Origin of the sequence: Burkholderia diffusa (assembly GCF_902499115.1) — a bacterium.
Taxonomy (GTDB): Bacteria; Pseudomonadota; Gammaproteobacteria; order Burkholderiales; family Burkholderiaceae; genus Burkholderia; species Burkholderia diffusa.
Genome location: NZ_CABVPN010000011.1, coordinates 169,274 through 212,754, shown reverse-complemented (window position 1 = coordinate 212,754; position 43,481 = coordinate 169,274). Strand labels below are relative to the sequence as shown.

The window sequence follows — 43,481 nt, the reverse complement described above, 5'->3', positions numbered from 1 at the left end:
GTTTTCAGCAGCAGAGAAGCGAGATTATGAACCGTCTTTTTCAGTCAGTCAACAACTTTTTGAACTGCTTCGTTGCGGCGACTGGGTTCAACTTCATGTGCGCCGGGGCTCGACAACCCACCCTCCATCGCACCGCTTCCCTTCTTCCTCCGCGCCGCGTTTCCGTTAGCGCGAAAGAGGCGTGATTCTATGCACCCGCCCCGGTCTGCGCAACCCCTTTTGTGAAAATATTTTGAAAAAACCCCCGTGCGCTAACGCGCACGGGGGCTTCGGGCTCACTGCCCCGGGCGATCTTACCGACACCCGCCGCTCGCCAGGCGCCACCCAGCCACCGCCAAATCAGCGGTTCTTGAATACCGGCTTCCGCTTCTCGACGAATGCCGCCATCCCTTCCTTCTGATCTTCGGTCGCGAACAGCGAATGAAACAGTCGACGCTCGAAATGGACACCCTCGGCCAGTGTCGTCTCGTACGCGCGATTCACCGACTCCTTGACCATCATGACCGCCGGCAGTGAGAACTCGGCAATCGTCGTCGCAGCGGCAAGCGCTTCATCGAGCAGTTTGTCGGCCGGCAGCACGCGCGACACGAGCCCCGCCCGTTCCGCCTCGGCCGCGTCCATGAAGCGCGCCGTCAGGCACATGTCCATTGCCTTCGCCTTGGACACGGCGCGCGGCAGACGCTGCGTGCCGCCTGCGCCCGGCATCACGCCCAGCTTGATTTCGGGCTGGCCGAACTTGGCCGTATCCGCTGCGAAGATGATGTCGCACATCATCGCGAGCTCGCAACCACCGCCAAGCGCAAAGCCCGCCACGGCAGCAATGATCGGCTTGCGGATCTCGCGGACGGTCTCCCAGTTACGGGTGATGTAGTCGCCGCGATAAACATCCATATAGGAATAGGTCGCCATCATGCCGATGTCGGCCCCGGCCGCGAACGCCTTCTCGCTCCCCGTCACGACGATCGCACCGATCGCGTCGTCTGCGTCGAATGCCTTTAGCGCAGCGCCCAACTCATCCATCAACGCATCGTTCAGCGCATTCAGCGCCTTCGGACGGTTCAGTGTGATCAGCCCGACTCGCCCCCGGGTCTCCACCAGGATGTTCTCGTAAGACATCTATTTCTCCTCGATCAATGAAATGAGAAACGCCTCGCACATGCGAATAGTTTGATGCTACCATTCTCCGACCAACCGGTCGGTTAATTAATCGATCCAACCCTTCCCTATGTCCATCAGGCTGCCGCCATGACCCATGCACTGTTCACGAAGCACGAAGACACGCTGAAACACGCCCTCGCCGCCATCGAGAGCCGCGGGTACTGGAGCCCGTTCGCGGAAATGCCTAGTCCCAAAGTGTACGGGGAAAGCGCCAACGCCGACGGCGAAGCGGCGTTCAAGGCACACCTCGGCAACACGTTCGTGCTCGACCAGCCGGCGTCCGGCGGAACCGTCGGCGCGGAGCAGTCGCCGTACGGGATCGCGCTGGGCATCCGCTATCCGAAATCGACACCCGACGAACTGATTGCCGCCGCCGCCGCGGCCCAGCGCGCATGGCGCGAAGCCGGCCCGAGCGCCTGGATCGGCGTCAGTCTGGAAATCCTCGCACGGCTGAATCGCGCGAGCTTCGAAATTGCCTACAGCGTGATGCACACGACGGGCCAAGCGTTCATGATGGCATTCCAGGCCGGGGGCCCGCACGCGCAGGATCGTGCGCTCGAAGCGGTCGCCTACGCCTGGGACGAGTTGCGCCGCATCCCGGCCGATGCACACTGGGAGAAGCCGCAAGGCAAGAACCCGCCGCTCGCGATGCACAAGCGCTATACGATTGTCCCGCGCGGCACCGGCCTCGTGCTCGGCTGCTGCACATTCCCGACCTGGAACGGCTACCCCGGCCTGTTCGCCGACCTGGCGACCGGCAACACGGTAATCGTCAAACCTCATCCGGGCGCGACCCTGCCGCTCGCGATCACGGTCCGCATCGCCCGCGACGTGCTGCGCGAAGCCGGCTTCGATCCGAACGTCGTCACGCTCCTCGCGACCGAGCCGAACGACGGCGCCCTCGTGCAGGACCTCGCGCTGCGTCCTGAAATCAAGCTGATCGACTTCACGGGCAGCACGCAAAACGGCACGTGGCTCGAACACCATGCCCATCAAGCACAGGTGTATACCGAGAAGGCCGGTGTCAACCAGATCGTGATCGACTCGACCGACGACCTGAAGGCCGCGGCCAAGAACATCGCGTTCTCGTTAGCGCTGTACTCCGGCCAGATGTGCACGGCACCGCAGAACATTTACGTGCCGCGCGACGGCATCCGGACGGCAGACGGCCATGCAAGCTTCGACGAAGTCGCCCAGGCGATCGCCGTCTCCGTGCAGAAACTGACCGGAGACCCGGCTCGCTCGGTCGAACTGATCGGCGCGATCCAGAACGACGGCGTGGTCGCGCGTATCGACGACGCCCGCAAGCTCGGTCGTGTGCTCGCTGACAGCCAGACGCTCCAGCATCCGACATTCGCCGACGCTCGCGTGCGCACGCCGCTCGTGCTGCAACTCGACGTGGCCGACCAAGCGAAATTCACGCAGGAGTGGTTCGGCCCGATCTCGTTCGTGATCGCGACCGACTCGACCGCGCAATCTCTCGATCTCGCCGGCAAAATCGCCGCGGAACATGGTGCGCTGACGCTCTCCGTCTACAGCACCGACGACAAGGTCCTCGACGCTGCGCACGATGCAGCGGTGCGTGGCGGCGTCGCGCTGTCGATCAACCTGACGGGCGGCGTATTCGTCAACCAGTCGGCTGCATTCTCCGACTTCCACGGCACCGGCGCGAACCCGGCCGCCAACGCGGCGCTCGCCGATCCGGCGTTCGTCGCCAACCGGTTCCGCGTGGTGCAAAGCCGCGTCCATGTTGCGCCGAAGGCTGTACCTGCGGAAGCCGGCCAAACGGCATAACTCGAATGGCCGACGTGCAAACGCCGTCACGTTCTCTACCATGAACGAATCTGCCAACCGGCAGGTTCGTTGCACATCGACACCCCCATGACCGACGCCTACATCTGCGACGCGATTCGCACCCCCATCGGCCGCTACGGCGGCTCCCTGAAAGACGTTCGTGCCGACGATCTCGGTGCGGTGCCGCTCACGGCGCTGATCGAACGCAACCGCAATGTCGACTGGTCGGCCATCGACGACGTGATCTACGGCTGCGCAAACCAGGCCGGCGAAGACAACCGCAACGTCGCGCGCATGTCCGCACTGCTCGCGGGCCTGCCGACCGCCGTGCCGGGTACGACGCTGAACCGGCTGTGCGGTTCGGGCATGGACGCCGTCGGCACCGCCGCGCGCGCGATCAAGGCGGGCGAGGCACGCTTGATGATCGCGGGCGGCGTCGAAAGCATGACGCGCGCGCCGTTCGTGATGGGCAAGGCCACCAGCGCATTCGCACGCCAGACCGCCATTTTCGACACGACGATCGGCTGGCGCTTCATCAATCCGCTGATGAAACAGCAATACGGCGTCGATTCGATGCCGGAGACCGCCGAGAACGTCGCGGTCGACTACGGCATCAGCCGTGCCGATCAGGACCTGTTCGCGCTGCGCAGCCAGCAGAAGGCCGCGCGTGCGCAGCAGGACGGCACGCTCGCCGAGGAAATCGTCCCGGTGACGATTCCGCAGAAGAAAGGCGACGCGCTCGTCGTATCGCGTGACGAGCATCCGCGAGAAACGTCGCTCGAGGCGCTCGCGAAGCTGAAGGGCGTCGTGCGCCCGGACGGCTCGGTGACGGCCGGCAACGCGTCGGGCGTCAACGACGGCGCATGCGCACTGCTGCTCGCCAACGCGGAAGCCGCCGATCAGTATGGGCTGCGCCGCCGCGCACGCGTCGTCGGTATGGCGACCGCCGGCGTCGAACCGCGCGTGATGGGGATCGGCCCGGCGCCGGCCACGCAGAAACTGTTGCGCCAGCTCGGGATGACGATCGACCAGTTCGACGTGATCGAGCTGAACGAAGCGTTCGCCTCGCAAGGTCTCGCGGTGTTGCGCATGCTCGGTGTCGCCGACGACGATCCGCGCGTGAACCCGAACGGCGGTGCGATCGCGCTCGGTCACCCGCTCGGCGCATCGGGCGCTCGGCTCGTGACCACGGCGCTTCACCAACTCGAGCGTACGGGCGGCCGCTTTGCACTCTGTACGATGTGCATCGGCGTCGGCCAGGGCATCGCGATCGCCATCGAGCGCATGTAACCGACGCGCCGCGCGCCTATAACGAAGTCATGAAGGAGACACTGCATGTCATATCAGGCGATCCAGCTGGATATCGATCAGACTGCCCGCGTGGCCACGATCACCCTCAACCGCCCGGACAAGCTGAACAGCTTCACGCGAGCGATGCACCGCGAACTGCAGTCTGCGCTCGATGAAGTCGAGACGGCCGGCGCACGTGCGCTGATACTGACGGGTGCGGGGCGCGGCTTTTGCGCAGGCCAGGACCTGGCCGATCTCGACTTCACGCCGGGCGCGTCCACCGACCTCGGCACGCTGATCGACGAGCATTTCAATCCGCTGATCCGCCGCCTGCAACGCATGCCGATTCCGGTGATCGCCGCCGTCAACGGGACTGCGGCGGGCGCCGGCGCGAATCTCGCACTCGCCTGCGACATCGTGTTCGCGGCACGCTCGAGCAGCTTTATCCAGGCCTTCGTCAAGATCGGGCTCGTGCCCGATTCGGGCGGTACGTGGTTCCTGCCGCAACGCGTCGGCATGGCACGCGCGCTGGGGCTGGCCCTGACCGGCGACAAGCTCGGCGCCGAACAGGCCGAACAATGGGGCTTGATCTGGCGCGCGGTCGACGACGATGCGCTCGCCGCGTTGGCGCGTCAGCTCGCCAATCAGCTCGCGCAGCAACCGACGCTCGCAATCGCGTCGATCAAGCAGTCGATGCGCGACAGCGTCACGAATACGCTCGATCAGCAGCTCGACCTCGAACGCGACCTGCAGCGTAAGCTCGGCCAGTCATACGACTACGCGGAAGGCGTAAAGGCGTTCATCGAGAAGCGTGCGCCGCGCTTCGAGGGGCGTTGACATGACCACCTCCAACGACACGCTCACCCCCGATGCGCTCGCCCGTGCGACGGCACGGGCCATGTACGACGCAGACGCCTGCAGCCGCGCGTTCGGCATGGAAATCGCCGAAGTACGGGCCGGCTACGCACGCCTGCAGATGCGCGTACGGCCGGAATTCCTGAACGGACATCAGACCTGTCACGGCGGCATCATCTTCACGCTCGCCGATTCGACGTTCGCGTTCGCATGCAACTCGTACAACCTGAATACCGTTGCGGCCGGCTGCTCGATCGAATACCTGCGTCCCGTATACGGTAACGACCTGCTGACGGCCGAAGCGATCGAGCAGACGCGCAGCGGCCGGCACGGCATCTATGACATCCGCGTCACGAACCAGACAGGCGAAACGGTCGCGATGTTTCGGGGCAAATCGGCCCAGATCAAGGGCACGGTGCTGCCGGAAGAACGTTGACGTCCACCGCGCGCTCATAACAATCACTGGAGACAGGCATGACTACCCCGCTACCGCTCGAGCCGATCGAGACCGCCTCGCGCGACGAGCTTACCGCACTGCAGCTTGAACGCCTGAAGTGGTCGCTCCGGCATGCGTATGACCACTCTCCCGTCTATCGCCGCAAATTCGACGAAGCGGGCGTGCATCCCGACGACCTGAAGACGCTCACGGATCTGTCGCGCTTCCCGTTCACGACCAAGAGCGACCTGCGCGACAGCTACCCGTTCGGGATGTTCGCGGTGCCGCAGGACCAGATCTCGCGCATTCACGCGTCGTCGGGCACGACCGGCAAGCCGACCGTCGTCGGCTATACGGCGCGCGACATCGACACTTGGGCCAATCTCGTCGCGCGCTCGATCCGCGCGGCCGGTGCGCGGCGTGGCGACAAGGTTCATGTCAGTTATGGATACGGGCTGTTCACCGGCGGGCTCGGCGCACACTACGGCGCCGAACGCGCGGGACTGACCGTGATTCCGTTCGGCGGTGGCCAGACCGAAAAGCAGGTGCAGTTGATCCAGGATTTCCGGCCCGACATCATCATGGTGACGCCGAGCTATATGCTGTCGATCGCCGACGAGATCGAGCGCCAGGGCCTCGACCCCGCACAAAGCTCGCTGCGCATCGGCATCTTCGGCGCGGAGCCCTGGACCAACGACATGCGCGTGGCCATCGAGCATCGGATGGGCATCGACGCGGTCGACATCTATGGGCTGTCCGAAGTGATGGGTCCCGGCGTCGCATCGGAATGCGTCGAGACCAAGGACGGCCCGACCATCTGGGAAGATCACTTCTATCCGGAAATCATCGACCCCGACACCGGCGAGGTATTGCCGGACGGCGAACTTGGCGAACTGGTCTTCACGTCGCTGACGAAGGAAGCGCTGCCGATCATCCGCTACCGGACGCGCGACCTCACGCGTCTGCTGCCCGGCACCGCCCGCACGATGCGCCGGATGGAAAAGATCACCGGGCGCTCGGACGACATGATGATCGTGCGGGGCGTCAACGTCTTCCCGACGCAGATCGAGGAGCAGTTGCTGAAACAGCGTGCGCTTGCACCACACTATCAGATCGTGCTGACGAAGGAAGGTCCGCTCGACGTGCTGACGCTCAATGTCGAGCCGTGCCCCGAAACTGCCCCCGACACGGCGGCAATCCATGCGGCGAGACAAGCGCTCGCGCACGACATCAAGTCGCTGATCGGCGTGACGGCCGTGATCAATGTGCTGCCCGTGAACGGGATCGAGCGTTCGGTCGGCAAGGCACGCCGCGTGATCGACAAGCGCAAGGGCTGATACCCCCAGACCCCCGCTACCCGACCGCCGCGCGCAACAGCAATCGCGAGGCAAAAAAACAGCCCGACCGGCCAACACCGATCGGGCTGTTTCGCTTTGATGCCGGGCTACACGTATACGCCGGCACCACCGCGCATCACGAATTCGGGAACAGCAGCCACATCCGGCCGATCTGCTTCATCCGTCCGGCCTGGTCGCCGGCGTCGTCGCCCAGCCCCCAGAAATAGTCCGCCCGCACGCCGCCCTTGATCGCGGAACCCGTGTCCTGTGCGAACACGAGCCGGTTCATCGGCGTATTCGTCAACGGACGCGTGGTCTGCAGGAACACCGGCGTGCCGAGGGGGATCGACGACGGATCGACCGCGATCGAACGCTCCGCCGTGAGCGGCACGCCGAGTGCGCCGATCGGGCCGTCCGCGCCGCCGTGCGGCGCATCTTCCTTCGTCGGCATGTCGCGGAAGAACACGAATCGGGGATTCGTATCGAGCAACGCATCCACGCGAGTCGGGTTTGCCTTCGCCCAAGCCTTGATGCCCTGCATCGTCGCCTGTGCGGGCGTCAGCTCGCCGCGATCGAGCAGCCACTTGCCGATCGAGCGATACGGCTGGTTATTGGTGCCGCCGAAGCCGACCCGCATCACCGAACCGTCGTCGAGCAGCACGCGCCCCGAACCCTGCACCTGCAGGAAGAACGCCTCGATCGGATCATCGACCCACACGAGTTCGTTGCCGTTCAGGATGCCGGCCCGCTCGAGCTGGGCGCGAGCGGGCAGCGCGGCACCGGCGCGATAGCCAGCCGGCCAGCGGTACAGCGCGTACTGGTAAGGGCCGCGACGCACGCGGGAGCCGTGCAGCAGCGGCTCGTAATAGCCGGTCACGAGCCCGTCGAGCGTGCCGTCGGTATTCGCCAGCTGAAACGGCGTGAAATACGTTTCGAAGAATGCACGTGCGCTGCCGACGTCGAGCTCGTCGAGGCGGTCGGCGGCCGCGCAGGCGCGCTGCCATGCGGGCTGGCGCGCGAGCCGCACGCAGTTTTGCCGCAGCGCCGCCGTCGCGCCGATCAGCGAATCGTCCTGCCACCCCGGCACCTGCTGCCACGCGACCGGCGTGAGCCGCTTCGCGGCAACCTGCCCTGGCACGATCGCCGCGCCGGTCGGCGGCTTGAGCGCCGACGTGCGCGTCGGCGCGCCGCCGCATGCGGCAAGCAGCGCTGCCGTCGCGGCCGCCACAACCCAGCCGGCCGCCCGGGGCCCAAACCACATACAATGTTCGTTCTTGATGGAAACCGCCATGTCAGATTTTCTCGACCAATATCCGATGCTCATCTTCGCGCTCGAGGCTTTCGTAGCGCTTGCCCTGCTGATCTTCATCGTCGTGTGGACGTCGTCGGGCAGGAAGAAGCACGCCCGCGGCAACGACCGCCAGCCGCGCTGACCGGCCCCGCACGCTCAATGCAGCGTGCGCGGCATGTGCAGCGCGAACTCGTCGACCGGCGCGTCGAACCGCTCGCCGTCCTCCGCCACGCAGAAGTACGCGCCGCGCATCGTGCCGACCGGCGTCGCGATCACGGCCCAGCTCGTGTATTCGAACTGTTCGCCCGGCTGCAGCAGCGGCTGGTGCCCGACGACGCCGAGCCCCTTCACTTCCTGCACGTGGTTTTCGCTGTCCGTGATGATCCAGTGACGCGCGATCAGCTGCGCCGCGACCTGCCCGGTATTGCGGATGGTCAGCGTGTACGCGAATGCGTATTGACGTCGATCGGGGTCGGATTGTTCCGGCAAGTAGCTGGTTTTCACCGAAACGGTGAACTGATACTGACTCATGGTGTTTCCGCTGTAGGTAACCGCCCGCGCCAACTCGAGCGGCAAGGCCGCGGGCGCGCCGCACTGGTTCGGCATTCTATTCGGAATCGGGCCGCAACCGCACGGCCCGTCGCCGCGCACCGGGTCGCCGGACGGTAGAATGGCGGTTTTGCGCCGCAGCGTCCCCGCTCCCCTGTCATGACTCAATTCCGCATCGCTCCCAGCATCCTGTCCGCCGACTTCGCACGGCTCGGCGAAGAAGTCCGCAACGTGGTCGCCGCCGGCGCCGACTGGATTCACTTCGACGTGATGGACAACCATTATGTGCCGAACCTCACTATCGGCCCGCTCGTCTGCGAGGCGATCCGCCCGCACGTGCAGGTGCCGATCGACGTGCATCTGATGGTGCGCCCGGTCGACCGGATCGTGCCCGATTTCGCGAAAGCCGGCGCGAACCTGATCAGCTTCCACCCGGAAGGTTCGGACCACATCGACCGTACGCTGTCGCTGATCCGCGATCACGGCTGCAAGGCCGGCCTCGTGTTCAACCCGGCGACGCCGCTGAACTATCTCGACCACGTGATGGACCGCCTCGACTTCGTGCTGCTGATGTCGGTGAACCCGGGTTTCGGCGGCCAGTCGTTCATTCCGGAAACGCTGAACAAGCTGCGCGAAGCACGCGCGCGCATCGACGCATACACCGAGCGCACCGGCCGCGAGATCCTGCTCGAGGTGGACGGCGGCGTGAAGGCCGACAACATCGCGGAAATCGCGGCAGCCGGCGCGGATACCTTCGTCGCGGGTTCGGCGATCTTCGGCAAGCCCGACTACCGCAAGGTAATCGACGAGATGCGCGCCGCGCTCGCCACCGTCGAGCGGAGCTGACGCCGTGGCCGATTCCTCGCAGGCCCGTCAGGCACCGGCCGCAGCCGACGGCACGATCCGTTTCGCGACGCCGCGCATCGACGCGGCGCTGATCGACCTCGACGGCACGATGGTCGACACGGCCGACGATTTCACGGCCGGGCTGAACGGGATGCTCGCGCAGCTCGGCGCGCCGGCCACGTCGCGCGACGAGGTGATCGGCTACGTCGGCAAGGGCTCCGAGCACCTGATCCACAGCGTGCTGAAGCCGCGCTTCGCGCCCGACGAGGCGCACGCGCGCTTCGACGACGCGCTCGCGATCTACCAGACCGAATACGCGAAGATCAACGGCCGCCACACGCGCCTCTATCCGGACGTCGCAACCGGCCTCGACGCGCTGCGCGCCGCCGGCATCCGGCTCGCGTGCGTGACGAACAAGCCGCACCGCTTCGCGGTCGAGCTGCTCGAGCAATACGGGCTGATCGATCGTTTCGGCATCGTGCTCGGCGGCGACAGCGTCGCGCGCAAGAAGCCCGATCCGCTGCCGATGCTGACGGCCTGCGACGCGCTCGGCGTCGCGCCGGACGCGGCGGTCGCGATCGGCGACTCGGAAAACGACGCGCTGGCGGGCCGCGCGGCGGGAATGGCGACGCTGACGGTGCCGTACGGCTACAACCACGGCAAAGCTATACAAACGATAAATTCGGATGGTATAGTCGTTTCGTTGCTGGTCGCGGCCCGCGCGATTACCGCGCACAACGCCGGCCGGCCAACCATCTGATTATTTCTTCCATCCGCATGTTTCTGAATAAAAAACGGAGTCTGAGCAGCATCGACCGGGGAGCCTGGCCCTGGCGTCGCTGGTCGCGCTAACCTCTTCGATGAGGTACGCTGAGGCACGTCTTCAGCGCCGTTTTTTATCTCGCTGCGCATCCGCGCGCCGATCGTCGCACCACCTCGAGTTCTACCGTGTCCGAACGCTTGCGTTCAGGATCGGCCGCAGGCTCGCGACGTTCACGCCCGGAGTGCCGGCCGGCAACAGGCACTTCTCGATCGACCGCCCTTTCGCCGACGGCAGCCCGCGCAGCGTCAAGTGATCCCTGGCGCACTCCGCCGCTCGTCCCGAACAGGACCGGAACATGACCGAACTCGAATTCCAATCGCTGGCGAACGAAGGCTACAACCGCATCCCGCTGATCGCGGAAGCGCTCGCCGACCTCGAAACGCCGCTGTCCCTCTACCTGAAGCTGGCCCAGCCTGAACGCGCGGGCGCCAACTCCTTCCTGCTCGAGTCGGTGGTCGGCGGCGAACGCTTCGGCCGCTATTCGTTCATCGGCCTGCCCGCACGCACGCTGGTGCGCACCCGCAACGGCGTGTCCGAAGTGGTGCGCGACGGCCAGGTCGTCGAGACGCACAACGGTGACCCGTTCGAATTCATCGAGTCGTTCCAGGCGCGCTTCAAGGTCGCGCAGCGCCCGGGCCTGCCGCGCTTCTGCGGCGGCCTCGCCGGCTATTTCGGCTACGACGCGGTGCGCTACATCGAGAAGAAGCTCGCGAACACCGCGCCGCGCGACGATCTCGGCCTGCCCGACATCCAGCTGCTGCTCACCGAGGAAGTCGCGGTGATCGACAATCTCGCCGGCAAGCTCTACCTGATCATCTATGCGGACCCGGCCCAGCCAGAGGCCTATACGAAGGCAAAGCAACGCCTGCGCGAACTGAAGCAGCGCCTGCGCACGACCGTGCAGCCGCCCGTGACGTCGGCGAGCGTGCGCACCGAGACGTTCCGCGAGTTCAAGAAGGAAGACTATCTGGCCGCCGTGCGCCAGGCGAAGGAATACATCGCGGCCGGCGAACTGATGCAGATCCAGGTCGGCCAGCGGCTGACGAAGCCGTACCGCGACAATCCGCTGTCGCTGTATCGCGCGCTGCGTTCCCTGAATCCGTCGCCGTACATGTATTACTACAACTTCGGCGATTTCCACGTGGTCGGCGCATCGCCGGAAATCCTCGTGCGCCAGGAAAAGCGCGGCGATGACCAGATCGTCACGATCCGTCCGCTGGCCGGCACGCGTCCGCGCGGCAACACGCCCGAGCGCGACGCGGAACTCGCGACCGAACTGCTGAACGATCCGAAGGAAATCGCCGAGCACGTGATGCTGATCGACCTCGCGCGCAACGACGTCGGCCGCATCGCGGAGATCGGCTCGGTGCAGGTGACCGACAAGATGGTGATCGAGAAGTACTCGCACGTGCAGCACATCGTCAGCTCGGTCGAAGGCAAGCTGAAGCCCGGCATGACGAACTACGACGTGCTGCGCGCGACGTTCCCGGCCGGCACGCTGTCCGGCGCGCCGAAGGTGCGCGCGATGGAACTGATCGACGAGCTCGAGCCGATCAAGCGCGGGTTGTACGGTGGCGCCGTCGGTTACCTGTCGTTCTCGGGCGAGATGGATCTCGCGATCGCGATCCGCACGGGCCTGATCCACAACGGCAACCTGTACGTGCAAGCGGCGGCCGGCGTCGTCGCGGACTCGGTGCCCGAATCCGAATGGCAAGAGACCGAGAACAAGGCGCGCGCGGTGCTGCGTGCGGCCGAACAGGTCCAGGACGGCCTCGATAGCGACTTCTGACCGGAGACTGACCATGCTGCTCATGATCGACAACTACGACTCGTTCACCTACAACCTGGTCCAGTACTTCGGCGAACTGGGCGAGGACGTGCGCACGTACCGCAACGACGAAATCACGCTCGACGAGATCGCGCGCCTGAACCCCGACGCGATCTGCCTGTCGCCCGGCCCGAGCAACCCGCAGCACGCGGGCATCACGCTGGACGTGCTGCGCGAATTCGCGGGCAAGAAACCGATCCTCGGCGTCTGCCTCGGCCATCAGGCGATCGGCGAAGCATTCGGCGGCCGCGTCGTGCGCGCGAAGACCATCATGCACGGCAAGGTGAGCCGGATCGAAACCGACTGCCGCGGCGTGTTCGCCGACCTGCCGAAGCATTTCGACGTCACCCGCTACCACTCGCTCGCGATCGAACGCGAATCGCTGCCCGACTGCCTCGAGGTGTCCGCGTGGACCGACGACGGCGAGATCATGGGCGTGCGTCACAAGACGCTGCCGATCGAAGGCGTGCAGTTCCACCCGGAATCAATCCTCTCCGAGCACGGCCACGCGCTGCTCGAGAATTTCCTGAAGCAGAATCGCGCGACGGCCCGGGCAGCCGCGCCGGCGGCCTGACGGGAGACGCACGATGACGATTACCCCGCAGGAAGCGCTGCAACGCACGATCGAACACCGCGAGATCTTCCACGACGAGATGCTGCACCTGATGCGGCTCATCATGCGCGGCGACATGTCGCCCGTGATGGCGGCCGCGATCATCACCGGGCTGCGCGTGAAGAAGGAGACGATCGGCGAGATCGCCGCCGCCGCGACCGTGATGCGCGAATTCGCGAACCACGTCGAGGTGCAGGACAACTCGAACTTCGTCGACATCGTCGGCACGGGCGGTGACGGCTCGCACACGTTCAACATCTCGACCGCGTCGATGTTCATCACGGCCGCGGCCGGCGCGAAGGTCGCGAAGCACGGCAACCGCGGCGTGTCGAGCAAGTCCGGCAGCGCCGACGTGCTCGAGGCGCTCGGCGTGAACATCGATCTGCAGCCCGACCAGGTTGCCGCGTCGATCGCCGAAACCGGCATGGGCTTCATGTTCGCGCCGAACCATCATCCGGCGATGAAGAACATCGCGGCCGTGCGCCGCGAGCTCGGCGTGCGGACGATCTTCAACATCCTCGGCCCGCTGACCAATCCGGCCGGCGCGCCGAACCAGCTGATGGGCGTGTTCCATCCCGACCTCGTCGGCATCCAGGTGCGCGTGATGCAGCGCCTCGGCGCGCAGCACGTGCTGGTCGTGTATGGCAAGGACGGGATGGACGAAGTGTCGCTCGGCGCCGCGACGCTCGTCGGCGAATTGCGCGACGGCGAGGTGCACGAATACGAGATCCATCCGGAGGACTTCGGCCTGCAGATGGTGTCGAACCGCACGCTGAAGGTGGAAAATGCCGAAGAATCGCGCACGATGCTGCTCGGCGCGCTGGACAACAAGCCGGGCGTCGCACGCGAGATCGTCACGCTGAACGCGGGCACCGCGCTCTATGCGGCCAATATCGCCGAATCGATCGCGGACGGCATCCAGCTCGCCCGGGAAGCGGTCGCGAGCGGCAAGGCGCGCGCGAAGGTCGACGAACTCGTGCGTTTCACGCAGCAGTTCAAGCGCTGACTCCCTTTACGAATCAAGCAGGAACCCACATGAGCGACATTCTCGACCGAATCATCGCCGTCAAGCGCGACGAAGTCGCGGCGGCCATGCGCAGCACGCCGCTCGAGGCACTGAAGCTGGACGCATCCGCGCGCGACCTGCGCGACTTCGTCGGCGCGCTGCGTGCGAAGCAGGCGGCCGGCAACGCGGCGGTGATCGCCGAAATCAAGAAGGCGAGCCCGTCGAAGGGCGTGCTGCGCGAGCATTTCGTGCCGGCCGACATCGCACGCTCGTATGCGGAGCACGGCGCCGCGTGCCTGTCGGTGCTGACCGACGAGCAATTCTTCCAGGGCAGTGTCCGCTATCTCGAGGAAGCGCGCGCGGCCTGCACGCTGCCGGTGCTGCGCAAGGACTTCATCGTCGATGCGTACCAGATTCTCGAAGCGCGCGCGATGGGCGCCGACGCGATCCTGCTGATCGCGGCCGCGCTCGACACGCCGCTGATGCAGGACCTCGAGGCGTATGCGCACTCGCTCGGCCTTGCGGTGCTGGTCGAAGTTCACGACCGCGACGAGATGGAACAGGCGCTGACGCTGAAGACACCGCTGCTCGGCATCAACAACCGCAACCTGCGCACGTTCGAGACGTCGATCCAGACCACGCTCGACATGCTCGACATGATTCCGCCGGACCGCATGGTCGTGACCGAGTCGGGCATCCTGTCGCGCACCGACGTCGACACGATGCGCGCGGCGAACGTGAACGCGTTCCTCGTCGGCGAGGCGTTCATGCGCGCCGAGCAGCCGGGCGAGGAACTCGCGCGGATGTTCTTCTGATGGCGATCGAAAAGGAAATCAAGCTTGCGCTGCCGGCCGGCGAGGCCGATGCCGCGCGGCGCTTTTTCGAGACGCTGACCGGCGAAGCCGGCGATGTCATCGCGCTCGCGAACGTCTACTACGACACGCCCGATCTCGCGCTGGCCCGTTCGAAAAGCGCGGTGCGCGTGCGCCGCACGCCGCACGGCTGGCTGCAGACGTTCAAGACGGTCGGCAGCGCGGAAGCCGGCCTGCATCGCCGCCATGAATGGGAGTTGCCCGTCGCCGGCGATGCGCTCGAAATCGATGCGCTCGTCTCCGCGTGCGACGTGCCGAACGCGGCCACCGCGCTGCGCGACGCTGCGCCGGCGCTGCACGCGCTGTTCCGGACGGATTTTTCGCGTACGCTGTGGCGTATCGCAATCGGCGGCGCAACCGTCGAGGCCGCAGTGGACATCGGCGAGATCGTCGTCCAGGCGGAAAACGATACGCGCCGCGAACCGATCAGCGAAATCGAACTCGAACTGATCGACGGCCCGGAAGCTGCGCTCGCGACACTCGCCGCCGAACTGCAGCAAGCGCTGCCGGGCCTCGCCCCCGAAAACATCAGCAAGGCGCAGCGCGGCTACCGGCTGCGCGCGCAATAAACCCGCATCACGCATGGCAACCCGCAAGACTCTCCGCACGCCGCAACAGGCGTCGCTGTTCGACGATCCCGTGCCGGAAACGGCGCAGGACGATGTTTCCGCCTCGGCGCCCGCGCCGGCCGCGGCTGGGCGCAGGCCCGCAAAGAAGGCCGCGGCAGCCGCCCCGGCCTCCGCCGCGCCGCAGCCCGCTGCCGCCGCGCACGTCCCACACCTCGCCGCGCAGTTCGACGCGCTGCCGGCCGTCTGGCGCGACGTGCTGAAACCCTTCATCGACAGCGATGCGTATGCACCGCTGTGCCGCTTCGTCGACGACGAACGCGCGGCCGGCAAGACGGTCTACCCGACCGACGTGTTTCGGGCGTTGCGCCTGACAAGCCCGGACGACGTGAAGATCGTGATCCTCGGCCAGGACCCGTACCACGGCGACGACCGCGGTACGCCGCAGGCGCATGGCCTGGCGTTCTCGGTGCCGCCGGCCGTGCGCACGCCGCCGTCGCTGCGCAACATCTTCAAGGAAATCGCCGCGAATTTCGGCCACGACACGCCGCGTCACGGCTGCCTCGATACCTGGGCGCGCCAGGGCGTGCTGCTGCTCAACACCGTGCTGACGGTCGAGCGCGGCGCGGCCGCGAGCCACGCGAGGCGCGGCTGGGAACAATGCACGGACACGCTGATCCGCGAACTCGCCAGCCGCCATCGCGGCCTCGTGTTCATGCTGTGGGGCGCGCATGCGCAGGCGAAGCGCGCGCTATTCGATGCGAGCGCGCACTGCGTGCTCGAGGCGCCGCATCCGTCGCCGCTGTCCGCACACCGCGGCTTCCTCGGTTGCCGCCACTTCGCGCTCGCGAACGACTATCTGGTCGAAGCGGGTCGCGAGCCGATCGACTGGCGCCTGCCGGAGGTGGCCGAAACGCTCGCGTAACCGTTCCGCGTTCAACTTCCCGCTTTCGTCCGCATCACGTGAAAACGCCGCGCCCCTTTCGGGACGCGGCGTTTTTTTCATCTGGCGACGCAGCGGGTGCAACGCACCCGCGTCGGCCTTACGCGGCAGCGATCGCTTCGCGGGCGCCGGCGAGCGCGGCGCTCTGTGCATCCGGCCCGAGGTTCAGGCCTTCCGCGTGGATGAAGCTCACGTCGGTCAAGCCGATGAAGCCGAGGAACGTGCGCAGGAACGGCGTCTGGCTGTCGTTCGGCGTGCCGAGGTACTTGCCGCCGCGCGCCGTCACCACGTGAACCTTCTTGCCCTTGATCAGGCCTTCCGGACCGTTCTCGGTGTAGCGGAACGTGACGCCTGCACGGGCGATCCAGTCGAAATACGTCTTCAGTTGCGACGAGACACCGAAGTTGTACATCGGTGCCCCGATCACGATGATGTCGGCGGCCTGCAGTTCAGCGATCAGTGCATCGCTCTTCGCGACGATCGCATTCTGTTCCGCGTTGCGCTGGTCGGCCGGCGTGAAGAATGCGCCGAGCACCGATTCATCGAGGTGCGGCAGCGCGTCGGCCAGCAGGTCGCGAACCACGACCTTCGCGCCGGGGTTCGATTGTTGCAGCTTTGCCGTCAGTTCGTTGGCCAGCAGCGTGGATTGCGCACCTTGCGAGCGCGCCGCGGAATTGATTTGCAGAATGGTCGTCATGTCAGGCTCCGGTTTGGTTGCGCTTCGGTAGCGCGAGTGACGCCATTGTGCGTGGCCGCATGGTCGCGAAAAAGCGGGTTCAAGGCGACGGATTGTTGCAACAGCAGAACAATCGTTGATCGCACCCCGAAACCCGCTCGTGCATGCTCAGCCCTTCAGCCAGGCTTCCCGGGCCTTGTGCGCGGCAGCCGGCTTTGCGGCGGCCGTGAGCCGGTAGCGCGCGACGTCCGGCCCGTCGAGCTTCAGTTTCGCGGTCCGCAGCTCGTCACGGCGGAATGCGTGCACCTCGACCTTGTCACCCGGGCGGTAGCGCGCGAGCAGCGTGTCGAGGTTCGTGCCGGTGACGCGCAGCCCGTCGAGCGCGATCAGCGTGTCGCCGGCCGACAGCCCCGCGCGATGCGCGCCGCCGCCTTCGTATACCGCCGCCAGCATGCAGTCCGCGCCGCCGCGCAGGCGCGCGCCGATCGTCGGCTTCGCGGCCGCGCCAGGCGCGACTTCGGGCGCGAGCGTCACGCCGAACGGCGCGAGCAATTCGGCGAGCGGCAGGTCGCGCGTGCCGTGCACGGCGTCGGAGAACAGCCTGCCGAGCGCGACGCCCGTCGCTTCCTCGATCAGCGTCTCGACCTCGGTTTCCTCGACGCCAGCCTGCTTGCCACGATAGAACTCGCGTCCGTAGCGTTGCCACAGCAAGCGCATCACGTCGTCGAGCGACTTGCGATTGCGCGTCTGCGCGCGGATCGCGAGATCGAACGCGAGCGCGACAAGCGAACCCTTCGTGTAGTAGCTGACGATCGCATTGGTCGCGTTCTCGTCCTGGCGGTAGTACTTGATCCACGCGTCGAACGAGCTTTCCGCGACGCTCTGCTTCAGCCGCCCCGTGCCGCGCAGCACGCCGCCGATGGTACGCCCGAGCGCCGCGAAATATTCGTCCTGCGACATTAGCCCGCTGCGCACGAGCATCAGATCGTCGTAATACGAGGTGAAGCCCTCGAACAGCCACAACAGCGACGTGTAATTTTCGCGCGCGAGGTCATACGGCACGAACGCGGCCGGCTTGATGCGCTTCACGTTCCACGTATGGAAATACTCGTGGCTGCAGAGGCCGAGGTACGTGCGATAGCCTTCCGTCGTGTCGGGCCGGCCCTTCACCGGCAGATCGGTGCGGTTGCAGATCAGCGCGGTCGACGCACGGTGCTCGAGGCCGCCGTAGCCGTCGCTGACCGCGAGCGTCATGAACACGTAGCGGTCCATCGGCGCCTTCTTCGACTTCGGCTCGAACAGCGCGATCTGCGCCTCGCACACGCGCTTCAGGTCGGCGCGCAGCCGCTCTATGTCGAGCTGCGTCACGCGCCCGGCGATCACGATGTCGTGCGGCACGCCGTGCGCGTCGAACGTCGCCAGCGCGAATTCGCCGATCGTCACCGGATGGTCGGTGAGTTCGTCGTAGTTCGATGCGCGGTACCCGCCGAACCCATAGCGCCGGGTGCCGCGTGCCTCGGGCAGCGACGTACCGACGCGCCACGTGCGGAATGCCGGGCCCGCCGGTTTCGCGATGTCGACCTCGCACGGCGCAGCCTCGTGGCCGGCGACGCTCAGGAACACGGCCGTGGCATTGAAGAAGCCGCCCGATTCGTCGAGATACGCGGAGCGGACCGACAGGTCCCACGCGTACACGTCGTAGCGCAGCGTCAGCGCGCCGTTCACCGGCGCGGCCTGCCACGTGTTCTTGTCGGTTTTCGCGATCCGCACCTTGCGGCCCGCGTCGTTGAACGCGGCGAGCGTCACGATGTTGCGCGCGAACTCGCGCACGAGGTAGCTGCCGGGAATCCACACCGGCAGCGAGAAGCGCTGGCCTTCGGGATCGGGATCGGCGACCGTCACCGACACTTCGAACAGGTGCGCGGCAAGATCTTTCGGGGCAATCGAATAACGGATCGGCTGGGTCATCGTGGGAATCGGACGAAAATCGGACGGAATACGGCAGCGGAAACGAAGAGAGGCGCCGGCTGATATCGCGGGCGCCCCTCGCTGGCCGGGCCATGCAGCCCGGGGTGCCGGTCAGTTTACTTGCTCGACGCGAGCGCCTGGTTCAGCTGGTCGGCCGACACCGCGCCCGGCAGGCGGCGGCCGTCGGGCAGGAAGATCGTCGGCGTGCCGGTGACGTTCATCCCCCGGCCGAGCGCGAGGTTCTTGTCGAGCGCGGTCGTATCGCAGGTGCCGGCGCCGGTCGGCACGCGATGGTCGAGCATCCAGCTCTGCCAGGTTTTCGCGCGGTCGGTCGCGCACCAGATCGCCTTCGACTTCGCGGTCGAATCGGGCGACAGTACCGGATACAGGAACGTGTAGACGGTCACGTTGTCGATCGACTGCAGCGTCGTCTCGAGGCGCTTGCAGTACGGGCAGTTCGGATCGGAGAACACAGCGATCTTGCGTGCGCCGTTGCCCTTGACGACCTTGATCGCGTTCGCGAGCGGCAGGCTCGCGAAATCGATCTTGTTGAGGTCGGAAAGGCGCGCGTCGGTCAGGTTCTTGTGCGTCTTGGTGTCGACGAGATCGCCGAGCAGCACGTAGTCGCCGGCTGCATCGCTATAGATGATCTGCGTACCGAGGTTCACTTCGTACAGGCCTGCGACCGGAGATTTCGACACGCTCTTGATCGGCGCGTCGTTGCCGAGACGCGCTTGCAGCGTGGCTTTCAGCTTGTCGGTGGTCTGGTCGGCCTGCGCGGTGCAGCCGAGCGTCGCCATCGTGACGGCCAGCGCCAGCGATGCGATGCGGATCGTTTTTTTCATCCTGTAGTTCCTTCAGCTCAATCGGAGTGCACGTCACAGTGTACGCCGTAACGGAACCCTGTCCGACAGGCCGAAGGCGCGAAGGTTCGATCAGCCGAGCGCGGCCGACACGAGCCAGCGCTTCACGAGCGGTTGCGCACCGACGAACGCCATGCCCGCGTTGCGCACCGCCTTCGCAAAGGAGCCAGGCACCGCGAACAGCCGCTGCAGCCCGTCGGTCGCGACCATCAGCGCGCGGATGTCCTCGCGGCGCGAACGCTCGTAGCGGCGCAGCAGCACCGTATCGCCGAGGTTGCGGAAGCTCTCCTTGTTCGCGATCGCATCGGCGAGCGCCGCGACGTCGCGCAGCCCGAGGTTCATCCCTTGCCCCGCGAGCGGGTGGATCAGATGCGCGGCATCGCCGACGAGTGCGACACGCGGGGCGATCAGCTTGTCGACGGTCTGCAGCGCGAGCGGGAAGCCGGCCGCGGGCGTCACGCATTCGAGTGCCCCGACCTGACCGTGCGACACGCGCTCGACTTCGGCCGCGAGCTGCGCCGGATCGAGTGCGAGCAATTCGTCCGCGTGCGCGGTGTGCGCGGACCACACGAGCGATACGTGACCGTCCGGCAGCGGCAGCAACGCGATGATCTCGCCTTCGTGAAACCACTGGCAGGCCGTCTCGCGGTGCGGCAGCGATGCCTTGAAGTTCGCGACGACGCCGGTTTGCCGGTAGTCGCGCCGTTCGACCTTGGCCCCCATTTGCGAGCGCACCCACGAATGCGCGCCGTCGGCGCCGACGACGAGATCGGCTTCCAGCACCTGCCCCGACGACAGCGTGAGCACGGCCGCGTCGTCGTGCACGTCGAAGCCCTGCGCGCGCGCATCGAACCACGTGAGGTTCGGCTGGAACCGCAGCGCGGCATCGAGCGACGTCTCGATCAGCGACGATTCCGCGATCCAGGCCAGTTGCGGCACGGAGGCCTGGTACGCGGAGAAATGCAGTTCCGCGTGCGCATCGCCGTACACGCGCATGTCGTAGACCGGCGCGAGCCGGCCATGGTCGAGCGCCTGCCAGACTCGCAGCCGCTCCAGCAAGGCCTGCGAGCTGGACGACAGCGCGTAGATGCGCGTGTCGAACGCGAGATCGGCCGGGCGCGGCGTGGCCGGCTGGGCGAGCAAGGCGGTCTTGTAGCCGGACTGGGTCAGCGCGAGCGCGGCCGTCTTGCCGACGAGCCCGCCGCCGACCACGGCGACGTCGAAGGTGTGGTGGGCAGTCATGGCGGGCATTATAGCCGCGGGGCCAATCCCTTACGCGGCCGGACTTTGCGGGAAATCAGCATAATCGCGGGCCGGCCCGGCAGCGCGACGGCCCGCCGCATCGGGCATTCGGGGGAAGGCCGGAAACCGGGGCGTCGGCACGGTACAATAGCGCCTTTGAACGTCGGCCCGCCGCGCCCCACGCGCCGGCCGTCCCTATTTTCCCGCGCCGCCGTGCCCTGTCCGGCCGCGCCGCCTTACCCGTCCGAAGGATTCCATGAGTCTCAAATGCGGCATCGTCGGCTTGCCCAACGTCGGCAAGTCCACCCTGTTCAATGCACTGACCAAGGCCGGCATCGCCGCCGAGAACTACCCGTTCTGCACGATCGAACCGAACGTCGGCATCGTCGAGGTGCCGGACGCGCGCCTGAAGGCGCTCGCCGAGATCATCAACCCGGAGCGCATCGTGCCGGCCGTCGTCGAATTCGTCGACATCGCAGGCCTCGTCGCGGGCGCGAGCAAGGGTGAAGGCCTCGGCAACCAGTTCCTCGCGAACATCCGCGAAACCGATGCGATCACGCACGTCGTGCGCTGCTTCGAGGACGACAACGTCATCCACGTCGCGGGCAAGGTCAGCCCGATCGACGACATCGAAGTGATCAACACCGAACTCGCGCTCGCCGACCTCGGCACCGTCGAGAAGGCGCTCACCCGCTACTCGAAGGCCGCGAAGTCGGGCAACGACAAGGAAGCTGTGAAGCTCGCTGCGGTGCTCGAAAAGGTTCGCGCGCATCTCGACCAGGGCAAGGCCGTGCGCGGCCTGGATCTGTCGGACGACGAGCAGGCGCTGCTCAAGCCGTTCTGCCTGATCACGGCGAAGCCGGCGATGTACGTCGCGAACGTGAAGGACGACGGCTTCGAGAACAACCCTCATCTCGACGCAGTGCGCAAGTACGCGGAAAGCGAGAACTCGCCGGTCGTCGCGGTGTGCGCAGCGATCGAAGCGGAAATCGCCGATCTCGACGATGCGGACAAGGAAGCGTTCCTCGCCGACATGGGCATGGAAGAGCCGGGCCTCGACCGCGTGATCCGCGCGGGTTTCAAGCTGCTCGGCCTGCAGACCTACTTCACCGCGGGCGTGAAGGAAGTGCGCGCGTGGACGATCCATATTGGCGACACGGCGCCGCAAGCGGCCGGCGTGATCCACACCGATTTCGAGCGCGGCTTCATTCGCGCGCAGACGATCGCATTCGACGATTTCATCGCGTACAAAGGCGAACAGGGTGCGAAGGAAGCCGGCAAGATGCGCGCGGAAGGGAAGGAATACGTCGTGCACGACGGCGATGTGATGAACTTCCTGTTCAACGTCTGACGATTTTTTCTGAACTCAGCAGCGCTCGGCGGACTGAGCAAACCTTTTAAAATTAAGGGTTTGCAAAACAATACGGTTTCCTGAGCGTTCCTATTGTTCATCGAGTTCTGAAAAATTTGGGGGTAGCGTTGGGGTACTCGTGTTCAACCGCGGGGGTACTTCTCCCCGCAGTGGCGTCCAACGATGCCCGAGAATCTACTCACCGACGCCGAGATCAAGTCGGTCAAACCTGCTGATCGAGACCGGAAACTTTCAGACGGCGGGGGCTTGTTCCTGCTGGTCAAGCCAACCGGCGGCAAGCTTTGGCGGTGGAAATACCGCCTGCAAGGCAAAGAAAATCTCTTTGCCATTGGCAGCTTTCCCCGAATAGGTCTTGCAGAGGCGCGCGCCGCCCGGGAACGGGCGCGTGCACTCGTCAAACAAGGCATTCACCCTTCCCATGAGCTGCAACGGGTCAAGCAAACCAACCTTGACGCACTGGAAGGCCGCAAACGCCCTCGTGCAAGCTCGTTCGCCAAGGTGGCGCAGGCGGACTTAGCCGAGATCAAGCCAGTTTTCGCGCCCAGCTCCTACCTCACGAAAGAATCCCGCATCAGGAAGTACCTGTCTCCCAAGGTCGATGGGATGCCGATGAGCGACATTGGCGTCAAGCAGATTCGCCCGCTGTTGGACTGCAATGTATCTGGCACGTGGGCAGCGATCCACATCAAGGGTGACCTGTCTGCCATCTTTGAATTCACCGTGATGCGGGGTCTGGCTGAATCCAATCCGATCCCTAACCTGCGCGGGCTACTCCGTATCCCGGTCAGTGAGACCAAAGCCGTCATGACCCGCGAACAAATTCATGGGCTCTACCAGTCATTGCAGGGGTACAGAGGCTATCCGGAAACCGCAGTTTGCTTGCGTTTGATTGCCCTGACGGCTTGTCGTCCGGGCGAGCCTGCGGATGCTGAATGGGACGAGTTCGACTATAAGGACGCGGTATGGCGCCGCCCCGCCGCCAAGATGAAAGCGCGACGTGACCCACTTTCCCCGCAAGCCATCGCTGTCCTGAAAGACCTGCAACGCATCACGAGTGGCGGACACTATTTGTTCCCGCACCGCAGTGCCAAGGGTTTCACAACGCCCAATCGGCTCAGCTACGCCATGCGCGATATGAACCTGGGGCGCGGTACAACACCGCACTGCTGGCGCACGACTTTCTCAACGTGGACCAATGAAAACGGTTATCACCCGGATGCTATTGAGAGGCAACTCGCCCATATCGAAAGCGACAAAGTACGGGCCGCCTACAACAAGGCTCTCCTGCTTGCAGACCGGAAGTAGCTGATGCAAGCATGGGCCGACTACCTGAGTGACCTAGCACAATCGTCCTAGTGCTGTGGCCGCATAACGCATCGGCGCAACGTCGAGCGCGGTATGCACTGCTTTACAACCATCGCGTTTGCGGTGAAATGAATTTTGTACAGTTAGCCGCCCATCTAAACGGCTTTTCAGATCGATCCTATATTCAAACCGCGAGTGATTGCGCACGCTTGTGCCTGGAGAATTTCATGTACGTCCATATGCTGAGAGCCTGCTGCTAGTCATTCCTTCACTAGAGGCAGTAGTTGTAGGTGCTCAGTTCCTGGAGCACCGATGGCAAGCCAAGCACCTGAAGCGTCCGCCTCTTCCGCACGTCCCGTCACAGTCGCTCCGCTCAACCAGATCCAACTGGGTGACGTGGCGCTGACCATCGATGCATTTGGCCAATGGCTGGGCGCAATCACCGACGGAGCAGTGACCCTGAATCGCCTGCGCACCGTTGCAGGCAATCTGCCAGCGGTCCGTAACATCCTCAATCTGGCAGACCTGCTGGGCGATATCGTCACCCTCACCACACGCGAGGACCGTGATACTTCGGACTGGGCGATCGCAAGCATCAATCTGATCGGTCTGATGCCGGCCCCGGCCACCGCTCCTGCCCGCATGACGCTGCGGCCTGCACTTTTTCTCGCGCGACAGGAACTGACTGGCGAAAAATCCCTGGTCAGCGAGGCCCTGCTCAACACGTTGACGGTCAATCTGAACAGCAGCATTCGGGGCGAGTTGGACGACTTTGTACAGCAGACCCAACAAAGGCTACCCGGTTTACTGGATGAAGCCGCCACCTTTGGCGAAAGCCTCATACTGGACCTCGCCAGCGGTCTGGAGACCCTGACTCAGGCGAACAACGTTGTCGGTAGAGCGCCCGGCAAAAACGAATCAGGGAAGTCGTGGCGCGACCCCACCGTCTTGTTTTCCAACCTCTATGACGCGGCGCTTCAGTTTCAGCGCGATGCCGCCACCACAAGCCCGAGCGCCCCGGCACAAAGCCTTTCAAAAGAAACACGCACCAAGATCGCCGCAAACGCCCAGCTACTGCGCCAGTTCGCCGCGCTCTTGGCCAGCCAGGTACGAGCGCAAGCCAATCCGTCGACGCAAGGTAGTGTCGGGGGGATCGTCGCCGGATTGCATCGGTCGCTCGAAGCGCGAGGGCCGAGCCGTTACCTGGCCGCCAATGTCAAGACCGATACGACGAGCCTGGCTGGATCGCTCCATCCAGGCGAATCACTTGAGGCACGCGTCAAAGAACGCCCGGCCGACCAAGACGCCAACGTGTGCAAGATCGGAGCGCCGTCAGGCACCGGCGGCAGCATCAGCTTTGCCACGGGCAGCGAAACACTCAGCCACACCGACTTCACGCTACCCGGCCCATTTACCATCGCCTGGACGCGTACCTACCGCTCCAGCCTGGGTGCCTTCGACGATGGCGAGCTGGGCGCGCGCTGGATCACGCCATACACCACGCGCTTCGACGTGCGGGGCGAAGGCCTGCGCTACCACGGCGCTGACGGGCGCAGCCACGACTACCCGCTGCCCAAGGTCGGACAGTTCCATGAAGATCGCATCGAGGACCTCACCCTGGTTCGTGTACGCGATCATGAGTTGGTGCTGTGTCGCGGCTACGAACGCCGCGAGACCTACCAGCGCCACGGCGACCGCTACCTGCTGGTGCGGATCGAGCTGCGCGGCGGCGCCGGCATGCTGCTCGGCTACGACCACCGCGTTGGCAATCGCGCGGTGCTGTCGGACCTGATCACCTACCAGGACGATCCCAGTCAGCCGCATACCCACCTGGGCACCCTAGTGGACGACGCGGGCCGTATCACCGGCCTGTGGCTGATGGGCGAGCACGAACCCCTGCGCCGCCTCAGCCTGTACCGCTATGACGAAGCGGGCGACCTCACGCTGGCACAGGACGAGAACGCTGCCGCATGGACGTACCAGTACCAGCACCACCTGATCACCCGTTATACCGACCGCACCGGCCGCGGCATGAACCTGGTGTGGCAGGGAGAGGGCGCGGATGCTAAAGCGGTGCGCGAATGGGCCGACGACGGCAGCTTCGACACCCGCCTGGAGTGGGACGAGAACATTCGCCTTACCTACGTGATCGATGCTCACGGCCAGGAGACCCGGCACTACTACGACAGCCTTGGTTACACCTACCGCATTGTTCACCCGGACCAGCGCTCGGAATGGTTCTTCCGGGACAGTGCCAAGAACGTTGTCCGACACATCGACAGCGCAGGTCATGTCAATCGCTTTGCGCATGATGAGAACGGCAACCTGCTCGAGCACATCCGTGCGGACGGCACCACCGTGCATTACGCGTGGGATAGCAAAGACCAGCTCATCAAGATCAGCGACGCCGAAGGCGGCCTCTGGCTGCGCGACTACGATACCCGCGGTCGGCTCACGGAGGCCATCGACCCGCTGGGTAACAAGACCGAGTACGCCTACAACCTGATGGGCCTGCCGATCGGCATCACCGATGCCAGCGGCAAGACCAGGCAGCTCGAGTACAACAGCAGCGGCCAGCTCACTCGCTACGTGGACTGCTCGGCCAAGGCCAGCGAATGGGCCTACGACGCGCGCGGCCAACTCGTGCAGTTCACCGACGCGGCCGGCCAGGTCACCCGCTACCGCCACGAGGCCGGCCAGCTCGCCGCCATCCGCTACCCGGACGATACCGCAGAACACTTCGAGCGCGACGCAGAGGGCCGGCTGCTAACCCACATCGATGCGCTGGGCCGGCGCACTGAATGGGACTACACCGAGGCCGGCCTGCTGGCCAAGCGGGTGGACGCCGCCGGCCAGTCCCTGCGCTACCAGTGGGACAAGCTCGGCCAGCTCACCGCGCTGCGCAACGAGAACGGGCGCGATGCCGAGTTCCACTACGACCCGGTGGGCCGTCTGCTGGCGGAAACCGGCTTCGACGGCGCCATCACGCGCTACGAGTACGAAGAGGCGACCGGCAAACTGGCGCGTGCCATCGACGGGCAGCGCATCACCGCCTATACCTTCGATCCGATGGGCCGCCTCACCGAGCGGCGCGCTGCGCTGCAAACCGGCGACGCAGCCCCGCGCAAGGCCGACTGGCAGATCGAGCGCTTCGCCTACGACCTCAACGGCAATCTGGCGCTGGCCAGCAACGCCGACAGTCGCCTGCAATGGTTCCACGACCCGGCCGGCAACCTGGTGCGCGAGCACCAGCACTACACTCGCCTGGGCCAGCCGCTGGTCGGGGTGTGGCAGCACGAATACGATGCGCTGAACCAGCGTATTGCCACCGTGCGCCCGGACGGCCACCGTGTCAGCTGGCTCACCTACGGCAGCGGCCACCTGCTGGCTCTCCAGTTGGATGAACGAGAACTGGTCAGCTACGAGCGCGACGACCTGCACCGCGAAGTCGCCAGAACACAAGGCAACCGGCTGCTGCAAACGCAGCAGTGGGATTCAATGGGGCGGCTCAGCGAGCAGGTGCTGGCGCGCGACACGCCTGCGCTCACAAACACCGCAGGCGGCAACCGCCTGCTGGTGCGCCGCTACCGGTACGACGCCAGCGGCCAACTCACCGACATCAACGACACGCGGCGCGGGCAGATCGCCTACCGCTACGACCCCGTGGGCCGCCTGCTCGAAGCGCAAAGCCGGCTCGGTCATGAGACGTTTGACTTCGACCCGGCGAGCAACCTCATCGACCCGGCCGAGCAGCGCGAAGCCGAGCGCCAGCGCATGCCGCGCATCAAGGCGCTGGACAACCTGCTCAAGCAATACGCCGGCACCCACTATCAGTACGATGCGCGCGGCAACCTCACCCAGCGCTGGCACAACGGCAAGGAAGGCCGTTTTACTTGGGATCTGTTCGACCGCCTCACGCACTACGAAGACGAGCGCCTGAAGGTCGACTACACCTACGACGCGCTTGGGCGGCGCCTGTCCAAGCACAGCCAGGCGCACTACGAGGAAAGAAGGGAAGCGGGGCCACACTGGAACCGCGCCGAGCGCGTGAAGCGCAACCGCGCGCTGCAATGCGGCTTCACGCTATACGGCTGGGACGGCGATACGCTGGCGTGGGAGAGCAAGATCGCCGACGAGGATGGCTTTGGCGCGCGCACCACGCACTATGTGTACGATCCGGGCAGCTTTGTGCCGGTGGCGCAGGCGGTGCGCGACGACGCCATCGAATTGCTGGACCAGCCAGAGTATGGCGATTACTACCGGCAGGATGAAGACCCGCTGTGGGGCGCGCCGCCGCCCGCGCCGCCGATCAACAGCCTGGCGTGGTACCAGTGCGATCACCTCGGCACGCCGCAGGAGCTGACTGATGAGCAGAGCGAGATTGCGTGGAGCGCGGAGTACCGAGCGTGGGGTGTTGCGCAGGAGGCCATCCGGAAAGCATCCGGCAAAGCACCGATCGCCAACCCCATCCGCTTCCAGGGGCAGTACCATGACCATGAGACCGGGCTGCATTACAACCGGCACAGGTACTACGATCCTAGTAGTGGGCGCTTCGTATCGAAAGATCCGATTGGGCTTGCAGGCGGGTTGAGTCTGTACCAGTTCGCACCGAATCCTGTGGGATGGATGGATCCGTTGGGCTTGACTGGCTCCATTGCGGTGCCGGCGCCCATTTCGATACCCAACTCCGTACCCGTACCATCAGTCAAGTCGGCGGGGTTGCTCTTACCACTCCTTTTGACAGGTGATACCCCCAATCGGCTGCCGTACTACCATGCGACGTATACAAGGACTCATCCAATCACACAGCAGGTGTATTGCGGGCGAACTTCAGGGTATGGTGATCCCAATACGCTGGTGCGCCGGCGAGGGCTACAGCAAGGCCATCTGAATGCAGAGGGATTTGCTTCCCCGGTCTTGGATAAGTTCTCTGTTAATAGAGATGCAATACGTGGGCGGGAGCAACAGCTCATAGATTTCCATGGTGGCGCTCAAAGTGTTGGCGGGGGCACAAGAAACATGATTAATGGGGTCGGGGATTGGAATCCACGCGGCTTCTTGTATGACGCTGCTTCGACGGCGGAATTTGGAGCACTTCCGGACAATTCCCCATCTAGATTCAGAATTTGGAAATAGCGAGTGAAATTCATGACGAGAACATCGCAAAAAACAGCTGAACTGACGAAACTTCTTGGGATATTCGACCAAATCGTTTCTCTCTTGGCCAGTTACCAACACCCGGTGTTGTTGAAATTTAAGGATTCTTGGGAGGCTGGTCGTAACAAATACTCTCAAGCACTAGCTGAGGGCGTCTCTGCTTCAACTTTGACTGAGGGAGTAAAACAAGGACTCAGAGGGGCCAGCGATTTTATGAATTACATACCGATCACCGAAAGAAGGGATTTTATAAAAAAATACAACCAAATTATATTAAATGATTTCCCTGAATTTTTTGATAAGGATGAAAAAAAGATAGGCGCCATCATTAAACGGGGGGAAATTAGGAGCGAAGATGAGTTCTATCTTGTAGAGTTTTTCTTCGAGCGCCAGCATGAAGCGAATCCGGACGGGGAGGACACAATCGCTCTGCGCCGAATCATGGATGAGTTTGAATTTGGAGGGCGGTGAGTTTGATGCTGGCCAAGACGGCTCCGGATGACAGTTCTCACCGCCCCAGGTACCCCGCCGTAATCTGGGCCTCCTGACTCAGGACGCCAAGGGGGCTATGAATGGGTTAGGCTCTCCGTAACGTTCAATAGATCGCAAATAGGGAATTTTTATGCGGGAAGACATCAAACAAGCAATCGAATGCTGGGCCTCTAGGCCAACCTGGTTCAGTTCGCATCCCAGCGATGCCAGGAAGCTTAGGCAAGCAATATCCAACCTTAAAAGGCTTGTGCCACGTCCTACAGAAAGTGAACTGGTAGCTGTCATATACCATCGGGTAAAGGATCTGCCGGCGATGCTCGGAACCCCCGTGGACATAGAAAAGGCGGTAGCAGAGTTCGCTTCGAAGATGGCTGCAAGGATCTAGATTTTGTATTGCACCGTGCTGTTCCGAAGTAACTGCCGTAGCCTCCGGTTCACGGGCGTCGTAGAGCTCCAAGTGATCTCACCAAGATGGCCAAATCGATGACCAGAAATGGCGAAAAAAAAGCGCAGTGACCTTCCGGACGGCGTGCCCAACTCGGCCTGCTTCAACGCGTATGCGATCTGCTCTTCGGTGAACTTGCTCTTCTTCACGGCATGACCTCCAAGTCTCGATGACATCGTCATGCCGGAATTTTCCACTTCCAAATGGGACAGTTTTGTGGGCTAGGGTCACGAAGGTGCCTAAGCCTCGCCAAACCTCTTCTGCAGTGGAGAACTAATAAGGACGAGGCTTCCCGGCCGGTGGCTTTTCAGACTTCCGCTTCAACGTCTGATACGTGCAATGCCGATGCCGTGCGATACGCTCGGCATCGCCTGACGCGCATCCGGAACGAAAAGCAAATGGGCCGATTGGCAAATGCCAATCGGCCCATTTTTCATCCACGGACTTGTCCGTCGGCCAAAGACGAGCACCGCTGCCCGCCTTCGGATCGTCACGTCATCACGTCGCCGACACCCGCCGCCCAGCACCTGCTCGCGCATCACGACCGCGCTTGTTCAACCACGAAGCAAACAACACGAGCAGCGCGAGCACGGCCGTCGCCCCCACTTCCATCCGGTGTTCCTCGCTGACGAACATCACGGTCAGCGTGCCGCAGATGAACACGATCACAGCCCACGTGAGCCACGGGAACAGCCACATCCGCAGCGTCAGGTCGGCACCGCTCGATTCCAGCGTCTTGCGCATCCGCAGTTGCGAGATCGCGATCACGAGATACACGAGCAGCGCGATCGCGCCCGACGTCGCCAGCAGGAAGCCGAATACCTGCTCCGGCATCAGGTAGTTCGCGATCACGGTCAGGAAACCGAATGCGGTCGATGCGAGCACGGCCGCACGCGGCGTGCCGGTCGAATCGGTGCTATGCAGGAACGCGGGCGCGTCCTTGCGCTTGGACAGCGAGAACAGCATCCGCGATGCGGTGTAGAGCGCGGAGTTCAGGCAGCTCGCGACCGACACGAGCACGATCACGTCGATGATCGCCTTCGCGTTCGGAACCCCGATCAGCTCCATCGCGCGCTGATACGAGCCGTGCTTCGGCAGCAGCGGATCGTTCCACGGCACGATGGCCGCGACGACGAGGATCGAGCCGAGATAGAACAGCGTGATACGCCAGATGACGGAGTTCGTCGCACGCACGATCTGGCGTTGCGGGTTGTCCGACTCGGCGGCCGCGATCGTCACGATCTCGGTGCCGAGAAACGAGAACATCGTCGTCAGCATCGCCGCGAGCACCGCGCCGGCGCCGTTCGGCATGAAGCCCTGGTGCGCGAAGAGGTTCGACACGCCCGATACGGCCGGCGCGGGCACGATACCGACGATCGCCGCGCCGCCGATGCACAGGAACACGACGATCGCGATGACCTTGATCAGCGCGAACCAGAATTCGAATTCGCCGTAGTTCTTGACCGAGAAGAGGTTGGTGATCGTCAGCAGCAACGTGATGCCGAGCGCGAAGATCCAGGTCGCGACGCCGGGGAACCATGCATTGAGAATGGTCGCGGCGGCCGTCGCCTCGATCGGGATCACGAGCACCCAGAACCACCAGTACAGCCAGCCGATGGTGAAACCGGCCCAGTGGCCGATCGCGCGATCGGCATAGGTCGAGAACGAACCGCTGTCCGGATGCGCGACGGCCATCTCGCCGAGCATGCGCATCACCAGCACAACCAGGACGCCCGCGATCGCATACGCGAGGATCGAAGCCGGGCCGGCTTCCGCGATCGCGTGGCCGGAGCCGACGAACAAGCCGGCGCCGATGACGCCGGCAATCGACATCATCGTCACGTGACGCTGCTTCAGACCCGTGCCGAGGCCTGTCTTGCTTCCACTCATGTGTCTCTCTCCAAAAAACGGTTCCGATATGACCGGGTGTCGCATGAAGGCGGCGCGGGATTTGTCGTTGTTGAATCCGGCAGCGCGCCGCGCATGCGCGGCATGCGGGCAGGGAGCCGGATCGAGCCTGTTCCGGTCGGTACGCGACGCAGTCTGCGAAGCTGCGGGTGCGATGCGGCACACGGGGCGCCGGCGCATCGCGTGCGCCCTTTCCGTCGGCTGTTGGTCAGCCGCCTTCGAAGCGAAGGAGTGTAAGCATCAAACGGTTCTTGACTAAGAACCAATTGAAGAATTTCGATGGAACCACTTGTTGCATCGATGCGAACCGATGCAACGCTTGGTCCGGTTCGGCGTCCGCTCATGAGCCGCCGGATCGGGAAACGCGCGGTGAGACATGCCCGCCCGACATCGCAACGGACGCATGCCGTCAAGGTGGTTTGTGTGCCGCGCAGGCGCTGCGCCGGATGCTCAGGTCGCGCCGCCCGGCCCTGCGTCCCGCCATTTGGCCGGCACGATCGCGCGCCATTCTCGCAGAAGCAGGTTTTTCACGGCGTCAGGATGCGCGGCCGACAAGCGCACCAGCACGATCGGCCAGCCCGCATAGTGATCGGTCACGTAATACACGTCGGGCTCCGATTCGATCAGCCACGCGCGCTCGTCGGGGCCGACGCCCCGCACGACGAGCGTGTCGCCGTCCTCGCGCAGGCGCGCGAGCATCTTGCCCTTCACCCTGAGTGCGGGCGTGCCGTACGACTTGCCTTCCTCGACACCCCGCCATGCCAGCACGACCTGCCGAACTTCGTCGAATGTCACGATGCGCCTCCGCCCGTTGGTGATCGACGTCCCGGACACCGTAGCGGAAATCGGGGATGGCGCCTAGCCGAGCGACGTCTGGCCGCGCGCCCGGCGACGCGCGTCTAGCGGCCCGCCGCGCACGCCGCCACCGGCGCGCGCCCCGTGGTGGCAACGATCGCGAACGCGATCGCATTCGCGGCCGCGCTGGCCAGGATCGGCACGAGATAGCCGCCGCCCGCGTCGTAGATGAAACCGGCGGCGGCAGGCCCGATCAGCGTGCCGAACGCGACGCTCGTGTACAGCATGCCGATGATCGCGCTCACGTTGCGGCCGCCGAAGTAGTCCATCACGACGGCCGGCAGCACGGCGACCCAGCCGCCGTAGAACACGCCGAACACGAGTGCGAACGCGGCCAGCGTCGCGACGCTTCCGGCACCGGCCCACGCCGAGAGCGCGGCCGCCATGCCTGCGAACATCGCGAGCAGCGACGCGCGGCGGCCGAAGCGGTCGGCGACACCGCCGAGGAAGAAGCGCCCTGCCGTGCTGCCGACGCCGATCGCGCCGAGCAGCAGCACGGCCGTCGACTGCGCGACGCCGTGATCGAGCGCGTACGGCACGAGATGCACGAACGGCACGAACACACCGAACGAGCAGACGAGGCATGCCGCATACAGGCTCGCGAACGGTCGCGACGTGACGGCTTCGCGCACGGTCGCGCCGGCGGACACCGATGAAGTGGCACCAGGCTGCCCGTCGCGCGATTGCGCACGCGCCGCATCGCCGTCGGGCAGCAATCCGCGCCCGCGGGGATCGTTCTCGATCAGCAGCGACATGCCCGCGCCCACCACTACCGCGATCGCCGCGAGGGTGACGTACGCGCCGCGCCAGCCGACGTGCGCGATCAGCGCGGATGCGAGCGGCGGCATCACGAGCGTGCCGACGCCGATCCCCGCGACCGCGAGCCCCGACGCGAATCCGCGCCGCCGCACGAACCAGCGTTGCACGGCGCCGACGGCCGGCACGTACGCGCAGCCGACGCCGAGGCCGACACCGAGCCCGTACGCGACATAGACCTGCAGCAGCGTATGCGCGGCACCGGCCGCCGCGAGACCCGCTGCCGTCAGCAACATGCCGGCGACGGCGAGCCGCCGCGAGCCGAAGCGATCGGCAAGCGGGCCGCTGACGATGCCGAAGCCGAAATACAGGAAGCCGGCCAGCGAGAACACGAGCGAGATCTGCCCGCGCGATGCCGCGAAATCACGCTGCAGCGATTCGACGAACGCGCTGAACGTGTACGCACTGCCGAAGCCGACGAACGTGACGGCGAATGCGGCCGCCACCACATACCAGCCGTAGAAGACGCGCGATGCGCGCAGGCTGCTCATGACGATCCTCCTTTCAGGTTCCGCCGGACGCCGCACGGCATCCGGATTGCCTCATGGATATAGTTGAACTATGTTGATCGCATCGACAGCGCAAAACCCGCTCACCACGGATACGATCGAATGCAACAACGGTACTCGTGCATGCTCGTCGCCTCAAACGATATTTCATCGGTCTTTCGCTTTAGAAAAACTCAATGATCCGTTCACGCCTTCCACCGCTCAACGCGTTGCGTGCGTTCGAGGCGGCCGCCCGCCACTTGTCGGTGAAATCGGCGGCCGAGGAGTTGTCGGTCACGCCGGGGGCGGTGAGCCAGATGATCCGCACGCTCGAGACGCATCTCGGCGTACAGCTGTTCGAGCGCGTGAATCGCGGCATCCTGCTGACCGCCGCGGGCCGCGACTACCTGCCGCCCGTGCGCAACGCGTTCCGGCAGATCGCCGACGCGTCGCAGCGTGTGTCGGGGGCCGCCGACAGCGGCGTGCTGACGGTGAGCGTCACTCCCTTTTTTGCGTCCGCGTGGCTCGTGCCGCGCCTCGCGCAGTTCCGCGACGCGTGCCCGGACGTCGACCTGCAGATCGTCACGAGCCACGCGCTCGCCGATTTCTCGCGCGACGGCGTCGACGTCGCGATCCGCCACGGTCTCGGCCGCTACATCGGGCTATGCAGCGAACGGTTGCTCACCGTGGAGATCGTCGCGTTGGCGGCGCCGGCACTCGTCGCGCGGCTGGGCCTTCCGGCCACACCCGCCGACCTGGCCGGATGGCCGCATCTGCACGACGCCGAGCGCAAGGGCTGGCACATCTGGTTCGACGCGCAGCGAATCGCTGATTTCGGCCCGCCGCGCGGCCCCGCGTTCGACGATTCCGGCCTGTTGCTGCAGGCGATCCTCGCCGGCCAGGGCGCCGGCCTGCTGCCGGCGGCGATGGTGCGCGACGAGCTCGCGAGCGGCCGGCTCGTGCAGCTTGCCGACGTCGCCTGGCTCGACGATTTCGCGTACTACCTCGTCTATCCGCCGCATCATGCGGAACGCGCGAAAGTCGCCGCGTTCCGCCGATGGATTCTCGAGGCCGCACAGGCCGACGGCGCGGCATCGATGACCGGCGCGGCGTAGCGTCGCTGCCCCGCTGGGCTGCGGCAACGATCTTCGGCCGATCGGCTAACATGCGGCCCGCACCCGACAACGACATCCGGAGAGCGACCATGCCTGCCCTGCTCCGCCGCATGACGCGCATCGCGACCCTGTCGGCCGCGCTGTTCGTCGCGTGTGCCGCCCTGCCGCCCGCGGCGCACGCGTACCGCGCGTCGCCCGGCTACGCTAACGAAGCCGACCTCGACCGGCACGACACGTACCGCAATCGCGACGGCGACACCGTCCATGCGCCGGCCCGTTCGAAATCGGGCCGCGTGCCCGAGGGCGCGAGCGCGCGCTGCCGCGACGGCACGTACAGTTTCAGCCGCCATCGGCGCGGCACCTGCTCCGAGCACGGCGGCGTCGCCGCGTGGCTGTGAACGCGGGTCGGCCGGATGGCCTGCGCGGTGCCAGCGGCAGCCGGCGGCGAAGTACAATACGCGCTCGCGCCGCCAACCCGCGGCGACACCGCCGCGCCCCGCGCGGCACGCTCCGTACCGAATTTCCCGACGCCACGCACGCCCGCGAGCTGCGCGGCCGTCTCAACCTTTTCTGACTTTCACACCCAAATGGCCCAATACGTTTTCACGATGAACCGGGTCGGCAAGATCGTGCCGCCCAAGCGCCAGATCCTGAAGGACATCTCGCTGTCGTTCTTTCCCGGCGCGAAGATCGGCGTGCTCGGCCTGAACGGCTCGGGCAAGTCGACGCTGATCCGCATCATGGCGGGCGTCGACAAGGACATCGAAGGCGAAGCGACGCCGATGCCGAATTTGAACATCGGCTACCTGCCGCAGGAACCGCAGCTCGACCCGACGAAGACGGTGCGCGAAGCCGTCGAGGAAGGCCTTGGCGACCTGTTCCAGGCGAACAAGAAGCTCGAGGAAATCTACGCCGCGTATGCGGAACCGGACGCCGACTTCGACGCGCTCGCGGCCGAGCAGGCGAAGTACGAAGCGATCCTCGCGTCGAGCGACGGCGGCAGCCCCGAGCAGCAGCTCGAAGTGGCCGCCGACGCGCTGCGCCTGCCGGCGTGGGACGCGAAGATCGAGCACCTGTCGGGCGGCGAAAAGCGTCGCGTCGCGCTGTGCAAGCTGCTGCTCGAGAAGCCGGACATGCTGCTGCTCGACGAACCGACCAACCACCTCGACGCCGAATCGGTCGACTGGCTCGAGCAGTTCCTGGTGCGTTTCCCGGGCACGGTCGTCGCCGTCACCCACGATCGCTACTTCCTCGACAACGCGGCCGAGTGGATTCTCGAACTCGACCGCGGCCACGGCATTCCGTGGAAGGGCAACTACAGCAGCTGGCTCGACCAGAAGGAAGAGCGCCTGAAGCAGGAAGAAGCGTCTGAATCGGCGCGCCAGAAGGCGATCAAGAAGGAACTGGAGTGGGTGCGCCAGAACCCGAAGGGTCGCCAGGCGAAATCGAAGGCGCGTATCCAGCGCTTCGAGGAGCTGAACAGCCAGGAATACCAGAAGCGCAACGAAACGCAGGAAATCTTCATTCCGGTCGGCGACCGCCTCGGCAATGAAGTGATCGAGTTCAAGAACGTCAGCAAGTCGTTCGGCGACCGCCTGCTGATCGACAACCTGAACTTCAAGATTCCGGCCGGCGCGATCGTCGGCATCATCGGCCCGAACGGCGCCGGCAAGTCGACGCTGTTCAAGATGCTGACCGGCAAGGAACAACCGGATTCGGGCGAAGTCGTGCTTGGCCCGACCGTGAAGCTCGCGTACGTCGACCAGAGCCGCGACGCGCTCGACGGCTCGAAGACGGTGTTCGAGGAAATCTCGGGCGGCGCCGACGTGCTGACGGTCGGCAAGTACGAAACGCCGTCGCGGGCGTACATCGGCCGCTTCAACTTCAAGGGTGGCGACCAGCAGAAGATCGTCGGCAACCTGTCCGGCGGCGAACGCGGCCGCCTGCACCTGGCGAAGACGCTGATCTCCGGCGGCAACGTGCTGCTGCTCGACGAACCGTCGAACGACCTCGACGTCGAAACGCTGCGCGCGCTGGAAGACGCGCTGCTCGAATTCGCGGGCTCCGTGATGGTGATCTCGCACGATCGCTGGTTCCTCGACCGTATCGCGACGCACATCCTCGCGTTCGAAGGCGATTCGCAGGTCACGTTCTTCGACGGCAACTACCAGGAATACGAAGCCGACAAGCGTGCGCGTCTCGGCGAGGAAGCCGCGAAGCCGAAGCGTCTGCGCTACAAGCCGATCAGCCGCTGAACGGAGCAGCCCGGGCACCCGGCCACGCGGAGCCGGATGCAGAAAGCGGCCGCTGCCGGCTCCGCAAAACGAAAAAAGCGGGCTCGTGGCCCGCTTTTTTTCATCCGTCTGCCGGAAGACTACGCGAGCGCGCCCAGCTCGCGCAAACGCGCCTCGGTCGCGGCCGCGCTCGTGTGATGAATGCCGTGCCAGCCGAGCGCCGTCGCGGCCGCCGCGTTCTTCGCATTGTCGTCGATGAACACGAGTTCGTGCGGCGCGATGCCCGGCAGGAACGGATCGATCCGCGCATGCATTTCACGGTAGATCGCCGGATCGGGTTTCACGAGTTTCACGCGGCCCGACACGACGATGTCCTTGAAGCGCCGCAGCACCGTGAAGTTGTCCCACGCATACGGAAACGTCTGCGCGGACCAGTTGGTCAGCCCGAAGAGCGGCATTCCCTGCGCGTCGAGCCGGTCGACGAGCGCGGCGCCTTCGTCGAGCACGCCGCCGATCATCTCGTGCCAGCGCGCGTAGAACGCGCGGATCAGCGCTTCGTGCGCCGGAAACTTCGCGACGAGCTCGCTCGTCCCTTCGTCGATCGTCTGCCCGCCGTCCTGCCGGATCACCCACTCCATCGCGCACACATGCGTGAGGAACCACCGGCGCTCGGCTTCGTCCGGAATCAGTTGCCGGTACAGATACTCGGGGCTCCAGTCGATCAGCACGCCGCCGAAATCGAACACCACCGCCTTGATCGTCATGCGAACTCCGCGGCGAGCACGTCGGCAAGCGGACGCGGCGTCACCGAATTGCCCGACAGCGTATTGTTTTCCCACACGAAGTGGTGATGCGCGACGATCTGTGCGGCCGACAGGTGCGTGCGCTCGTTCGTCGTGTGCAGGTCGGACACGACGGTCGTCCGATAGCCGAGCAGTGCCGCGCGGCGCGCAGCCGAATCGACACAGAACTCGGTCGCATAGCCGCAGATCAGCACCGAGCGGATGCCGTGGCCGTCGAGCTGCGCGGCGAGCGGCGTGTCGTGGAACGAATCGCTCATCTGCTTGCGGATGCGCCAGTCGGCACGACCGACAATCAGTTCCTCGTGCAGTTCCCAGCCGGGCGTGCCGGGAACGATATCGTCGTCCGCGTCGCCGTCGTGCTGCACGAAGCACACGGGCGCGTTCGCCGCGCGCGCCGCCGCCGTCAGCCGGTTGATGCCCGACACGACGTCGTCGAGCCGGTACGCGGGCCGCGCCCGCTGCACCAGTCCGCGCTGCATGTCGATCACGATCACTGCGGTGTCTGCCATCGGTTGCCCTCTCGATCATGGTCCGGCCGTCGTGCGGCCGTTGTCGCTCGTTGCGCCTGGCGTCAGATCGGCTGCGTGCGCGCGTCGAGCCACGCCTTCGCATCGCCGCTCACGTGCCGGCCGACGCGCTCGCGCACGGTCGCGTGATACGTGTTCAGCCACGCGCGCTCCTCTTCATGCAGCATCTCGACCAGCACGCAGCGCGTGTCGATCGGACAGAGCGTCAGCGTCTCGAACGCGAGGAAGTCGCCGAACTCGGTCTGCCCGCCCGCGCGGTTCACGACCAGGTTCTCGATCCGGATGCCCCATTTGCCGGGCCGATACACGCCCGGCTCGATCGACGTGATCATCCCCTCTTCCATCGCGGTGTACGGCTCGGCCGGCGCGTAGTGCGAGATGACCTGCGGGCCCTCGTGCACGTTCAGGAAGTAGCCGACGCCGTGGCCGGTGCCGTGACCGTAGTCGAGCCCGGCCGCCCACATCGGCGCGCGCGCGATCGCGTCGAGCATCGGCGAGCGGATGCCGCGCGGGAAGCGCGCACGCGACAGCGCCATCATCGACTTCAGCACGATCGTGAAATCGCGGCGCTGCAGATCGCTGACGGTGCCGACCGGCACGACGCGCGTGATGTCGGTCGTGCCGGTCACGTATTGGCCGCCCGAATCGACGAGCAGCAGGCCGTCGCCGGCGATCGTCGCGTGCGACTCGGGCGTCGCGCGATAGTGCGGCATCGCACCGTTCGCGTTGAAGCCGGCGATCGTCGCGAAGCTCGGCGACACGTAGCCGGGGCGCCGTGCGCGCGCGGCAGTGAGCTGCTCGTCGATCGTCAGCTCGGTGATCGTCTCGCGGCTCACCGCCCGCTCGAACCACGCGAAGAATTCGGCGAGCGCGGCGCCGTCGTGCTCCATCGTCACGCGCACGTGCTCGATCTCGGCGGACGTCTTGCGCGATTTCGCGAACGTCGACGGGTTCACGGCCTCGACCAGCTTCACGCCGGCCGGCACGGCCTCGAGCGTGCCGAACGTCACGCGGCGCGGGTCGATCAGCAGCGTCGCGCCGTCGGGCAGCGCCGCGAGCGCCGCGCGCGCGGCGTCATACGCGCGAACGTCGACGCCGTCCCGCGCGAGCGACGCGGCCAGCGCCGGCGACACCTTGCCTTCGGCGACGAACAGCGTCGCGCGATCGGCGCCGATCATCGCGTGTGCGACGAACACCGGGTTGAAGTTGACGTCGGCGCCGCGCAGGTTGAACAGCCACGCGAGATCGTCGAGCGTCGACACGAAATGCCATTGCGCGCCCTGCGCGTGCATCGCGCGGCGCACTTCGGCGAGCTTGCTTGCGCGCGTCGTGTCGGCCTGCGGCGCCACGTGCTCGAACACCGCGTCGCCCGGCAGCCCCGGGCGCTCCGGCCAGATCGCGTCGAGCAGGTCGAGATCGGTGCGCAGCGCGATGCCGCGCGCGTTCAGCGCGGCCGTCAGCGCGCGTGCCGCCGCGACGCCGAGCACGGCGCCGTCGACACCGACCGTCGCCCCGGCCGGCACGTTCTGAGCGAGCCAGTCGACATGCGGCGCGCTTTGCTGGCCGCCCGTCATCTTCATCAGCTGGACGCCCGTGCCGGCGAGTTCCGCCTCGGCCTGCACCCAGTAACGGCTGTCGACCCACAAGCCCGCGAAATCCGCAGTCACGACCAGCGTGCCGACCGAGCCCGTGAAACCGGACAGCCAGCGGCGCGCCTGCCAGCGTTCGGGCAGGTACTCGGACAGGTGAGGATCGGCGGACGGCACGAGATAGGCGGCCAGGTCCTCGCGGACCATCGCACCGCGCAGCAGCGCGAGGCGGGCCGGCACCGACGAGACTTCGGGGAGACGGGCATTCATGATTTCACCTGAGAGCTTTCAGCGACGGGCAGACACCGCGACCGTCACGGCTACGGCGAGGAACGCGACACCGGTGCAGACCGGCCATTCGAGCGTTTCGCCATCGTAAAACAGTCCAGAGAGATTGCCGGCCATGCGCGCGGCGGCGGCGCCTGCGATGCCGACCAGCACCGCGATCCACCATGCCGGCCGGCCCGTGCGCCGCATCGGATGCAGCCACCGGCCGAACAGCCCGACGGCCGCTCCCAGGACAAGGATTCCAAACCAGTTCATTCGACGCCTTCTATAAATTCAGATTCGTCCCATAGGCGTGAACGTTGCCAGCGACTAGCATCGATTCATCCATCGAACCCGAGACCAGCCGGGCGCCGCGAACATTCGAGTGTAGGGGCCGACCCGACGTTATGGCAAGCGCGCTCCGGCAGCCGTATTGAAGAAATCCTCATGCGAATCGCCCTGATCGATCCGGAAGCACGTCATGCTGCGCTCCTGAACCGCCTCCTCTTCGCCGGCGGTCACGTGTGCCACACGTTTCCGTCCAGCACCGCGTTCTTCGAGTGGCTCGCCACCGACACCTGCGACATGCTGATCACCTGCAATTGGGCCGGCGATCAGCCGGCCGAGGAGGTCATTCCGCGTGCGCAAGCGATCCTGCCCGGCCTGCCGGCCATCGCCGTGATGCAGCTGCCGCGCGAAAGCGAAGTCGTGTCATGCCTGCACGCAGGCGCCGACGACTGCCTCGTGCGCCCGGTGAGCGGGCCCGAGCTGCTCGCACGGGTGAATGCGCTGAGCCGGCGCGCTGGCGTCCGGCGGCCGCCGAATCGCTCCCGCGAAATGTATGGAGAATACGCATTCGATGCGACCCACGGCCTCGTGCGCTTCGGCGACGTGGTCGTCTCGCTGACGCCGAAGGAGTTCCGCTTCGCGCAACTGCTGTTCGCGAACCTGTCCCGGCCCGTGTCGCGCGCCCATATCCTCGAAACCGTGTGGGCCCGCCGCCGCGACATGAAGTCGCGCACGCTCGACACGCACGCGTCCCGGCTGCGCAGCAAGCTGCAGTTGCTTCCGGAGCATGGCTACCGGCTTCTGCCGCTCTACGGCTACGGCTATCAGCTCGACCGCGTGCCGATCGAGCCCCCAAATTCGAGGCCGCGCCACGCTGATGCCCGGTATGCCGCGAGTGAGGAAATCACCGAAACGCTATAATATGGCGCTAAACGATAGCCCTCGATATGCAACTCCTCACGATCGGAATCAATCACCACACTGCGCCTGTCGCCCTGCGCGAACGCGTGGCGTTTCCGCTCGAGCAAATCAAGCCGGCTCTCGTCACGTTCAAGAACGTGTTCCTCGGCCCCCAGGCGCCCAATTCGCCCGAAGCGGCGATTCTCTCCACCTGCAACCGCACCGAACTCTATTGCGCGACCGATGATCGGGCCGCACGCGAGGGGGCGATTCGCTGGCTGTCGGAGTACCACCGGATTCCGGTCGACGAGCTCGCACCGCACGTCTACGCGCTGCCACAGTCGGAAGCCGTCCGGCACGCATTCCGCGTCGCGTCGGGCCTCGACTCGATGGTGCTCGGCGAAACGCAGATTCTGGGCCAGATGAAGGACGCGGTGCGCACCGCGACCGAAGCCGGCGCGCTCGGCACCTACCTGAACCAGCTGTTCCAGCGGACGTTCGCCGTCGCGAAGGAAGTGCGCGGCACGACCGAGATCGGCGCGCAGTCGGTGTCGATGGCCGCCGCGGCCGTCCGCCTCGCGCAGCGCATCTTCGAAAAGGTATCGGATCAGCGCGTGCTGTTCATCGGCGCCGGCGAGATGATCGAGCTGTGCGCGACGCACTTCGCCGCGCAGAGCCCGCGCGAGCTCGTCGTCGCGAACCGCACGGCCGAACGCGGCCAGCGGCTCGCCGAACGCTTCAACGGCCGCGCGATGCCGCTGTCGGATCTGCCCGCCCGCATGCACGAATTCGACATCATCGTGTCGTGCACCGCGTCGACGCTGCCGATCATCGGCCTCGGCGCGGTCGAACGCGCGGTGAAGGCACGCCGCCATCGGCCGATCTTCATGGTCGACCTCGCGGTGCCGCGCGACATCGAGCCGGAAGTCGGCAAGCTGAAGGACGTGTTCCTCTACACCGTCGACGATCTCGGCGCGATCGTGCGCGAAGGCAACGCATCGCGCCAGGCCGCGGTTGCGCAAGCCGAGACGATCATCGAGACGCGTGTGCAGAATTTCATGCAGTGGCTCGACACGCGTAGCGTCGTGCCGGTGATTCGTCACATGCATACGCAGGCCGACGCGCTGCGCCGCGCGGAAGTCGAGAAGGCGCAAAAGCTGCTCGCGCGCGGCGACGATCCGGCGGCAGTCCTCGAAGCGCTGTCGCAGGCGCTCACCAACAAGCTGATCCACGGCCCGACGAGCGCGCTCAACCGCGTGAACGGCGCCGACCGCGATTCGCTGATCGACCTGATGCGCGGCTTCTACCAGCACGCGCCGCGCTCGAACGACCAGTCTGGCCACTAGCGCCGGCCGGTTGCTCTGCCGCCGGCCGGTCGTTGTCCCGCCGCCGGCCTATCCTTTCCGAATACCCTTGCCCCGGGAGCGCCGCTCCACACCATGAAGACGAGCATGCAACGCAAGCTCGACCAGCTGTCCACACGGCTGGCCGAACTGAACGACCTGCTGAGCCGCGAAAACGTCACGGCCGATCTCGACCAGTACCGCAAGCTGACGCGCGAACATGCGGAACTCGGCCCGGTCGTCGAGCAGTACGCGCTGTGGCGCCAGTCGCGCAACGACGAAACCGCCGCGCAGGAGCTGCTCGCCGATCCGTCGATGCGCGATTTCGCCGAAGACGAGATCCGCAGCGCGCGCGAGAGCATGGCCCGCCTCGAGGTCGAACTGCAGAAAATGCTGCTGCCGAAGGATCCGAACGACGACCGCAACATCTTCCTCGAAATCCGCGCGGGCACGGGCGGCGACGAATCGGCGCTGTTCGCGGGCGACCTGCTGCGCATGTACCTGCGCTTCGCGGAACGCCAGCGCTGGCAGGTCGAGATGATGTCGGAGAGCGCGTCGGATCTCGGCGGCTACAAGGAAGTGATCGTGCGGATCGCGGGCCAGGGCGCGTATTCGCGCCTG

General features: G+C 65.3%; 40 protein-coding genes (1 of these 40 cut by a window edge). 25 read left to right on the top strand and 15 right to left on the bottom strand.

Features of this window, described 5'->3' with window-relative positions:
• Positions 1-185, top strand: a 185-nt coding sequence (locus tag BTE28158_RS13530) for a hypothetical protein (protein WP_217481643.1), incomplete at its 5' end; no start/stop codon positions are given.
• A 154-nt stretch (positions 186-339) separates the two neighbouring features.
• Here BTE28158_RS13530 and BTE28158_RS13525 read toward each other — a convergent pair.
• The gene (locus tag BTE28158_RS13525) at positions 340-1,116 is read right to left on the bottom strand and encodes an enoyl-CoA hydratase (protein ID WP_151052061.1); all 777 of its coding nucleotides are present in this window, start codon (positions 1,114-1,116) and stop codon (positions 340-342) included.
• A 129-nt stretch (positions 1,117-1,245) separates the two neighbouring features.
• Between BTE28158_RS13525 and paaN the strand changes: the two genes are divergently transcribed.
• The 5 genes from paaN to paaK all read left to right on the top strand — a co-directional run bounded on the left by paaN (position 1,246) and on the right by paaK (position 6,870).
• Positions 1,246-2,952: a phenylacetic acid degradation protein PaaN gene (gene paaN, locus BTE28158_RS13520; protein ID WP_151052063.1), complete on the top strand. Its 1,707-nt coding sequence runs from the start codon at positions 1,246-1,248 to the stop codon at positions 2,950-2,952.
• Positions 2,953-3,039: 87 nt separating this feature from the next.
• Positions 3,040-4,242, top strand: coding sequence for a 3-oxoadipyl-CoA thiolase (gene pcaF / locus BTE28158_RS13515; protein WP_151052065.1), 1,203 nt, complete (start codon positions 3,040-3,042; stop codon positions 4,240-4,242).
• Positions 4,243-4,287: 45 nt separating this feature from the next.
• Positions 4,288-5,079: a 2-(1,2-epoxy-1,2-dihydrophenyl)acetyl-CoA isomerase PaaG gene (gene paaG, locus BTE28158_RS13510; protein ID WP_124629057.1), complete on the top strand. Its 792-nt coding sequence runs from the start codon at positions 4,288-4,290 to the stop codon at positions 5,077-5,079.
• 1 nt (position 5,080) lies between these two features.
• Entirely contained in the window at positions 5,081-5,533 is a 453-nt protein-coding gene (gene paaI / locus BTE28158_RS13505; RefSeq protein WP_059608061.1) for a hydroxyphenylacetyl-CoA thioesterase PaaI, read from the top strand.
• A gap of 38 nt (positions 5,534-5,571) precedes the next feature.
• Positions 5,572-6,870, top strand: a complete 1,299-nt coding sequence (gene paaK / locus BTE28158_RS13500) for a phenylacetate--CoA ligase PaaK (protein WP_151052067.1) — start codon at positions 5,572-5,574, stop codon at positions 6,868-6,870.
• Between the two features lie 136 nt (positions 6,871-7,006).
• On the opposite strand, the gene mltA is transcribed toward paaK, so the two are convergent.
• A complete protein-coding gene (gene mltA, locus BTE28158_RS13495) occupies positions 7,007-8,131 on the bottom strand; it encodes a murein transglycosylase A (protein WP_226118160.1) in 1,125 nt (374 codons plus the stop codon).
• A 28-nt stretch (positions 8,132-8,159) separates the two neighbouring features.
• On the opposite strand from mltA, the gene BTE28158_RS32485 reads away from it, so the two are divergent.
• Positions 8,160-8,303, top strand: a complete 144-nt coding sequence (locus BTE28158_RS32485) for a hypothetical protein (protein ID WP_006758475.1) — start codon at positions 8,160-8,162, stop codon at positions 8,301-8,303.
• Between the two features lie 14 nt (positions 8,304-8,317).
• Here BTE28158_RS32485 and apaG read toward each other — a convergent pair whose 3' ends face one another.
• Positions 8,318-8,692, bottom strand: a complete 375-nt coding sequence (gene apaG, locus BTE28158_RS13490; RefSeq protein WP_057924835.1) for a Co2+/Mg2+ efflux facilitator ApaG/CorD — start codon at positions 8,690-8,692, stop codon at positions 8,318-8,320.
• 177 nt (positions 8,693-8,869) lie between these two features.
• On the opposite strand from apaG, the gene rpe reads away from it, so the two are divergent.
• From rpe to BTE28158_RS13450, 8 genes are all read left to right on the top strand, one after another.
• Positions 8,870-9,556: a ribulose-phosphate 3-epimerase gene (gene rpe, locus BTE28158_RS13485; protein WP_006482066.1), complete on the top strand. Its 687-nt coding sequence runs from the start codon at positions 8,870-8,872 to the stop codon at positions 9,554-9,556.
• A gap of 4 nt (positions 9,557-9,560) precedes the next feature.
• Positions 9,561-10,316, top strand: a complete 756-nt coding sequence (locus BTE28158_RS13480) for a phosphoglycolate phosphatase (RefSeq protein ID WP_151052106.1) — start codon at positions 9,561-9,563, stop codon at positions 10,314-10,316.
• A gap of 358 nt (positions 10,317-10,674) precedes the next feature.
• Positions 10,675-12,168, top strand: coding sequence for an anthranilate synthase component I (gene trpE, locus BTE28158_RS13475; RefSeq protein ID WP_124629065.1), 1,494 nt, complete (start codon positions 10,675-10,677; stop codon positions 12,166-12,168).
• Positions 12,169-12,181: 13 nt separating this feature from the next.
• Entirely contained in the window at positions 12,182-12,781 is a 600-nt protein-coding gene (locus tag BTE28158_RS13470; protein WP_059608057.1) for an aminodeoxychorismate/anthranilate synthase component II, read from the top strand.
• A gap of 13 nt (positions 12,782-12,794) precedes the next feature.
• Positions 12,795-13,826, top strand: coding sequence for an anthranilate phosphoribosyltransferase (gene trpD, locus BTE28158_RS13465; RefSeq protein WP_151052108.1), 1,032 nt, complete (start codon positions 12,795-12,797; stop codon positions 13,824-13,826).
• A gap of 29 nt (positions 13,827-13,855) precedes the next feature.
• Positions 13,856-14,641: an indole-3-glycerol phosphate synthase TrpC gene (trpC, locus tag BTE28158_RS13460; protein ID WP_151052110.1), complete on the top strand. Its 786-nt coding sequence runs from the start codon at positions 13,856-13,858 to the stop codon at positions 14,639-14,641.
• Positions 14,641-15,267: a CYTH domain-containing protein gene (locus tag BTE28158_RS13455; protein WP_124629067.1), complete on the top strand. Its 627-nt coding sequence runs from the start codon at positions 14,641-14,643 to the stop codon at positions 15,265-15,267. Before trpC ends, BTE28158_RS13455 begins: the two co-directional genes overlap by 1 nt.
• Before the next feature lie 13 nt (positions 15,268-15,280).
• Complete coding sequence (locus tag BTE28158_RS13450; RefSeq protein WP_174913543.1) at positions 15,281-16,189, top strand: uracil-DNA glycosylase; 909 nt, start codon at positions 15,281-15,283, stop codon at positions 16,187-16,189.
• A 118-nt stretch (positions 16,190-16,307) separates the two neighbouring features.
• Here BTE28158_RS13450 and BTE28158_RS13445 read toward each other — a convergent pair whose 3' ends face one another.
• The 4 genes from BTE28158_RS13445 to BTE28158_RS13430 all read right to left on the bottom strand — a co-directional run bounded on the left by BTE28158_RS13445 (position 16,308) and on the right by BTE28158_RS13430 (position 20,965).
• On the bottom strand, positions 16,308-16,904 hold the full coding sequence (locus BTE28158_RS13445; protein WP_059608052.1) for an FMN-dependent NADH-azoreductase: 597 nt from the start codon (positions 16,902-16,904) through the stop codon (positions 16,308-16,310).
• 147 nt (positions 16,905-17,051) lie between these two features.
• Entirely contained in the window at positions 17,052-18,851 is a 1,800-nt protein-coding gene (locus BTE28158_RS13440; protein WP_151051945.1) for a M61 family metallopeptidase, read from the bottom strand.
• A 116-nt stretch (positions 18,852-18,967) separates the two neighbouring features.
• Positions 18,968-19,696 carry a DsbC family protein gene (locus BTE28158_RS13435; RefSeq protein WP_059608050.1) on the bottom strand — a complete coding sequence of 243 codons (729 nt, stop codon included), beginning with the start codon at positions 19,694-19,696 and terminating at the stop codon, positions 18,968-18,970.
• A gap of 90 nt (positions 19,697-19,786) precedes the next feature.
• The gene (locus tag BTE28158_RS13430) at positions 19,787-20,965 is read right to left on the bottom strand and encodes a UbiH/UbiF family hydroxylase (protein WP_059608049.1); all 1,179 of its coding nucleotides are present in this window, start codon (positions 20,963-20,965) and stop codon (positions 19,787-19,789) included.
• A 247-nt stretch (positions 20,966-21,212) separates the two neighbouring features.
• On the opposite strand from BTE28158_RS13430, the gene ychF reads away from it, so the two are divergent.
• The 4 genes from ychF to BTE28158_RS13410 all read left to right on the top strand — a co-directional run bounded on the left by ychF (position 21,213) and on the right by BTE28158_RS13410 (position 29,261).
• Positions 21,213-22,307, top strand: a complete 1,095-nt coding sequence (gene ychF, locus BTE28158_RS13425; RefSeq protein ID WP_151051943.1) for a redox-regulated ATPase YchF — start codon at positions 21,213-21,215, stop codon at positions 22,305-22,307.
• Between the two features lie 183 nt (positions 22,308-22,490).
• Entirely contained in the window at positions 22,491-23,633 is a 1,143-nt protein-coding gene (locus BTE28158_RS13420) for a tyrosine-type recombinase/integrase (RefSeq protein ID WP_151051941.1), read from the top strand.
• A gap of 312 nt (positions 23,634-23,945) precedes the next feature.
• Positions 23,946-28,769, top strand: coding sequence for an RHS repeat-associated core domain-containing protein (locus tag BTE28158_RS13415; RefSeq protein ID WP_174919917.1), 4,824 nt, complete (start codon positions 23,946-23,948; stop codon positions 28,767-28,769).
• Between the two features lie 3 nt (positions 28,770-28,772).
• Positions 28,773-29,261 (top strand): hypothetical protein, encoded by a 489-nt coding sequence (locus tag BTE28158_RS13410; protein WP_151048914.1) that lies wholly within the window; start codon positions 28,773-28,775, stop codon positions 29,259-29,261.
• 402 nt (positions 29,262-29,663) lie between these two features.
• Here the strand turns inward: BTE28158_RS13410 and BTE28158_RS13405 are convergent, their stop codons facing one another.
• The 4 genes from BTE28158_RS13405 to BTE28158_RS13390 form a co-directional block, all read right to left on the bottom strand.
• Positions 29,664-29,876 carry a hypothetical protein gene (locus BTE28158_RS13405; protein ID WP_151048916.1) on the bottom strand — a complete coding sequence of 71 codons (213 nt, stop codon included), beginning with the start codon at positions 29,874-29,876 and terminating at the stop codon, positions 29,664-29,666.
• Between the two features lie 349 nt (positions 29,877-30,225).
• Entirely contained in the window at positions 30,226-31,617 is a 1,392-nt protein-coding gene (gabP, locus tag BTE28158_RS13400) for a GABA permease (RefSeq protein WP_059600629.1), read from the bottom strand.
• 468 nt (positions 31,618-32,085) lie between these two features.
• Complete coding sequence (locus BTE28158_RS13395; protein WP_059600634.1) at positions 32,086-32,430, bottom strand: MmcQ/YjbR family DNA-binding protein; 345 nt, start codon at positions 32,428-32,430, stop codon at positions 32,086-32,088.
• A 104-nt stretch (positions 32,431-32,534) separates the two neighbouring features.
• Positions 32,535-33,797, bottom strand: coding sequence for an MFS transporter (locus BTE28158_RS13390; RefSeq protein ID WP_151048918.1), 1,263 nt, complete (start codon positions 33,795-33,797; stop codon positions 32,535-32,537).
• A gap of 194 nt (positions 33,798-33,991) precedes the next feature.
• Here BTE28158_RS13390 and gcvA point away from each other — a divergent pair, with 194 nt between their 5' ends.
• The 3 genes from gcvA to ettA all read left to right on the top strand — a co-directional run bounded on the left by gcvA (position 33,992) and on the right by ettA (position 37,164).
• A complete protein-coding gene (gene gcvA, locus BTE28158_RS13385) occupies positions 33,992-34,909 on the top strand; it encodes a transcriptional regulator GcvA (RefSeq protein ID WP_151048919.1) in 918 nt (305 codons plus the stop codon).
• Positions 34,910-34,998: 89 nt separating this feature from the next.
• The gene (locus BTE28158_RS13380; protein WP_151048920.1) at positions 34,999-35,307 is read left to right on the top strand and encodes a DUF3761 domain-containing protein; all 309 of its coding nucleotides are present in this window, start codon (positions 34,999-35,001) and stop codon (positions 35,305-35,307) included.
• A gap of 189 nt (positions 35,308-35,496) precedes the next feature.
• Entirely contained in the window at positions 35,497-37,164 is a 1,668-nt protein-coding gene (gene ettA / locus BTE28158_RS13375) for an energy-dependent translational throttle protein EttA (protein ID WP_151048921.1), read from the top strand.
• 119 nt (positions 37,165-37,283) lie between these two features.
• On the opposite strand, the gene BTE28158_RS13370 is transcribed toward ettA, so the two are convergent.
• The 4 genes from BTE28158_RS13370 to BTE28158_RS13355 all read right to left on the bottom strand — a co-directional run bounded on the left by BTE28158_RS13370 (position 37,284) and on the right by BTE28158_RS13355 (position 40,605).
• Positions 37,284-37,907, bottom strand: coding sequence for an HAD family hydrolase (locus tag BTE28158_RS13370; RefSeq protein ID WP_151048922.1), 624 nt, complete (start codon positions 37,905-37,907; stop codon positions 37,284-37,286).
• Positions 37,904-38,455, bottom strand: a complete 552-nt coding sequence (locus BTE28158_RS13365) for a cysteine hydrolase family protein (protein ID WP_059682192.1) — start codon at positions 38,453-38,455, stop codon at positions 37,904-37,906. Before BTE28158_RS13365 ends, BTE28158_RS13370 begins: the two co-directional genes overlap by 4 nt.
• Before the next feature lie 62 nt (positions 38,456-38,517).
• On the bottom strand, positions 38,518-40,332 hold the full coding sequence (locus BTE28158_RS13360; RefSeq protein WP_151048923.1) for an aminopeptidase P family protein: 1,815 nt from the start codon (positions 40,330-40,332) through the stop codon (positions 38,518-38,520).
• Between the two features lie 18 nt (positions 40,333-40,350).
• Entirely contained in the window at positions 40,351-40,605 is a 255-nt protein-coding gene (locus tag BTE28158_RS13355; protein WP_059449757.1) for a hypothetical protein, read from the bottom strand.
• 171 nt (positions 40,606-40,776) lie between these two features.
• Here BTE28158_RS13355 and BTE28158_RS13350 point away from each other — a divergent pair, with 171 nt between their 5' ends.
• From BTE28158_RS13350 to prfA, 3 genes are all read left to right on the top strand, one after another.
• Positions 40,777-41,538, top strand: a complete 762-nt coding sequence (locus tag BTE28158_RS13350; RefSeq protein ID WP_059607892.1) for a response regulator transcription factor — start codon at positions 40,777-40,779, stop codon at positions 41,536-41,538.
• Between the two features lie 26 nt (positions 41,539-41,564).
• On the top strand, positions 41,565-42,863 hold the full coding sequence (gene hemA / locus BTE28158_RS13345; RefSeq protein WP_059607891.1) for a glutamyl-tRNA reductase: 1,299 nt from the start codon (positions 41,565-41,567) through the stop codon (positions 42,861-42,863).
• Between the two features lie 93 nt (positions 42,864-42,956).
• Positions 42,957-43,481, top strand: partial view of a peptide chain release factor 1 gene (gene prfA, locus BTE28158_RS13340; protein ID WP_124629087.1) — the beginning only. It continues 558 nt past the right edge of the window; only the first 525 of its 1,083 coding nucleotides appear in the window; the start codon lies at positions 42,957-42,959; the stop codon falls past the right edge of the window.

Coding starts and splice junctions, on each gene's coding strand:
- BTE28158_RS13365 (WP_059682192.1), bottom strand. CDS start 38,455: ATGGCAGACACCGCAGTGATCGTGATCGACATGCAGCGCGGACTGGTG.
- rpe (WP_006482066.1), top strand. CDS start 8,870: ATGACTCAATTCCGCATCGCTCCCAGCATCCTGTCCGCCGACTTCGCA.
- paaN (WP_151052063.1), top strand. CDS start 1,246: ATGACCCATGCACTGTTCACGAAGCACGAAGACACGCTGAAACACGCC.
- BTE28158_RS13360 (WP_151048923.1), bottom strand. CDS start 40,332: ATGAATGCCCGTCTCCCCGAAGTCTCGTCGGTGCCGGCCCGCCTCGCG.
- apaG (WP_057924835.1), bottom strand. CDS start 8,692: ATGAGTCAGTATCAGTTCACCGTTTCGGTGAAAACCAGCTACTTGCCG.
- gcvA (WP_151048919.1), top strand. CDS start 33,992: ATGATCCGTTCACGCCTTCCACCGCTCAACGCGTTGCGTGCGTTCGAG.
- BTE28158_RS13420 (WP_151051941.1), top strand. CDS start 22,491: ATGCCCGAGAATCTACTCACCGACGCCGAGATCAAGTCGGTCAAACCT.
- trpE (WP_124629065.1), top strand. CDS start 10,675: ATGACCGAACTCGAATTCCAATCGCTGGCGAACGAAGGCTACAACCGC.
- BTE28158_RS13350 (WP_059607892.1), top strand. CDS start 40,777: ATGCGAATCGCCCTGATCGATCCGGAAGCACGTCATGCTGCGCTCCTG.
- gabP (WP_059600629.1), bottom strand. CDS start 31,617: ATGAGTGGAAGCAAGACAGGCCTCGGCACGGGTCTGAAGCAGCGTCAC.
- BTE28158_RS13525 (WP_151052061.1), bottom strand. CDS start 1,116: ATGTCTTACGAGAACATCCTGGTGGAGACCCGGGGGCGAGTCGGGCTG.
- BTE28158_RS13455 (WP_124629067.1), top strand. CDS start 14,641: ATGGCGATCGAAAAGGAAATCAAGCTTGCGCTGCCGGCCGGCGAGGCC.
- trpC (WP_151052110.1), top strand. CDS start 13,856: ATGAGCGACATTCTCGACCGAATCATCGCCGTCAAGCGCGACGAAGTC.
- BTE28158_RS13370 (WP_151048922.1), bottom strand. CDS start 37,907: ATGACGATCAAGGCGGTGGTGTTCGATTTCGGCGGCGTGCTGATCGAC.
- BTE28158_RS13470 (WP_059608057.1), top strand. CDS start 12,182: ATGCTGCTCATGATCGACAACTACGACTCGTTCACCTACAACCTGGTC.
- pcaF (WP_151052065.1), top strand. CDS start 3,040: ATGACCGACGCCTACATCTGCGACGCGATTCGCACCCCCATCGGCCGC.
- BTE28158_RS13380 (WP_151048920.1), top strand. CDS start 34,999: ATGCCTGCCCTGCTCCGCCGCATGACGCGCATCGCGACCCTGTCGGCC.
- ettA (WP_151048921.1), top strand. CDS start 35,497: ATGGCCCAATACGTTTTCACGATGAACCGGGTCGGCAAGATCGTGCCG.
- BTE28158_RS13435 (WP_059608050.1), bottom strand. CDS start 19,696: ATGAAAAAAACGATCCGCATCGCATCGCTGGCGCTGGCCGTCACGATG.
- hemA (WP_059607891.1), top strand. CDS start 41,565: ATGCAACTCCTCACGATCGGAATCAATCACCACACTGCGCCTGTCGCC.
- BTE28158_RS13355 (WP_059449757.1), bottom strand. CDS start 40,605: ATGAACTGGTTTGGAATCCTTGTCCTGGGAGCGGCCGTCGGGCTGTTC.
- BTE28158_RS13430 (WP_059608049.1), bottom strand. CDS start 20,965: ATGCCCGCCATGACTGCCCACCACACCTTCGACGTCGCCGTGGTCGGC.
- paaK (WP_151052067.1), top strand. CDS start 5,572: ATGACTACCCCGCTACCGCTCGAGCCGATCGAGACCGCCTCGCGCGAC.
- BTE28158_RS13440 (WP_151051945.1), bottom strand. CDS start 18,851: ATGACCCAGCCGATCCGTTATTCGATTGCCCCGAAAGATCTTGCCGCG.
- ychF (WP_151051943.1), top strand. CDS start 21,213: ATGAGTCTCAAATGCGGCATCGTCGGCTTGCCCAACGTCGGCAAGTCC.
- BTE28158_RS13445 (WP_059608052.1), bottom strand. CDS start 16,904: ATGACGACCATTCTGCAAATCAATTCCGCGGCGCGCTCGCAAGGTGCG.
- trpD (WP_151052108.1), top strand. CDS start 12,795: ATGACGATTACCCCGCAGGAAGCGCTGCAACGCACGATCGAACACCGC.
- BTE28158_RS13390 (WP_151048918.1), bottom strand. CDS start 33,797: ATGAGCAGCCTGCGCGCATCGCGCGTCTTCTACGGCTGGTATGTGGTG.
- paaI (WP_059608061.1), top strand. CDS start 5,081: ATGACCACCTCCAACGACACGCTCACCCCCGATGCGCTCGCCCGTGCG.
- mltA (WP_226118160.1), bottom strand. CDS start 8,131: ATGTGGTTTGGGCCCCGGGCGGCCGGCTGGGTTGTGGCGGCCGCGACG.
- paaG (WP_124629057.1), top strand. CDS start 4,288: ATGTCATATCAGGCGATCCAGCTGGATATCGATCAGACTGCCCGCGTG.
- BTE28158_RS13415 (WP_174919917.1), top strand. CDS start 23,946: ATGGCAAGCCAAGCACCTGAAGCGTCCGCCTCTTCCGCACGTCCCGTC.
- BTE28158_RS13450 (WP_174913543.1), top strand. CDS start 15,281: ATGGCAACCCGCAAGACTCTCCGCACGCCGCAACAGGCGTCGCTGTTC.
- BTE28158_RS32485 (WP_006758475.1), top strand. CDS start 8,160: ATGTCAGATTTTCTCGACCAATATCCGATGCTCATCTTCGCGCTCGAG.